Origin of the sequence: Pseudomonas sp. PA-1-6B, assembly GCF_021609545.1 — a bacterium.
GTDB lineage: Bacteria > Pseudomonadota > Gammaproteobacteria > Pseudomonadales > Pseudomonadaceae > Aquipseudomonas > Aquipseudomonas fluorescens_BV.
Genome location: NZ_WJZM01000026.1, coordinates 1 through 57,671, shown reverse-complemented (window position 1 = coordinate 57,671; position 57,671 = coordinate 1). Strand labels below are relative to the sequence as shown.

General features: G+C 60.6%; 41 protein-coding genes (1 of these 41 running past the window's edge). 17 read left to right on the top strand and 24 right to left on the bottom strand.

What is annotated here, in order from left to right:
• From GIV35_RS14315 to GIV35_RS14290, 6 genes are all read right to left on the bottom strand, one after another.
• Nucleotides 1-806, bottom strand: partial view of a carbohydrate ABC transporter permease gene (locus tag GIV35_RS14315; protein WP_105226719.1) — the 5' portion only. It extends 85 nt beyond the left edge of the window; only the first 806 of its 891 coding nucleotides appear in the window; the start codon lies at nt 804-806; the stop codon falls past the left edge of the window.
• A 176-nt stretch (nt 807-982) separates the two neighbouring features.
• Nucleotides 983-2,305 (bottom strand): ABC transporter substrate-binding protein, encoded by a 1,323-nt coding sequence (locus GIV35_RS14310; RefSeq protein WP_105226720.1) that lies wholly within the window; start codon nt 2,303-2,305, stop codon nt 983-985.
• Between the two features lie 207 nt (nt 2,306-2,512).
• The gene (locus tag GIV35_RS14305) at nt 2,513-9,058 is read right to left on the bottom strand and encodes a hypothetical protein (RefSeq protein WP_236264424.1); all 6,546 of its coding nucleotides are present in this window, start codon (nt 9,056-9,058) and stop codon (nt 2,513-2,515) included.
• Between the two features lie 162 nt (nt 9,059-9,220).
• Nucleotides 9,221-9,655, bottom strand: a complete 435-nt coding sequence (locus GIV35_RS14300; protein WP_105226722.1) for a hypothetical protein — start codon at nt 9,653-9,655, stop codon at nt 9,221-9,223.
• 97 nt (nt 9,656-9,752) lie between these two features.
• Nucleotides 9,753-10,658 carry an AraC family transcriptional regulator gene (locus tag GIV35_RS14295; protein WP_105226723.1) on the bottom strand — a complete coding sequence of 302 codons (906 nt, stop codon included), beginning with the start codon at nt 10,656-10,658 and terminating at the stop codon, nt 9,753-9,755.
• Nucleotides 10,659-10,730: 72 nt separating this feature from the next.
• On the bottom strand, nt 10,731-12,020 hold the full coding sequence (locus tag GIV35_RS14290; RefSeq protein WP_236264423.1) for a glycosyltransferase: 1,290 nt from the start codon (nt 12,018-12,020) through the stop codon (nt 10,731-10,733).
• Nucleotides 12,021-12,179: 159 nt separating this feature from the next.
• On the opposite strand from GIV35_RS14290, the gene tpx reads away from it, so the two are divergent.
• The 7 genes from tpx to GIV35_RS14255 all read left to right on the top strand — a co-directional run bounded on the left by tpx (nt 12,180) and on the right by GIV35_RS14255 (nt 25,189).
• On the top strand, nt 12,180-12,680 hold the full coding sequence (gene tpx / locus GIV35_RS14285; protein ID WP_003190967.1) for a thiol peroxidase: 501 nt from the start codon (nt 12,180-12,182) through the stop codon (nt 12,678-12,680).
• A gap of 231 nt (nt 12,681-12,911) precedes the next feature.
• Nucleotides 12,912-14,210, top strand: coding sequence for an MdtA/MuxA family multidrug efflux RND transporter periplasmic adaptor subunit (locus GIV35_RS14280; protein WP_236264422.1), 1,299 nt, complete (start codon nt 12,912-12,914; stop codon nt 14,208-14,210).
• The gene (locus tag GIV35_RS14275) at nt 14,207-17,308 is read left to right on the top strand and encodes an MdtB/MuxB family multidrug efflux RND transporter permease subunit (RefSeq protein ID WP_014718694.1); all 3,102 of its coding nucleotides are present in this window, start codon (nt 14,207-14,209) and stop codon (nt 17,306-17,308) included. Before GIV35_RS14280 ends, GIV35_RS14275 begins: the two co-directional genes overlap by 4 nt.
• Nucleotides 17,305-20,412, top strand: a complete 3,108-nt coding sequence (locus GIV35_RS14270) for an efflux RND transporter permease subunit (RefSeq protein ID WP_223024372.1) — start codon at nt 17,305-17,307, stop codon at nt 20,410-20,412. The genes GIV35_RS14275 and GIV35_RS14270 overlap by 4 nt, the downstream gene beginning before the upstream one ends.
• Entirely contained in the window at nt 20,409-21,926 is a 1,518-nt protein-coding gene (locus GIV35_RS14265; RefSeq protein ID WP_223024370.1) for an efflux transporter outer membrane subunit, read from the top strand. The genes GIV35_RS14270 and GIV35_RS14265 overlap by 4 nt, the downstream gene beginning before the upstream one ends.
• A 368-nt stretch (nt 21,927-22,294) precedes the next feature.
• Nucleotides 22,295-24,388 carry a putative bifunctional diguanylate cyclase/phosphodiesterase gene (locus tag GIV35_RS14260; RefSeq protein ID WP_236264421.1) on the top strand — a complete coding sequence of 698 codons (2,094 nt, stop codon included), beginning with the start codon at nt 22,295-22,297 and terminating at the stop codon, nt 24,386-24,388.
• Between the two features lie 54 nt (nt 24,389-24,442).
• Complete coding sequence (locus GIV35_RS14255) at nt 24,443-25,189, top strand: SDR family oxidoreductase (protein WP_198715238.1); 747 nt, start codon at nt 24,443-24,445, stop codon at nt 25,187-25,189.
• Here the strand turns inward: GIV35_RS14255 and mapR are convergent.
• The 3 genes from mapR to GIV35_RS14240 all read right to left on the bottom strand — a co-directional run bounded on the left by mapR (nt 25,186) and on the right by GIV35_RS14240 (nt 28,584).
• Nucleotides 25,186-26,595 carry a GntR family transcriptional regulator MpaR gene (gene mapR / locus GIV35_RS14250; RefSeq protein WP_054898710.1) on the bottom strand — a complete coding sequence of 470 codons (1,410 nt, stop codon included), beginning with the start codon at nt 26,593-26,595 and terminating at the stop codon, nt 25,186-25,188. The two genes, GIV35_RS14255 and mapR, sit on opposite strands and share 4 nt — an antisense overlap.
• 155 nt (nt 26,596-26,750) lie before the next feature.
• On the bottom strand, nt 26,751-28,160 hold the full coding sequence (ccoG, locus tag GIV35_RS14245; protein WP_236264420.1) for a cytochrome c oxidase accessory protein CcoG: 1,410 nt from the start codon (nt 28,158-28,160) through the stop codon (nt 26,751-26,753).
• A gap of 184 nt (nt 28,161-28,344) precedes the next feature.
• Nucleotides 28,345-28,584 (bottom strand): DUF3203 family protein, encoded by a 240-nt coding sequence (locus tag GIV35_RS14240; protein ID WP_236264419.1) that lies wholly within the window; start codon nt 28,582-28,584, stop codon nt 28,345-28,347.
• Between the two features lie 123 nt (nt 28,585-28,707).
• On the opposite strand from GIV35_RS14240, the gene GIV35_RS14235 reads away from it, so the two are divergent.
• Nucleotides 28,708-29,205 carry an MgtC/SapB family protein gene (locus GIV35_RS14235; RefSeq protein ID WP_105226729.1) on the top strand — a complete coding sequence of 166 codons (498 nt, stop codon included), beginning with the start codon at nt 28,708-28,710 and terminating at the stop codon, nt 29,203-29,205.
• Nucleotides 29,206-29,211: 6 nt separating this feature from the next.
• Here the strand turns inward: GIV35_RS14235 and GIV35_RS14230 are convergent, their stop codons facing one another.
• Together GIV35_RS14230 and GIV35_RS14225 are read right to left on the bottom strand one after the other, a co-directional pair.
• Entirely contained in the window at nt 29,212-30,249 is a 1,038-nt protein-coding gene (locus tag GIV35_RS14230) for a M10 family metallopeptidase C-terminal domain-containing protein (RefSeq protein WP_236264418.1), read from the bottom strand.
• Between the two features lie 186 nt (nt 30,250-30,435).
• The gene (locus GIV35_RS14225) at nt 30,436-30,594 is read right to left on the bottom strand and encodes a hypothetical protein (protein WP_167514236.1); all 159 of its coding nucleotides are present in this window, start codon (nt 30,592-30,594) and stop codon (nt 30,436-30,438) included.
• A 203-nt stretch (nt 30,595-30,797) separates the two neighbouring features.
• On the opposite strand from GIV35_RS14225, the gene GIV35_RS14220 reads away from it, so the two are divergent.
• The 4 genes from GIV35_RS14220 (at nt 30,798) to GIV35_RS14205 (ending at nt 39,649) form a co-directional block, all read left to right on the top strand.
• Nucleotides 30,798-32,786 (top strand): alpha-1,4-glucan--maltose-1-phosphate maltosyltransferase, encoded by a 1,989-nt coding sequence (locus tag GIV35_RS14220; RefSeq protein ID WP_236264417.1) that lies wholly within the window; start codon nt 30,798-30,800, stop codon nt 32,784-32,786.
• Nucleotides 32,787-32,855: 69 nt separating this feature from the next.
• Nucleotides 32,856-36,203, top strand: a complete 3,348-nt coding sequence (treS, locus tag GIV35_RS14215) for a maltose alpha-D-glucosyltransferase (protein WP_236304385.1) — start codon at nt 32,856-32,858, stop codon at nt 36,201-36,203.
• Complete coding sequence (gene glgB / locus GIV35_RS14210; protein ID WP_198715231.1) at nt 36,200-38,446, top strand: 1,4-alpha-glucan branching protein GlgB; 2,247 nt, start codon at nt 36,200-36,202, stop codon at nt 38,444-38,446. The genes treS and glgB overlap by 4 nt, the downstream gene beginning before the upstream one ends.
• Nucleotides 38,447-38,488: 42 nt before the next feature.
• A complete protein-coding gene (locus GIV35_RS14205) occupies nt 38,489-39,649 on the top strand; it encodes a GGDEF domain-containing protein (protein ID WP_236264415.1) in 1,161 nt (386 codons plus the stop codon).
• Here the strand turns inward: GIV35_RS14205 and GIV35_RS14200 are convergent.
• From GIV35_RS14200 to GIV35_RS14175, 6 genes are all read right to left on the bottom strand, one after another.
• Entirely contained in the window at nt 39,628-41,832 is a 2,205-nt protein-coding gene (locus GIV35_RS14200; RefSeq protein ID WP_236264414.1) for a GAF domain-containing protein, read from the bottom strand. The two genes, GIV35_RS14205 and GIV35_RS14200, sit on opposite strands and share 22 nt — an antisense overlap.
• A gap of 171 nt (nt 41,833-42,003) precedes the next feature.
• Nucleotides 42,004-42,855, bottom strand: a complete 852-nt coding sequence (locus GIV35_RS14195) for a CAP domain-containing protein (RefSeq protein ID WP_105226736.1) — start codon at nt 42,853-42,855, stop codon at nt 42,004-42,006.
• An 81-nt stretch (nt 42,856-42,936) separates the two neighbouring features.
• Complete coding sequence (locus tag GIV35_RS14190) at nt 42,937-44,262, bottom strand: MFS transporter (RefSeq protein WP_054898703.1); 1,326 nt, start codon at nt 44,260-44,262, stop codon at nt 42,937-42,939.
• 56 nt (nt 44,263-44,318) lie between these two features.
• Entirely contained in the window at nt 44,319-45,512 is a 1,194-nt protein-coding gene (lhgO, locus tag GIV35_RS14185) for an L-2-hydroxyglutarate oxidase (protein ID WP_054898702.1), read from the bottom strand.
• A 105-nt stretch (nt 45,513-45,617) separates the two neighbouring features.
• Nucleotides 45,618-46,328 carry a FadR/GntR family transcriptional regulator gene (locus GIV35_RS14180; RefSeq protein ID WP_019816878.1) on the bottom strand — a complete coding sequence of 237 codons (711 nt, stop codon included), beginning with the start codon at nt 46,326-46,328 and terminating at the stop codon, nt 45,618-45,620.
• 38 nt (nt 46,329-46,366) lie between these two features.
• Nucleotides 46,367-47,599, bottom strand: coding sequence for an MFS transporter (locus GIV35_RS14175; protein WP_236264413.1), 1,233 nt, complete (start codon nt 47,597-47,599; stop codon nt 46,367-46,369).
• Between the two features lie 113 nt (nt 47,600-47,712).
• On the opposite strand from GIV35_RS14175, the gene GIV35_RS14170 reads away from it, so the two are divergent.
• A complete protein-coding gene (locus GIV35_RS14170) occupies nt 47,713-48,597 on the top strand; it encodes a LysR family transcriptional regulator (protein ID WP_213153683.1) in 885 nt (294 codons plus the stop codon).
• A 56-nt stretch (nt 48,598-48,653) separates the two neighbouring features.
• Nucleotides 48,654-49,331: a GNAT family N-acetyltransferase gene (locus GIV35_RS14165; protein WP_236264412.1), complete on the top strand. Its 678-nt coding sequence runs from the start codon at nt 48,654-48,656 to the stop codon at nt 49,329-49,331.
• On the opposite strand, the gene GIV35_RS14160 is transcribed toward GIV35_RS14165, so the two are convergent.
• A complete protein-coding gene (locus GIV35_RS14160) occupies nt 49,321-49,923 on the bottom strand; it encodes a TetR/AcrR family transcriptional regulator (protein WP_236264411.1) in 603 nt (200 codons plus the stop codon). The genes GIV35_RS14165 and GIV35_RS14160 overlap by 11 nt on opposite strands.
• A 72-nt stretch (nt 49,924-49,995) precedes the next feature.
• Between GIV35_RS14160 and GIV35_RS14155 the strand changes: the two genes are divergently transcribed.
• A complete protein-coding gene (locus GIV35_RS14155) occupies nt 49,996-50,595 on the top strand; it encodes an NAD(P)H-dependent oxidoreductase (protein ID WP_213153685.1) in 600 nt (199 codons plus the stop codon).
• Nucleotide 50,596: 1 nt separating this feature from the next.
• Here the strand turns inward: GIV35_RS14155 and GIV35_RS14150 are convergent, their stop codons facing one another.
• The 3 genes from GIV35_RS14150 to GIV35_RS14140 form a co-directional block, all read right to left on the bottom strand.
• Entirely contained in the window at nt 50,597-50,986 is a 390-nt protein-coding gene (locus GIV35_RS14150; protein ID WP_034127625.1) for a hypothetical protein, read from the bottom strand.
• Between the two features lie 61 nt (nt 50,987-51,047).
• Complete coding sequence (gene aroA, locus GIV35_RS14145; protein WP_105226743.1) at nt 51,048-52,304, bottom strand: 3-phosphoshikimate 1-carboxyvinyltransferase; 1,257 nt, start codon at nt 52,302-52,304, stop codon at nt 51,048-51,050.
• A gap of 135 nt (nt 52,305-52,439) precedes the next feature.
• Nucleotides 52,440-52,994 carry a UPF0149 family protein gene (locus GIV35_RS14140; protein WP_213153687.1) on the bottom strand — a complete coding sequence of 185 codons (555 nt, stop codon included), beginning with the start codon at nt 52,992-52,994 and terminating at the stop codon, nt 52,440-52,442.
• Nucleotides 52,995-53,178: 184 nt separating this feature from the next.
• Between GIV35_RS14140 and GIV35_RS14135 the strand changes: the two genes are divergently transcribed.
• Both GIV35_RS14135 and nudC read left to right on the top strand, forming a co-directional pair.
• A complete protein-coding gene (locus GIV35_RS14135; protein WP_105226745.1) occupies nt 53,179-53,991 on the top strand; it encodes a crotonase/enoyl-CoA hydratase family protein in 813 nt (270 codons plus the stop codon).
• Between the two features lie 5 nt (nt 53,992-53,996).
• Entirely contained in the window at nt 53,997-54,830 is an 834-nt protein-coding gene (nudC, locus tag GIV35_RS14130) for an NAD(+) diphosphatase (RefSeq protein WP_236264410.1), read from the top strand.
• Here the strand turns inward: nudC and GIV35_RS14125 are convergent.
• From GIV35_RS14125 to GIV35_RS14115, 3 genes are all read right to left on the bottom strand, one after another.
• On the bottom strand, nt 54,798-55,577 hold the full coding sequence (locus GIV35_RS14125; protein WP_003191011.1) for a TSUP family transporter: 780 nt from the start codon (nt 55,575-55,577) through the stop codon (nt 54,798-54,800). The two genes, nudC and GIV35_RS14125, sit on opposite strands and share 33 nt — an antisense overlap.
• Before the next feature lie 109 nt (nt 55,578-55,686).
• The gene (pcsA, locus tag GIV35_RS14120; RefSeq protein ID WP_003191017.1) at nt 55,687-56,403 is read right to left on the bottom strand and encodes a phosphatidylcholine synthase; all 717 of its coding nucleotides are present in this window, start codon (nt 56,401-56,403) and stop codon (nt 55,687-55,689) included.
• Between the two features lie 148 nt (nt 56,404-56,551).
• Complete coding sequence (locus tag GIV35_RS14115; protein WP_223024359.1) at nt 56,552-57,472, bottom strand: class I SAM-dependent methyltransferase; 921 nt, start codon at nt 57,470-57,472, stop codon at nt 56,552-56,554.
• Nucleotides 57,473-57,671: the final 199 nt, after the last annotated feature.

Sequence of the window (57,671 nt, the reverse complement as noted above, 5' to 3'; positions counted from 1 at the left end):
CCGGCCGAGGCCATGCCCACGTCGAACTGCACCAGCGCCTGGTTGTAGATCAGGTAGGCGAGGTTGGTCGAGGCGTAGCCGGGGCCACCGTTGGTGGTGGTGAAGATTTCGGCGAACACCGAGAGCAGGAAGATGGTTTCGATCATCACCACCACGGCAATCGGGCGGGCCAGGTGGGGCAGGGTCAGGTGCCAGAAAATCGCAATGGCGCCGGCACCGTCCAGGCGTGCCGCTTCCTTTTGCTCTTGGTCTAGTGACTGCATCGCGGTCATCAGCAGCAGGATCGCGAAGGGCAGCCATTGCCACGAGACAATGATGATGATCGACAGCAGCGGGTAATGCGCCAGCCAGTCCACCGGTTCGGCGCCGAAGAACTTCCACACCGCGGCGAGAATCCCCGACACCGGATGGAAAATCAGATTCTTCCAGATCAACGCGCCGACGGTGGGCATGATGAAGAACGGCGAAATCAGCATCACCCTCACGATGCCGCGCCCGAGGAATTCACTGGCCTCCAGCAGGGCACTGATCAACACGCCCAACACCACGCTGATCAGCAATACGCTGCCTACCAGCAATAGGGTATTGGTGGCGCCAGGCAGGAACCCGGAGTCGGTGATGAAGTAGCTGAAGTTCTCCAGCCCCACGAATTGGTTTTCGCCGGGGTAGAGCAGGTTGTAGCGGATCAGCGAAAAGTACAGGGTCATGCCCAGCGGCACGATCATCCACAGCAGCAGCAAGGCCACCGAGGGGCTGACGAGAAACCAGCCGGGGTTGGCCAGGCGGTTTTTTGGAGGTGTATTCATGGTGATCAGAACCAGTCAGATGCCTACAGAACCTGCGTCGGAGCGCGGTCACTGTGGGAGCTGGCTTGCCTGCGATGGCATCGCCTCGGTGCTACTCATAGACCGAGTTGTTTGCATCGCGGGCAAGCCAGCGCCCACAAAAGCCCTGCTCCTACATTTGCGCGGGTGAAGCTGGGTTACTTGGGATAACCAGCCCGCTTCATTTCCCGCTCGGTGGTGGTCTGCGCGGCGGTCAATGCAGCATCGACGCTCTGCTGACCGGTCAGCGCACCCGAGAAGAACTTGCCCACCTGGGTACCAATCGCCTGGAATTCCGGAATGGTCACCAACTGGATACCGATATACGGCACCGGTTTCTCGGTCGGCTTGGTCGGGTCGGCCACTTTCAGCGATTCCAGCGTCACCTTGGCGAACGGCGCAGCCTTCATGTACTCCTCGCTGTAGGTCGAGGTGCGTGTGCCCGGTGGTACGTTGGCGATGCCATCGGTCTTGGCCACAAGCTGGCCGTATTCCTTGGAGGTTGCCCAGGTGGTGAATACCTTGGCGGCGTCCTTGGCCTTGGAGCTGGTCGGGATCGCCAGGCTCCAGGAATACAACCATGACGTGCCCTTGTCGGTCTTCTCGTGGGGCGCAAACGTGAAGCCGACATGCTCGGCGACCTTGCTCTGGCTCTTGTCGGTAACAAACGAGCCCGCCACGCTGGCATCCACCCAGATCGCGCACTTGCCGCTGTTGAACAGTGCCAGGTTCTCGTTGAAGCCGTTGCTGGAAGCACCCGGCGGGCCGGATTTCTTCATGTTGTCGACGTAGAAGTTCAGCGCGTTCTTCCACTCGGGGCCGTTGAATTCCGGCTGCCACTTCTCATCGAACCAGCGCGCGCCGAAGCCGTTGGCCAGGGTGGTGATCAGCGCCATGTTCTCACCCCAACCGGCTTTGCCGCGCAGGCACAGGCCATATTGCTCTTTGGACTTGTCGGTGAGCTTGGCGGCAAATTCGCCGATCTGGCTCCAGGTCGGGTGCTCAGGCATGGTCAGCCCGGCGTCCTTGAACAGGTCGGTGCGGTAATAGGTGATCGAGCTTTCGGCGTAGAACGGCAGGGCATACAAGGAGCCTTTGACGGACAAACCATCACGCACCGAAGGGAACACGTCATCAAGGTCATAGGACACCGGCAGGTCTTTCATCGGTTCCAGCCAACCCTTGGCGCCCCACAGTGCGGCTTCGTACATGCCGATGGTCAATACATCAAACTGCCCGCCCTGGGTGGCGATGTCGGTGGTGAGGCGTTGGCGCAGGACGTTTTCTTCGAGCACCACCCAGTTCAGCTTGATCTCCGGGTGCTCGGCCTCGAAGGTTTTCGAGAGCTTCTGCATGCGGATCATGTCGCTGTTGTTGACGGTGGCAATGGTCAGGGTTTGCGCGCCAAGGCTGACGGCGCTGAGGGTCATGCATGCAGTCATGCAAGAACAGGCAAGCAGAGTTTTTACTGTGAACTTCATCGCGCACTCCATTTCCGCGCCCAGGGGGCTACAGAAGGACGGTTATTGTTGTTGTGTCTTCCTACAAGGAGACAGGAAGAGTGTGCGTTGATTACAGCCTTCAAAAGCGGCGGTGACAAATCCTTGGGAGCACTGGGACTGATACTTTTTTGCACTGATAGTCTTCGAGCGCCGCTCAGGCGCCCGAAGAGGTGCAATGCCTATTTTCTATTGATAGGCACTCTTGACCGGGCTTTTTGGCTTATTGATGAGCGTATCAATCCAAGTGTCATCCAACGGGCTCATTTTCAAATTATTACCCTCACGAATAACCAAGCCACTTTCATTCCATTTATTCATTACCACTCGTAGCTCTTTAGTGTACTCAGAGGCGCGACATGCGATATTCGCCCACGGATCCACGACCCATGCATCTGCCCATTCAGGTTCGGAGAAATCGATTGTTGGCCGAGGGCGGGTAGAGGGGCCACCCACAATTGTTAGTGCATGGGCATCCCCTGCTTCCCAGCGGTAAGCTCGCCCGCCACTTTTATTGATGAGGTCGGCTGAAAGAATGCTCATCTCTCCGCAATTTCCGGCCCCTGACTTGATGATCAAGTCGCCGTAATTAGACGGGAGCTTGGAATATGCATTGCGTAACCAGAGAATAACCTCCTGTGCCGCATCCGCTCTTGCAAGGTCGCTTGGTGAGAGTACCAAATTACTTGGGCCTAGGCCTGTAGCGCTCAGCGCTTGACGGACGGAGTTTTTTGCCTGTTCTGCATAAAATTGGTTTTGCGCTGCAAGGGGGCGTTGCGAAAAATTTTCCGGTATTTCCAGCGGTAGAGCTTTACCCGGCTTCAGGGCCACAGGTGTCTCAATCGCACCGTGTTGAAGCAGTTGATAGGCCACTTCCCGCTGTTGCTCCGCTGTCATGCGCGCGCACCGATCCTTTAGCGTAGCAATGGACTCCTTTGTAAAACCTGACTTTTCAAGATTTTTATAGGCGGTATTCAGCTTGGGTAGCGAAACAAGGTTGGCATCTATAGGCCGCCCCGCAGTGCCGCTTTGACGTAAGGTCAGTTTTCCTCGATATTTTTTTACAAGGTCTGTGTCGAAGGGGGAGAACTTACACTGTACAAAAAATAGAGTGCTTTGCGGCGGTTTCGTTAGTTTTGCTCGATAAAATACATTGGTGTCAGCCTCTATAATCAGTTGTTTGTCGCCATGCATATCCGACAGTATCAGTCCACGTATTTCGCGCTGGTCATTACAGATTTGACTTATGCTTCCCAATTTTACAACGCACGTTTCCGCTTCAAATGCTTGACTCGAAAGTCCACCATAGAAGCCGAATTCAGGAGCGTTTATTATTTCTCCGCTAATAATAGGCTTATAGGTGATGGGGGCAGTCTCAAGTGTAGGTGTCAATCGGGCGCCTACATCACTTTCAGTTACTTTATATAGGCGTCGCTCGAAAATAGTGTATCGGCTTCTATTGAAAATGGATTTGCCTGGGGAGGGATAAAGGCGGCAGTGTTCAAGCGCTTGCAACTCCTGCGTGAGTTCACCCTCCACGTCATTGATGACTTTCACAAAACATTCGTCATTGGCGCCTCGCCTGCTTCTACCAGGTAGAGAGGGGGCAGGGCAGAAGGCTTCAAAATCATCGCGCGGTGTGAAATGGTCAGCAGATTCCAGGTCAGTTAATAAACCGGGCTTACTCGGGTCATATCTGTAGACCTTGCCTTCGTTGACCAGATCAAAGCCATTGGCGCGAGGGATGGTGTACGCGTCGGCAGCCAGCGGCTTATCAACCACCAGCGCTTGAGCGCCATCTGAAAAGGTCTCCAGGCGCAGCGTCGACGATGTATCCGATACAAAGCCTTCCAGCACAGGCCCGTAAACTGTCTGTGCTTTCGCGTCATAGGCATACCAGCTACCGTCCTGGCGTACCGCACTGAGTTTGACCGGCTCATTGGCTCCGGAGCGCAGAATACCTTCCGCCATATCGGCCGGCTGAGCAAATTTACCCGCGCTCTGTTCGGCCAGTTGCCCACCTTGCATACGATGGGTCGCGCCGAAAGATCTGGAGGCGCTGGCAACGGTCATGTCCCTGATCGCCTGCCGCTCACCCGACTCTGCGACCTGCACTAACCCTCTGCCTATCTCAGAGGCGGCACCTTCAAATGCCCTCGCGGCCATCGAGCCTAATCGTGCAAGCCCTTCAGGAATGATAATGCTCAGTGCATCGTTCAGAAGGTCCTTGGTGGCAGCGTCATAATCGCCTCGAATCACGTCCTCAATACTGCTGACGCCGGGGATCATGCAGGCCAGAGCATTGAGTCGTTCAGCCAGGCCAGGGTCTTCTTTTTCCAGGTGGTTGAACCCGGTATTGATGGCCTTGAACTCGTCTTTCTTCAGAAAGTGAGAATCGATGCAGACAGTGGCAACGTCTTCGAGTTCGGCATCGAAATAGCCAGGCGCTACGCTCTGGTCGGGTGTTCCGAACGTTGCCCTGCTTTGGCTGACCAGTTCCCCATCGATCTGCGTCTTTGGTGTGATGGATTCAACGATGACCTTGGTGCTGACCCCGTCGCGCGGCGGTGCGGATGAGCTGAACGCAGCAAAGTCCAGGGGCAGCGTGTGCGCCCCCTCGTCTTTCCCGTCGTAGATCTTGCCAAATGCCTTGTTGGTGCCGCCCAGGGGAATGTCCGCTGGCAGCCCATTGATTCTTTTTACTATCCCCGCATCAGGGTAGACCCCGTAATCACGCACGTTGCCGGCGTTGTCGGTGGAGCGAATAATCAGGCCGTGGCTGCCTTTTTTGCCCTTTTTATTTTGTTTGGGGTTCGCATTATGCCAGGGTCCGGCGTCGGCTTCTCGAACGCTGAAATACTCCAAACGGCCGAATGCCAGGCTTCTACGGTCCTCCTGGGGCAGCTTGGATAGCAGATGCTTGATCATGACGATCGAGTGACCACGACGCACCGGGTAGTCTTTTTCGATAGCCGCGTCAAACGCCTCATTGACATCGGGCAGTTCGGCGGCGCGGTCATGCAATGCCTGGATAGGAATGTTCGGGTCCCTGGCTTCCCAGGCTGGCTTGTTCGCCGAGGTCATCCATTTATCAATCAGGTTTGCGGGCTTGTAGGTGTCGCCCAGTTGCCCGGCTTCATAGGCTTCAGCGGGTGATGCCACGGTGCCGTAGAGCGTGCCGTCCTCTCTCCAGAGGCCTTTGACTTCAGAAGGCATGTGCGGGAAGGCTTTCTTGAGGAGCTCAACCGTCATTTTCCGCCGTTGAGGCGGGGGAACATCGCGTAAAAAGCGCGTTGCCTCACTGACCTGGCTGGTTTGGGTGCTCAAACGCGCGAAGGCTTGCTCCAGTTGCGCTTGGGTGTAGACATGATTGGCGCTTGGGCCGATGACGTTGTTGGCGGCAGCCCAATCCAGGACGGGAGCCATTTGAGCGGTGACCAGCCGAAGTGCTTCAGGCCTTGATATTGGTTTGATCCTGTGGGAATCCATGATTTTCGCGTAGTCGGCGCCTACCGTTGCACCGGGGGCCAATTGTTCGATGCGGTTTACCGCTGTTACAAAGGCGACCCACTGGGGTGAACCCATGGTAAGAGAGGACGGAATGTTCTTGACCCGAAACTGCGGCGCCATGCCAGCCATCAGCACATGCCCGGCAATCGAGGTGAGATTGGCCTCGGAGTTTTCCACGCCCGCCAAGTGCTGGTTGAATTGCTCAACTATTTGCTCGTTGTTCATCCCCCAGTTTTCGCTGCGCGTAAAGTCGAAGCCCGCCACCTCATTGCGCCGTGTGCTGGCCGCTGGGTCGATCTCCAGCACCAGGGCGGTCAATAGCCATTGCTTGAGGCTGGTGGTGGTGGGCGCGCCTTTCATCGCCGTCTGCAGTGTGGTCGCAAACGCTAATGCCGTGTCGGTGGACAGTAATTGCTCCAATGCCTGCCCAGGCTCGGTACTGAGGTCGGGCACCGCTTTGCTGAGGTAGTTGAGCAGGCTTTGCTCGGCGCCAATGCCCTGCTTGACGTGCTGTACTACTGCGCTGCGCTGTTCGGTGCTGAGCGAGATATCCGTGGACAAAAAGCCCCAGAGATTGCCCAGAGGCGGCGATTGCGGTAAAGGTGTGCGCAACGCCAATAACAGGTTGTCGGTCTCGGCTTTCCATTGCGGGACCTTCCAGCCGTTTTCAGTCAGAAATGCCCTGGCGGTCTTGACGCCCTTGGGGTGATGGGATGAATCCGGATCGACCACGAAGCGCATCGAGTTCTGCGTTTCGTCGCGATTGATGATGCCGCTTTGCAACTGGCCGATCAGCGCATATCGGTCGTTACTGTTGCCCACTGCCGTGCGTTGAGTGTTCAGCCAATTGAGCAGGCGCTCCGGGTGTTCCGGCGGCTTGGGGAACTGTTGAGTCCGCCCCATCGACTCCGTCTGCCGAGCGAATGCCATGCTGGTGGGGTCGTTACTGATGCCATAAAAACTGCTCAGCCACTCGAGCGGAGCGCTGTTGTTCGGTTGAACCAATTTGATGGTCTTGCCATGGGCGCTGAACACCTCGGCGGCATTCAGTACGGGGGCGAGTACGTCGAAATGTTCGGGATACTTTTGCGCAAAGTCCTGGGCGGTAAAGCGCTGGTCAACGCCATTGACTGTGCCGATCAGCGCCTTGTCGCTGGGGTCGAAACGCAGCGACGTCAACTCGACGTTGTGTTTGCGCGCCCACTCGGTAAAGCCGCGTGCCTTTAGTGCTTTGCCCAAATAAGCCTGCCAGTGACCGAACAGGCTGTTGGCCGGTATCGACTCAATCATTTTCGATGTGGCCTTGCCTGGGTCGGCTTTGAGTTCGAGCAGGGCTTGGTGCACAGTGACGGCCAGTGCGCTGTCCGCGTTTTCCAGGGTTTCGACGTGTGTGTCGACGGGGCTTACTGCGATGTTCGGCCTGGCCTCGACCGCCGCGGCGAGGGCCTCAAGGGGAGAGGGAGATAAGGGCGCGTCGGTGAGTTGTCGCACGACCGACTGCTGACGCGCCTTGACACCCTGGGTGTCGCTTCCGGTCTCTGCGAGCAGCGCCTGGAAACCGTTGTTTCGGGTCATCTGGGTGCTTCGGGTCAGCAAGGCGATGAGCTGGCGTTGTCGCCAGTCGTGCTGGCGGGTGTCTTGCTGGGATGGAATGCTTTCGTTGTAAAAATGCATCACATCGTACAGCGATGCGACCGTCGGCGAGGGGTATGTCACGTCCGCCTGCGATCCACCGGCCCACTGTTGAACCGCGCCCTTTATCTGGGACCAGACCTCGAACCAACCGGACAGATCATTGGCGGTAAAGGTGGTGTCGACGTTATTGACTTTACCGGTCAGGTCACCGCTGACCGGGTTGATCCAAATACTGGCTGGGTCAAGGTTCTTTTCCCGCGCGAAGGCTGTAAAGGCATCACCAGTCAATACCGCTGCCAATTGTTTGCGCAGCTGATTGAAGGTCGAATATTCAGGAATGTCTTTGATCATCACGGGAAATTCGTTTGCGCCGGTTCCCGGCACCAGTTTCATGAGCCCATGACTGCACAGCCGCGCGAGTGCCTGATCGGCCTCTTGGACCTTCTGCGCTGCAGGCGCATGCGCGAACTCAGCCAGGCGCTCGTTCAACCGTTGCGTCGGCGCCTGGGCAATGTATCGGCCGGCCTCCCTCTGTTGATGTTTGATGGGCGCGTAGCGAGCCGCAAAGAGTTCGTCTGTATTGCTCAAAGCCGTGAATGTGCCGTCGCGCAAAAGTTGCCCAATGCTGAACAGCGTGTCGTTGCCACTGATACTACCCAGCTGTAAACCATAGAAGCTGGCGATGTTATACGCCGATGCCTGTGTGCGGCCGTAGAACACAATCGGGTCTGCACGCTCACCACTCAGTTTCTTGACGGCTGCCAGTACCGCTCCCGAAGCGGCTGCCCAGTCGGCGTCGTTGTGCGGATGGAAGTTGATAACCCGGTTGTTGCGCAGTTCCCTCAGGATTCCACTGGGGTGGATGATCAGTTGGGAGATGTCGATATTCCGGGCTTCGGCAAACGATTTGAACGGCTCTGCATTCAGCGCGTCAGCCAGCTCGCCCCAGGCTTGGCCGAAGGTGGAATCGGCGGGCACGGCGACCTTGTCGGACTCATTGTTTGAACGCCGATTCTCGCTGTCGAGGCGCTGGCGGATCAGGCTGTTGGCGACATTGCTAGCCAGTTGCCGGTCACCCCGATCAACCAGGGCGTCGGCGAACGCGCGGATTGCCGCGGCTCGTGAGGCTGGGGCCGATTCAAGGTTCTGCAAATCCCGTCGTGCACGCGACACGAGCCTGTTCGTGTTGGATGCGCCGCGCTGAGGATTGTCGAGTAGGGTCTGGATAAGCTGGGCGTAGGTTTTTTGTGGGTTGAGCGCGCTTGGCTGGTTCAGACGTTGCTCCACCTTGTTGCGCAGGGCGGGGTCGGTCAATGGTTCGGGCGTGTTTTCAACCAGGCGGCTGATCTGCTCGGCCAGGCTCGGCTGTGTCGGGGAAGCTGCGAACCTGAGCAGCTGTTCGATAAGCGGCTGTGTTTGTGACGGTTGCGTGACACGCGGCGCGTCTGAGGTCCGGGTTTGGCGATCGTTCAGGGTTTTGAACAGCTCGATGACGTGCGGTGCTATTGAGTGCACAAGCTTAACGGGCAAACTTGTCACGTTTGAGCGAGTGAGAGGGGGGGGACCGGATGACGACTGAACGTTGATCATAGAGGCTCTTTTATCTGCTTCACAAAAGCATCACCTGTTGAGGTACTTGGGTGACGCTTTGGCTGAGTGACAAAGGGCTTCGGAAGGTTCCATGAGGTGAGTATGAAACAGCGCCGTTTCAGCAGAGTTATTGCTCGCCATGTTTCCGTGGTGGACAGACCGTCAGGGGCGTATGGGTGCTTTAGCGGTTTTTTTTCGAACGGGCCCCAGCACGCTGATGCTCTCGATCACCATTTTTCGGTTGGAGTCAAATTTGAAGCTTACCCACACCTCGCCGGTCGCCTTGGACCTGATGTAGAACCGATAAAGGCTTGGCTTTTCGACTGATATGTCGTTGAGCCGTCCTGTTCCTTCCGGATGTATGGCAACGAGTGTTTCACCGGCTTGTTCGCCGCGCAGCCTGATGACCACTTCAACGTCGGCGGCCCCGGTCAGCGCTTTGCCCCAGTCTCTATTGACCGATGTCGAAAACCAGCGACTTTGTTTGTCGGAATTGTCGATATGTATCTGGCCTTCGCCGGTCCAGCCGAAGGTCTCTCCGGGTATTTCAAAGCGGCTGAACTCATTGATTGAACGAGGGGTGGGTGTTTTCTTCATGACGGGGCTCCAATGGACTATTCACAGAGCCAGAGTTAACAATCGCCGTGATGCAGGAAACTGTCACATCTACCAGTTCAGACGAACGGATGCCTGCTCAAGCCAGGTTCTGCTCAGTCAACCGTTGCACCGCCAGGCGCCGGTAATGTGACGGCGTCATCCCCTTGAGCTGCTGAAAGCGCCGGTTGAAGTTGGAGATATTGTTGAACCCGGACTCGAAGCACACATCGGTCACGGCTTTATCACCGTCCGCCAGCAGCTCGCAGGACTTGCTGATGCGCAGGCGATTGACGAACTCAACGAACGTACGCCCGGTGGCTTGTTTGAACACCCTGGAAAAATACGTCGGCTTCATCCCCAGGTATTGCGCCACTTCTTCCAGCGGCAGCTCGCGGGCGTAATGTGCAAAGATGTAATCCACTGCCCGGTTGGTGCGGTCTATGCTGTGCTCGTCGGCCAATTGCGGCGTGGTTACGCCGGACAGCAATTGGTAGTCCTCGCACACGCTCAACACGTCCAGCAAGATAAAAAACTGCCCCAGGCGCGCCATGCCTTTGGCGTCCTCGATGTGTTGCATCAAGGTCATGGCCTGGGTGATGGTTTTTTTGCAGCGAAATTCGATGCCGTACTGTGCGCGCTCCAGCAGAGGTGCGAGGTTCTTGAGTTCAGCAAAAATATGGCTGCCGCTCTCGAACAGGTCATCGGTGAAGTTCACCAGCATGTCACGCTTGGGCACCACTTCGTCTTCTTCCACCTGGCTGATCCAGTTATGGGGCAGGTTGGGGCCGGTGAGGAACAGGCTTTCGGGGTAGAAGTTGCCGATGTAGTCACCGATAAACACCTTGCCGGAGCTGGCGACGATCAGGTGCAGCTCGTATTCCTTGTGGAAGTGCCAGCGCACCAGCGGGCAGGGGAAGCCGTGTTGGCGATAGATGATGGACAGGCCGTTGTGGTCGTCCATCAACTCGTAGGAAGGGTCAGTAATGCGCGTTGCTCGGGTCATGCTGCCGTCGCTTTATTGTGATCGCTGCGTGGGATAATGCCCCGTCACGCACGTCCTCGCCAGCGGCAGTGTTTATAGGGTGCGGTTTTTCGCCTCGATCCACTGGGACATGTATTGGGTACTTTTATGCGCGTGGTGGCGCAGCATGCTGCCGGTGAAGTTGTCCCGGCGATGGGCAGCGAGGTCGCGGCGACAGCGTTCCAGGCATTCCACCAAGGCGGGCCTGTGGATGTCCTGGTCATAGCGCCGGGCCAGCAGTTGGCGCCCGTGTTCCTGGGCCCGGGTCCAGCGCTCACGGTCCTGATAAAGGGCCACGGCAGCGGCAGCCAGGGCCGGGGCATCCTGTGCAATCACGCCGGGCCAGGGCTGGTCATCGCCCATGGCCTCGGCGCCGATTGGGGTCGTGACACTGGGCGTGCCGCACAGCATGGCGTCGACCAACTTGCCCTTGATGCCCGCGCCAAAGCGCAACGGTGCCAGGCAGATGCGCGCGGCGGTCATGACTTGCAGCGCCTCTTCGGCCCAGTTCATTACATGGAAACCCTGGGCCTGATTGTGCAGGGCGGTGGCCTTGGGTGGGGTGTAGGCGCCGTAGATATGCAATTGGGCGCCTGGCAGTTGTTGGCGGATCAGTGGCCACAGGCGGTGCTTCATCCACAGCACCGCATCCCAATTGGGCGCGTGGCGGAAGTTACCGATGCTGATGAAATGCGCACGGTCTTCAAAGGGCGCAAATGCGTCGGTGGGCGGTTGCAGCATCAAGGGGCACCAGTGGAGCAGGGCGGCAGGCACCTTGAACTGTTCGGTGAGCAGGCGGATTTCCACGTCGGAGATCATCAAGCTGATGTCACAGCGGTAAATGGCGGCGATTTCGCGTTTGGCCAGGTCGGTGTCGGCCATGCGCTGGAACTCGTCTTCCAGCGCCGGCGCGAACAGGGCGCTGAAGTCGTCGCTGTCGGGTTTGGCTTTCACCTGCTCTTTGAGCCGCTGGTGACGGGCGTCGCGCAGGCTTTGCAGGTCGGAGGTCTCCAGCACGCGCAGGGCGTCGGGGCAGCATTGTTCTACGCGCCAGCCGAATTGCTCCTCCATCATGAAACGGTCGAACAGCACGATATCCGGGGCCAGTTCGCGAATAAAGTCGTCGAAACTGCTGTTATTCAGTTCGATGGTGCGTTCGGCGATCCCGAGTGCCGGCAAGTCGGCCTTGTGCTCGCCAATGGTGGCCGGGCTGCTGAAGGTAATGTCCCAACCTTGCGTAAGAAAGCTCTCAAGGATTTGCATCATATGCCCGCCCGCGGCCGAGGAGCGGGGCTCCGGCCAGACGTAACCAATGACCAGGACTTTGGTGGCGGGCTGATTCATCGGCAAAGGTTTCCTTGAAGGGCAGGCGAAAAGCGCGCAATTAAACCACAACCTCAGCACATGACAATTTGTGTCTGGCGGTAGGTAGCGTCGGCACTTTGTGGTTAACTTCCGCCTCTCGAATTTGTTTAACCAAAAACCAGCATAAGGATTCCGTTCATGGCTCAAGTCACCCTTAAAGGCAACCCGGTCCAGGTTGAAGGCGAACTGCCGAAAGTCGGCGCCAAAGCTGCAGACTTCACCCTGACCGCCGGCGACCTGTCCAACGCCACCCTGGCTACCTTTGCCGGCAAGCGCAAAGTGCTGAACATCTTCCCAAGCGTTGATACCCCAACCTGCGCCACTTCCGTGCGCAAGTTCAATGCCCAGGCCAACGATGTGGCCAACACCGTGGTCCTGTGCATCTCCTCCGACCTGCCATTCGCCCAAGCGCGTTTCTGTGGCTCCGAAGGCCTGGAAAACGTTAAGAACCTGTCGGATTTCCGCAATGCCGACTTCGCCGTTGACTATGGTGTTTCCATCGCTGACGGCCCGCTGCAGGGCCTGACCGCTCGCGCTGTCGTGGTGCTGGACGAAAACGACAACGTGCTGCACAGCGAGTTGGTCAAGGAAATCGCTGAAGAGCCAAACTACGACGCCGCCCTGGCTGTGTTGAAGTAACTGTTTCTACGTATGACTGTCGTTTGGCAGTAACACGTATGATGCATGATTGCGGCCTGGCCTAGTCCAGGCCGTTTTTATTTGAGCGTCAGCGTTTTAGCGAAATAGCCGGTGGACTAAGATCAGAAGTTAAGAGTTGTAAGCCCAAGGTAAATAGCCGGTAAAGGTGCTTTTCTTAAGGCCCCCCAGTGCTTATCTTTCAGCCTCCCAAAGTAGAAGCTCTCGCGCCCAATGGTTGATCACTCCATGCAATCCTCCCCCCGCAACTCCCGCCGCTGGCTGTTTGGCCTGCTCGTGCTGCTGGTTATCGCCAGCCTGTGCTGGAAATTCTGGCCCAGCGGCGCGGCCCATAAAGACGCTCCGGCCGGGCACACGGGTAAAACCGGCATGGCGCGCCCTGGCTTCGGCGGGTCCACTGGCCCAGTGCCGGTGCGCGTGGCTCCTGCAGTGCTGGGTGAGTTCCCGGTGTACTACAAGGCGCTGGGTACGGTCACGGCGCTGAACACCATTAATGTGCGCAGCCGGGTGGGCGGCGAGCTGGTCAAGATCGCCTTCGAGGAAGGGCAAATGGTCAAGGCCGGCGACCTGCTGGCAGAAATCGACCCGCGCAGCTACCAGAACGCCTTGCTCCAGGCCCAGGGCACCTTGCTGCAGAACCAGGCCCAGTTGAAGAACGCCCAGGTCGATGTACAGCGTTATCGCGACCTATACGCCCAGGACAGTATCGCCAAGCAAACCCTGGACACCGCCGAAGCGCTGGTATTGCAGTACCAGGGCACGGTCAAGACCAACCAGGGCGCGGTGGACGACGCAAAGCTCAACCTGGAGTTCACCAAAATCCGCGCGCCCATCAGCGGCCGGGTCGGTTTGCGCCAGCTTGACGTCGGCAACCTCGTCGCCGCCAACGACACCACCGCCCTGGCGGTAATCACCCAGACCCAGCCAATCAGCGTGGCCTTCACCCTGCCGGAAAATACCCTGGAAACCGTGCTGGCCCGTTACCACGCTGGCAACAAATTGCCAGTGGAAGCCTGGGACCGTAGCGATGTGAAAAAGCAGGCGGTCGGTGTGCTGCAAAGCCTGGACAACCAGATTGACGTCACCACCGGCACCCTGAAATTCAAGGCGCGTTTCGATAACAAGGACCAGGCGCTGTTCCCCAACCAGTTCGTCAATGTGCACCTGCTGGCTGATACCTTGAAGAACGTGGTGCTGGCGCCATCTGCGGCGATCCAGTTCGGCAACAATGGCACCTTTGTCTACAAGCTCGACGGCGACAAGAAGGTCAAGGTCCAGCCCTTGGTGGTAGGTGACACCGATGGTGAAAACACCGTGATCAAGGAAGGCCTGGTCGCTGGCGACCGCGTGGTGCTGGAAGGCACCGACCGCCTCAAGGACGGCAGCGAGATCGAAGTAGTCAACGCCAGCAGCGAGGTGCCGACCACGCCGACCGAGCACCTGCAAGGCAAGCCCGCAGCGAAAGGGGAGACCGGGGCTGACGCCGGCAAGGCGCAAAAGGTCGGTTCATGAACCTGTCGCGCCTGTTCATCCTTCGCCCGGTCGCCACCACGCTGAGCATGCTGGCCATTGTCCTGGCCGGCATCATTTCGTACCGCCTGCTGCCGGTGTCGGCGTTGCCCCAGGTGGATTACCCGACTATCCGGGTGATGACCCTGTACCCCGGCGCCAGCCCCGATGTGATGACCAGCGCGGTCACCGCACCGCTGGAGCGCCAGTTCGGGCAGATGCCCGGGCTGACCCAGATGGCCTCTACCAGCTCCGGCGGCGCCTCGGTGCTGACCCTGCGTTTCAACCTCGACATCAATATGGACGTTGCCGAGCAACAGGTGCAGGCCGCGATCAACGCCGCCACCAACCTGTTGCCCAAGGATCTGCCGGCGCCGCCGGTGTACAACAAGGTCAACCCGGCGGATACCCCGGTGCTGACCCTGGCAATCACCTCCAAGACCATGTTGCTGCCCAAGCTCAATGATTTGGTCGACACACGCATGGCGCAGAAAATCGCGCAGATCAGCGGTGTCGGCATGGTCAGCATCGCCGGTGGCCAGCGCCAGGCCGTGCGTATCAAGGTCAACCCCGAGGCCCTGGCGGCCAATGGCTTGAACCTCTCGGACGTACGCGCCCTGATCGCCGCCTCCAACGTCAACCAGCCCAAAGGTAACTTTGACGGCCCCACCCGCGTTTCGATGCTCGACGCCAACGACCAACTGGTCTCGCCCGAGCAATACGCCGAACTGATCCTGGCCTACAACAATGGCGCTCCGTTGCGGCTCAAGGATGTCGCGCAGATCGTCGACGGCGCTGAAAACGAGCGCCTCGCCGCCTGGGCCAACGAGAACCAGGCTGTGTTGCTCAATATCCAGCGCCAGCCGGGCGCCAACGTGATCGAGGTGGTAGACCGTATCAAGGCGCTGCTGCCGAGCATCACCGACAACCTGCCGGCCGGCCTGGACGTGACGGTGCTCACCGACCGCACCCAGACCATCCGCGCTTCGGTCAAAGACGTGCAACACGAGCTTCTGATCGCCATTGCCCTGGTGGTCATGGTGACGTTCCTGTTCCTGCGCCGAGTCAGCGCCACGATCATTCCGTCCATCGCCGTGCCGCTGTCCCTGGTGGGCACCTTTGGTGTGATGTACCTGGCCGGATTCTCCATCAATAACCTGACGCTGATGGCCCTGACCATCGCCACCGGGTTTGTGGTGGACGACGCCATCGTGATGCTGGAGAACATCTCGCGCTATATCGAGGAGGGCGAGACGCCGATGGCGGCCGCGCTCAAGGGCGCCAAGCAGATCGGTTTCACCCTGGTGTCCCTGACGCTGTCGTTGATCGCGGTGTTGATTCCTTTGCTGTTCATGGCCGACGTGGTCGGGCGGCTGTTCCGTGAGTTCGCCATCACCCTGGCAGTGGCGATCCTGATTTCCCTGGTAGTGTCGCTGACACTCACGCCCATGATGTGCGCGCGCCTGCTCAAGCGCGAACCCAAGGAAGAAGAGCAGGGCCGCTTCTACAAAGCCAGCGGCGCCTGGATTGACTGGTTGATCGAAGCTTACGGCCGCAAGCTGCAATGGGTGCTCAAGCACCAGCCGCTGACGTTGCTGGTGGCGATCGCCACCCTGGGGCTTACGGTGGTGCTGTACCTGGTGGTGCCCAAGGGTTTTTTTCCGGTGCAGGACACAGGGGTGATCCAGGGTATTTCCGAGGCGCCGCAGTCGATTTCCTTTGCGGCCATGAGCCAGCGCCAGCAGGAACTGGCGAAGATCATTCTCGCCGACCCTGCGGTCGAGAGCCTGTCGTCCTACATTGGCGTGGATGGCGATAACGCCACCCTCAACAGCGGCCGCTTGCTCATCAACCTCAAGGCTCACGGCCAGCGCGACTTGAGCGCAGCCGAGGTCATCACCCGCCTGCAACCGCAGATCGACAAGCTGGTGGGTATCCGCCTGTTCATGCAACCGGTGCAGGACCTCACCATCGAGGACCGGGTCAGCCGTACCCAGTACCAGTTCAGCATGTCCTCCCCGGACGCCGAGTTGTTGGCGTTATGGAGCGGCAAGCTGGTACACGCCCTCAGCCAGTTGCCGGAACTCACCGACGTGGCCAGTGACCTGCAGGACAAAGGCTTGCAGGTGTACCTGGTGATCGACCGCGACGCGGCCTCGCGCCTGGGCGTAAGTGTCTCCACCATCACCGATGCGCTGTATGACGCCTTCGGCCAGCGCCAGATCTCCACCATCTACACCCAGGCCAGCCAGTATCGAGTGGTGTTGCAGGCCCAGTCCGGCGAAACCCTCGGCCCGGCGGCCCTCAACCAGATCCATGTGAAAACCACTGACGGTGGTCAGGTACGGCTGTCGAGCCTGGCCCATGTGGAACAGCGCCAGGCGCAATTGGCAATTGCCCATATCGGCCAGTTCCCGGCGGTGATGATGTCGTTCAACCTGGCGCCCGGCGTAGCGCTGGGCAAAGGCGTGGAACTGATCAACCAGACCCAGAAGGACATCGGCATGCCTGTGGGCGTGCAAACCCAGTTCCAGGGCGCGGCCCAGGCGTTCGAAGCCTCGTTGTCGAGCACCTTGCTGTTGATCCTGGCGGCGGTGGTCACCATGTACATCGTGCTCGGTGTGCTCTATGAGAGCTACATCCACCCGATCACTATCCTATCGACCTTGCCGTCGGCGGCGGTGGGGGCCTTGCTGGCGTTGCTGCTCAGTGGCAATGACCTGGGCATGATTGCGATCATCGGCATCATCCTGCTGATCGGTATCGTGAAAAAGAACGCGATCATGATGATCGACTTCGCCCTCGACGCCGAACGCAACCAGGGCCTGGACCCGCAAACCGCGATCTACCAGGCCGCGCTGTTGCGCTTCCGGCCAATCCTGATGACGACCCTGGCTGCCTTGTTCGGCGCGGTGCCTCTGATGCTAGCGAGCGGCTCCGGCGCCGAACTGCGCCAGCCCCTGGGCCTGGTGATGGTCGGCGGGTTGCTGGTGAGCCAGGTGTTGACGCTGTTCACCACGCCGGTGATCTACCTGTACTTCGATCGTCTTGGCCGGCGCTGGCGCAAAGAGCCACAACGCCTGGAGCCGGTTGAGCCATGAACCTGTCCGGACCTTTCATCCGCCGGCCGGTCGCGACCATGCTGCTGAGCCTGGCGATCATGTTGCTCGGTGGCGTCAGCTTCAATTTGTTGCCGGTGTCGCCATTGCCGCAGATCGACTTTCCGGTGATCGTGGTGTCGGCCAGCTTGCCCGGCGCCAGCCCCGAGGTGATGGCGTCTACGGTGGCCACGCCGCTGGAGCGCTCATTCGGCGCGATTGCCGGTATCACCACCATGAGCAGTTCGTCGAGCCAGGGCTCTACCCGGGTGATTCTGGCGTTCGATTCCGACCGCGATATCAACGGTGCGGCGCGGGAAGTGCAGGCGGCCATCAACGCGTCGCGCAACCTGCTGCCCAGTGGCATGCGCAGCATGCCCACCTACAAGAAGATCAACCCGTCCCAGGCGCCGATCATGGTGCTGTCGCTGACCTCCGACGTGTTGCAGAAGGGCCAGTTGTACGACCTGGCCTCGACCATTCTGTCCCAGAGCCTGTCCCAGGTGCCGGGTGTGGGCGAAGTGCAGATCGGCGGCAGTTCGCTGCCGGCGGTGCGCATCGAACTGGAACCCAAGGCCCTCGATCAGTATGGCGTCGCCCTGGACGATGTGCGCAACACCATCGCCAATGCCAACCAGCGCCGGCCCAAAGGCTCCCTGGAAGACAGCGAGCGCAACTGGCAGATCCAGGCCAACGATCAGTTGGAGAAAGCCAAGGACTATGAGCCCCTGCTGATTCGCTATCAGGATGGCGCGGCCCTGCGCCTCAAGGACGTGGCGAAGATCACCGATGGGGTGGAAGACCGCTACAACAGCGGTTTCTTCAACAATGATTCGGCGGTGTTGCTGGTGATCAACCGCCAGTCCGGCGCCAACATCATCGAAACCGTGCGACAGATCAAGGCGCAGTTGCCGGCGTTGCAGGCGGTGTTGCCGTCCAGCGTCAAGCTCAGCCTGGCCATGGACCGCTCGCCAGTGATCACCGCCACCCTGCATGAGGCGGAAATGACCCTGCTGATTGCCGTGGGGCTGGTGATCCTGGTGGTGTACCTGTTCTTGGGTAACTTCCGTGCTTCGCTGATCCCGACCCTGGCGGTGCCGGTGTCGCTGGTGGGCACCTTTGCGGTGATGTACCTGTATGGCTTTTCGCTGAATAACTTTTCGCTGATGGCGCTGATCCTCGCCACCGGTTTGGTCGTGGACGATGCCATCGTGGTGCTGGAGAACATTTCCCGGCACATCGACGAGGGCGTGCCACCGATGAAAGCCGCCTACCTGGGCGCCCAGGAAGTGGGCTTTACCTTGCTGTCGATGAACGTGTCGCTGGTGGCGGTGTTCCTGTCGATCCTGTTCATGGGCGGCATTGTTACCAACCTGTTCCGCGAGTTTTCCATCACCTTGTCGGCGGCGATCATCGTCTCGCTGATTGTCTCGCTGACCTTGACACCCATGCTGTGTGCCCGCTGGTTGAAGCCGCATGTGAAGGACCGGCAGACCGGTTTGCAGCGCTGGAGCCAGAAGATCAACGAGCGCATGGTCGCCGGCTACGCCACCAGCCTGGATTGGGTGCTGCGCCATCGGCGCCTGACCTTGCTCAGCCTGTTGGTCACCGTGGGCGTGAATATCGCGCTGTACGTGGTGGTGCCCAAAACCTTCATGCCCCAGCAGGACACCGGCCAGTTGATCGGTTTTGTGCGCGGTGACGATGGCCTGTCGTTCAGCGTCATGCAGCCGAAGATGGAGATTTTTCGCCAGGCGGTGCTCAAGGACCCGGCGGTGCTCAGTGTGGCCGGCTTTATCGGTGGCAACCAAGGCACTAACAACGCAGTGATGCTGGTGCGCCTCAAGCCGCTTGGCGAACGCAAGATCTCCGCCCAGGCGGTGATCGAGCGCCTGCGCAAGGAGGTGCCGCTGGTGCCGGGCGGGCGCTTGTTCCTCATGGCCGACCAGGACCTGCAGTTCGGGGGCGGCCGCGACCAGACCAGCGCGCAATATTCCTACATCCTGCAAAGTGGCGACCTGGCCGCGTTGCGCCTGTGGTACCCGAAAGTGGTGGCGGCGATGCGTGAGTTGCCGGAGCTGACCGCCATCGACGCCCGCGAAGGCCGCGGCGCGGCCCAGGTGACGTTGATTGTCGACCGCGACCAGGCCAAGCGCCTGGGCATCGACATGGACATGGTCACCGCGGTGCTCAACAACGCTTACAGCCAACGGCAGATTTCCACCATTTACGACAGCCTCAACCAGTACCAGGTGGTGATGGAGGTCAACCCCAAATACGCCCAGGACCCGATCACCCTCAACCAGATGCAGGTGATCACCGCCGACGGCGCACGGGTGCCGTTGTCGACCATTGCCCACTATGAGAACAGCCTGGCCGACGACCGCGTCAGCCATGAAGGCCAGTTCGCTTCGGAGAATATCGCCTTTGACATGGCGCCCGGGGTCACGGTGGAGCAGGGCACGGCGGCCATCGAGCGTGCGATTGCCAAAGTCGGGTTGCCCGAGGATGTGATCGCCAAGATGGCCGGCACTGCCGATGCGTTCGCCGCGACCCAGAAAGGCCAGCCGTTCATGATTCTCGGCGCGCTGGTGGCGGTGTACCTGGTGCTGGGTATCTTGTATGAAAGCTACATTCATCCGCTGACCATCCTGTCTACGCTGCCGTCGGCCGGTGTCGGTGCGTTGTTGGCGATCTACCTGCTGGGGGGCGAATTCAGCCTGATCTCGCTGCTGGGTTTGTTCCTGTTGATCGGCGTGGTGAAGAAGAACGCGATCCTGATGATCGACCTGGCGCTGCAATTGGAGCGCAACGATGGCATGAGCCCGCTGGAGTCGATCCGCAGCGCCTGCCTGTTGCGCCTGCGGCCGATCCTGATGACCACCCTGGCCGCGATCCTCGGTGCCTTGCCGTTGCTGCTCGGCAGTGGTGATGGCGCGGAAATGCGCCACCCGTTGGGCCTGACCATTATTGGCGGCCTGGTGTTCAGCCAGGTCCTGACCCTTTACACCACCCCGGTGGTTTACCTTTACCTGGACCGCGCGCGCCATCGCTTCAACGCCTGGCGCGGCGTGCGTACCGATGCTGCCCTGGACACTGCGCTATGACCGACTCAACCCAATCCCTCGTAGCTGCGGGCCTGCTGTGGCGAGGGAGCAAGCTCCCTCGCCACAATAAAGCTGCCGGCAATGGCATGAAGTTATTGGCCGTGATGATGTGTGGTGTGTTGCTCAGCGCCTGCGCCATCGGCCCTGACTACAAACGCCCGGACGTCATCGAGCCGGTGCAGTTCAAGGAGGCCCAGGGCTGGCGCCAGGCCAACCCGAGCGACTCCCTGGCCCGCGGCGCCTGGTGGGAGCTGTACGGTGACCGACAACTCAATGACCTGGTGGTGCGCCTTAACACGTCCAACCAGACCGTTGCCCAGGCCGAGGCGCGTTTTCGCCAGGCACAGGCGCTGGTACGCAGCTCACGGGGGGCCTTTTACCCCAGCGTTGACCTGAGCGTCGGCAAGACCCGCGCCAGCCAGGGCACCGGCAGCAGCAGTGCCAGCCTCAGCAGTTCCAGCAGCGGTATCCGCGACACCCTCAACGCCCAGTTGGGCGTGAGTTGGGAAGCCGATATCTGGGGCAAGTTGCGCCGCGGCCTGGAGGCCAACGAAGCCAGCGCCGAGGCGAGCTCCGCGGACTTGGCCGCGATGCGCCTGAGCCAACAATCGGAATTGGTGCAGAGCTACCTGCAACTGCGCGTCATGGACGAACAGACGCGCCTGCTGCAAGCCACGCTGGACACGTACCAGCGTTCGTTGAAAATGACCGAAAACCAATACCGTGCCGGTGTGGCTGGCAAGGATGCCATCGCCCAGGCGCAAACCCAGCTCAAGACCACCCAGGCCAGCCTGATTGATCTGATCTGGCAGCGTGCCCAATTGGAAAACGCCATCGCCGTACTGATCGGTGAGGCGCCAGCCAACTTCAACTTGGCGGTGAGCAAAGACATCCCGGCCCTGCCGCAGATACCCGTGAGCCTGCCGTCCCAGTTGCTGGAGCGTCGCCCCGATATCGCCTCGGCCGAGCGCTCGGTCATCGCCGCCAACGCCAATATTGGCGTGGCCAAGGCTGCCTATTACCCCGACCTGACCTTGAGCTTGGCGGGGGGCTACTCCAGCAGCACCTATGAAGATTGGATCAGCCTGCCAAACCGCTTCTGGTCGGTAGGGCCCAAACTGGCGATGACCCTGTTCGATGGCGGCCAACGCTCCGCGGAAGTCGACCGCACCGTGGCCAGCTATGACGAGACCGTGGCCAAATACCGCCAGACCGTACTGGACGGTTTCCGTGAGGTGGAAAACTACATGGTCCAGCTCAAGGTGCTCGCCGATGAGGCGGTGGTCAGCAATGAAGCACTGGAAGCCGCGCGTGAATCCTTGCGCTTGACCGAAAACCAGTACAAGGCCGGGTTGATTGCCTATCTGGATGTGGTCACGGTGCAGGCGACGGCATTGAGCAACGAGCGCACGGTATTGACCTTGCTGCAGTCGCGGCTGGTGGCCAGTGTGCAGTTGATCGCAGCATTGGGCGGAGGCTGGGATGGCCAGACCTCCCTGGCCGAAAAGGAGTAACCGGATACGCCGCGCATCCTGTGGGAGCAAGATCAAATGTGTGGGCTTGCCCCAATGCCAGTCAGTCAAGCACAGCACCCTGTGGGGAGCTGGCTTGCCTGCGAAAGCGTTAGTGCAGTAGCAGATGCGGTGACTGACACACCGCCTTCGCGGGCAAGCCCGCTCCCACAGGAAATCTGCGCAAGCCCCGCACATTTTGATGTCCATGATGTGGTTGAAAACAGCCAGATAAAGCCAGCCGATTGACGCCAGAAATTGCGTGATGGCCAATGGATTAATTAATCACCTGTCCTGTATTCATACTCGCTACAATCGCCCGATTTGCCACCCGGCACGGGCTTTTGCGCCGGTCGCCTGCGAGACGTCCCATGCTGATCGGTAGCTATTCAACCTCCCTTGTCGTGATTTCCCTGTGCGTGGCCATCCTGGCGTCCTACACCGCCTTGGACCTGGCCGGGCGTATCGCGACCGCCAAGGGGCGTGCTGTTTACCTGTGGATCACGGGTGGCGCAGTGGCGATGGGCGTCGGCATCTGGTCCATGCACTTTATCGGGATGTTGGCCCTGCGCCTGCCGTTTGCCCTCGGGTTTGAGGTAGGCATTACCCTGTTGTCGCTTTTGATCGCCGTGCTATCCAGTGGCTTCGCGTTATGGCTGGTCAGCCAGCCACGCTTGCCGGCCTGGCAACTGGCGTTTGGCGCACTGGTGATGGGGGCCGGTATCGCCAGCATGCATTACACCGGCATGGCCGCGATGCGCATGACGCCGGGCATCGACTACGACCCGGCCTTGTTCGGCGCTTCGTTGTTGATCGCGGTGGTGGCTTCCGGCGCCGCGCTGTGGATCGCCTTCAACCTGCGACGTAACACACCTTATGTGCGCTTGGCTCGGGGCGGCGCAGCCGTGGTGATGGGCGTGGCCATCGTGGGGATGCACTACACCGGGATGGCTGCGGCGCGCTTTGCCGATGACAGCTTCTGCGGTGCCGCATTGACCGGCCTGAGCGGCAAGGGCCTGGATAACCTGGTCTTGGTTACTTCGCTGGCGGTATTGGTCATTGCGCTGTTGACCTCGGTGCTGGATGCGCGCCTGGAAGCGCGCACCGCCGTACTCGCCGATTCCCTGACCCTGGCCAACCAGGAACTCACCCACCTGGCCCTGCATGACATGCTCACCGGCCTGCCCAATCGCACCTTGCTGGCAGATCGCATTCAACAAGGCATCCAGGCGGTGCACGAGCGGGGCGGTTGCTTTGCCTTGATGTTTATCGACCTGGATGGTTTCAAACCGGTCAACGATGCCTTTGGTCATCACCTGGGCGACCAGTTGCTGCGCGAAGTCGGCTTGCGCCTGCGCGAGGACTTGCGCAGCCAGGACACCCTGGCCCGCATCGGCGGTGATGAGTTCGTGTTGCTGGTGCAACTCACCCAGCCCGATGATGCCATGGGCCTGGCCGAACGCCAGGTCAGCTTGATCAACCGCACGTTCACGGTGGCCGAGCATCAGTTGCAGATCTCGGCCAGCATCGGCATCGCCATGTTCCCGGGCAACGGTAGCAACCCCCAGGAACTGCTGATGAACGCCGACGCGGCGATGTATCACGCCAAGGGCATGGGCAAGAATGGCTACAGCTTCTTCGATGTGTCGATGAACACCAATGCGCGCAAACAACTGCAATTGCTGCAGGACCTGCGCATTGCCCTTGAGCAGGGGCAATTTCGTTTGCATTACCAACCCAAGTTCGACGCCGTCAGTGGTTTTGCCGTGGGGGCCGAGGCGCTGTTGCGCTGGGAGCATCCGCATCAGGGCTTGCTGATGCCCGCTACGTTTATTGCACTGGCGGAGAAAACCGGGCTGATCATTCCCATCGGCGAATGGGTACTCGATGAAGCTTGTCGCCAGATGAGCCAGTGGTACGCCCAGGGTTATGAGCACTGGCGCATTGCCGTTAACCTCTCGGCGTTGCAGTTCTGCCATGCTGGGTTGGTCAACAGCGTAGCGGCCGCGCTGGAGCGTCACCAATTGCCGGCCAACAGCCTCACGCTGGAAATCACCGAGACCACCGCCATGAGCGATGCTGATGCAAGCATGACGGTATTGCAGCAGCTCTCGGACATGGGGGTTGACCTGTCCATCGATGACTTTGGCACCGGTTACTCCAGCCTGATGTACCTCAAGCGCCTGCCGGCCAACGAGCTGAAGATCGATCGCGGTTTTGTGCGTGACCTGGAACACGACAGCGATGACGCGGCCATCGTCTCGGCCATCGTGGCCCTCGGCCAGGCCCTGGGCCTGCGCATCGTCGCCGAGGGGGTGGAAACCGATGTGCAGCAGCACTTCCTCACCCGCCTGGGGTGTGACTCCTTGCAAGGTTACTTGTTGGGGCACCCACTGCCGGCCGATAGCTTCATGGCGAATATCCGGGGCGCTGAACAGGCGGCGCCTGACAAAAGCAGTCTGTGATAGGTATTCTTGGATCCAACCCTGAACATCCGGTTGAATCGGGAGACCGCAGCCATGGACAAAGTCGTCATCATCACCGGGGGCAGTCGTGGAATCGGCGCCCAGACGGCCTTGCTCGCCGCTCGCCAAGGCTATCGCATCTGCATCAACTACCAGTCTGATGAAGACGCTGCCCTGCGTGTACTGGATCAGGTTCGCGCGCTGGGTGCGCAGGCGATTGCCGTGCGGGCCGATGTCAGCAGCGAGGATGAAGTGATCGCTCTGTTCAATCGCGTTGATACGGAACTGGGTCGGGTCACCGCGCTGGTGAATAACGCCGGCACCGTGGGGCATAAGTCGCGGGTCGATGAGATGTCCGAGTTTCGTATCCTCAAAATCCTCAAGACCAATGTGCTGGGCCCGATCCTGTGTGCCAAACACGCGGTATTGCGCATGTCGCCTCGGCATGGAGGGCAGGGAGGCAGTATCGTCAACGTGTCATCGGTGGCGGCGCGGCTGGGCTCGCCGGGTGAGTATGTCGACTACGCGGCCTCCAAGGGCGCGCTGGACACCTTTACCCTGGGGCTGTCCAAGGAGGTGGCGGGCGAGGGCATTCGCGTCAACGCCGTGCGCCCTGGCTATATCTTTACCGATTTCCATGCCCTGAGCGGCGACCCGAACCGGGTCAGCAAGCTGGAGTCCGGTATCCCGATGGCGCGTGGCGGGCGCCCGGATGAAGTGGCAGAGGCGATTATCTGGTTACTATCGGACAAGGCATCGTATTCCACCGGAACGTTTATCGACTTGGGCGGCGGCCGTTAAAACGAGCGCACGATCCGCCCTAATGTCTCCATGGCCTTTTCCGACGCCTCGTTCCAAGGGCTTCCGTAATTCAGGCGAATGCAATTTCTGAAGCGCTGAGTGGCGGAAAAGATCGGCCCCGGCGCAATGCTGATGCCCTGGGCCAGGGCCATCTGGAACAATTTCAGCGAGTCGGTCTGCTCCGGCAACTCCAACCACAAAAAATAGCCTCCCGCCGGCTGGCTGACCCTTGTTTGCGCCGGAAAATAACGAGCGATGGCCGCCAGCATGGCGCTCTGCTGTTCTTCCAGGGCGTAGCGCAGTTTGCGCAGGTGCCGGTCATAGCCGCCGTGTTGCAGGTAGTCGGCAATCGCCGCTTGGGCCGGCATTGACGGGCACAATGAGGTCATCAGTTTCAGCCGCTCGACCTTCTGTGCGAAGCGCCCGGCGGCGACCCAGCCCACGCGGTAACCCGGTGCCAGGCTCTTGGCAAAGGAGCCGCAATGCATCACCAGCCCTTCGGTGTCGAAGGCCTTGGCCGGTTTCGGGGCTTGTTGCCCGTAATACAATTCGGCGTAGACGTCATCTTCGATCAGCGGCACTTGATGGCTGCGCAGCAGCTCCACCAGCGCCTGTTTTTTCTCTTCAGGCAGCGTGGCGCCCATGGGGTTCTGGAAGCTGGTCATGGTCCAGCAGGCCTTGATCGGATAGCGCTCAAGGCTTTGGGCCAGGGCGTTCAGGTCAATACCGTCGCGCGGGTGCACCGGGATCTCCACAGCCTTGAGCTTCAGGCGTTCAAGCACCTGCAAACACGCGTAGAACGCCGGCGCTTCGATGGCGACCAGGTCGCCCGGTTCGGTCACGGCCTGCAGGCACAGGTTGAGTGCTTCCAGGGCGCCGTTGGTGATCAGCAACTCCTCCATCGGCAGCATCAGGCCGCCGACCATATAGCGCAGGGCAATCTGGCGGCGCAGTTGTGGGTTGCCTGGCGACATGTCGGTGACCACCAGGCGTGGGTCCATGTCGCGGCTGGCACTGGCCAGGGAGCGGGCCAGGCGCGGCAGCGGGAACAGCATGGGGCTGGGGAAGGCCGAGCCGAAGGGCACGGTGTTGGGGTCTTTGATCGAGTCCAGTACCGAGAACACCAGCTCACTGACACCCACATCGGTGGACTCATGCACCTGCTCACTCACCACCGGCTCGGAAAACGGGCTCGGCGCGTGGGTGTTGACGAAGTAGCCAGAACGCGGGCGTGCCCTGATCAGGCCACGACGCTCCAGCAAGTAATAGGCCTGGAACACCGTGGACGGGCTGACGCCGTAGGCCTGGCTGGCATAGCGTACCGATGGTACGCGCTGGCCGGGGCCGAGGACGCCGGAGCGGATCAGTTCTGCGATGTCGTCGGCAAATTTTTCGTAGCGTTTCATGGCGGCCTAATTAGCTTTTTGAATGTGTACGCAGGGCGAACTGTGGGAGCTGGCTTGCCTGCGAAGGCGGTGTGTCAGTCACTGCATCTGTTACTGCTCTACCGTTTTCGCAGGCAAGCCAGCTCCCACATTTGATTTTTATTGTTGATCAAGTATCAGCGATTCAAGGGCGCAACGAAGCGGCTGTCAGCAGCGGTATAAATCCAAGGCTCATCCACATCAGTGACTTTAAAACGCAGGGTTTGAGAGCTGCTGGCCGGTGTGTCCGCCAGCAATGCTACCGACACCGGTATATCGACAATTTCCCCGGCAGCCAGGCTGACCTGGGTCTTGCCTTGCAGCTGGAACCCGTCGGCATCCACCAGTTCCAGGCGGTAGTCCTGGCGCTGCTGGGTCTTGTTGATCACCTTGAGGCTGTAGATGTTTTCGATCAAGCCCTGGCTGTTTTCACGGAACATGCCTCGGTCTTTGGTCACATCCAGCGACACCATCGGCCGTTCAATCAGCGCCACCACCAACGCCGCGATCATCACCAGCAGCACGGCACTGTAGCCGATCAGGCGCGGCCTGAGCAGGTGGGTCTTGCCACCCTGCAATTGATGCTCACTGGTGTAACTGACCAAGCCACGGGCATAGCCCATTTTGTCCATGATCGAATCACAGGCGTCGATGCAGGCCGCACAACCAATGCATTCCATTTGCAGGCCGTCGCGGATGTCGATGCCCGTGGGGCAAACCTGCACGCACAGCTGGCAATCGATGCAATCGCCAAGGCCAACCTCGGCTGGCTGCACGTCACGTTTACGCGGGCCACGATGCTCGCCGCGGGTGGTGTCGTAGGAAATGGTCAGGGTGTCCTTATCAAACATTACGCTCTGGAAGCGTGCATAGGGGCACATGTGCATGCACACCGCTTCGCGTAGCCAGCCGGCATTGATGTAGGTGGCGCCCGTGAAAAACAGCACCCAGAACAGGCTCACCCCGCCGATCTGCCACGTCAACAGTTCGGCGGCCAAGGGGCGGATCGGGGTGAAGTAGCCCACAAACGTCAACCCGGTCAACACACTGATACCCAGCCACAATGTGTGCTTGGCCGAGCGCCTCGCCAGCTTATTCAGGCTCCAGGGGGCGGCCTGAAGTTTGATGCGCTGGTTACGCTCACCTTCGGTCACCTTCTCGCACCACATGAACAGCCAGGTGAACGAGCTTTGCGGGCAGGTGTAGCCGCACCATACGCGGCCGGCAAACACCGTGATCGCGAAGAGGCCGAAGGCGCAGATGATCAACAGCGCCGAGAGCAGGATGAAGTCCTGGGGCCAGAACGTCGCACCAAAAATGTGGAACTTGCTCTCGGCCAGGTCCCACAGTACCGCTTGGCGCCCACCCCAGTTCAGCCACACGGTGCCGAAAAAAGCCAGGAACAGCAGGCCGGCACCGCCCACTCGCAGGGTGCGAAACAAGCCGGTAAAGCTGCGGGTATGGATCAGGTTGTCGCTGGATTTGGCCTTCACTTTCTTGGGGTGAATGGGCTCAAAGGTTTCCACGGTTGGGATTCGTTCGCTCATGGTCATTCGCTCATCAGCCTCCATCAGGCCGACGAACTATGGGCGACAGACTGTTTGCATAACAGACTCAGGTGGCGTGATAAAAAGCGGATCAGATCGGCTTGACGCGTTCTTGTGCGGCAATCTGCTGCACCCCATGGCCAAAGGGGTGCAGGGGTTAAGCGGGTCTGATGATGCAGATCAATTAAATCACCGAACCAGGTTGGTCCGCCTTTACATGCTCACGGCCATCGGTTGCGCCTTCAACCGTCAGCGCGTCCGCCTGGGCTTCGGTGATGTAGATGCGCGAACCTGCCAGTTCCAGATAAGACATGGCTTTGTCGTGATCGGTCAGGATGGTCACCCGGGTGGCGGGCAGGCTTTGTTCCTGGCCGTTGTCGTCGAGCGTGAAGTAGCACAGATGATTTTCGATGCGTACGGTCATGACAATCTCCGTTTTGTGGGCTATGCAGCGTTAGGCGGCCGCCATGCGCACGGGTTCCAGGCAACTGACTGGCGGTCTGCGCTGTCCATCCTTTATCTATCCATAATAAAAAGGAGCGCATCCATGGACGCCTGGTGGCATCTGGTGTGGCAAACGCTGCAAGCCGAATTCGCAGACATTGGCGATGCCCGGCAACTCACCCAAGTGACCGTGCGCCTGCTGATCGCGGCGATCCTCGGCGGCATCCTGGGGTTTGAGCGTGAACACAAGGGCAAGGCGGCCGGAGTGCGCACCCATATGCTGGTGGCGCTGGGCGCCGCGCTGTTCGTGCTGGTGCCGCAGATGTCCGGCAACCAGGCGGATGCCATGAGTCGTGTGGTTCAAGGGGTTATCGCGGGCATTGGCTTTCTCGGCGCTGGCACCATCCTCAAGGGCAAGGAAGACGACGAGGGCCAGCATGTAAAGGGCCTGACCACCGCGGCCGGGTTATGGATGACCGCCGCCATTGGGGTTGCGGCGGGAATGGGGCGTGAATCGACGGCGGTGCTCAGTACGCTGCTGGCCCTGGCGGTATTCAGCGTGATGCCACGGATCGTCAAGCTGCTGGAGAAGGATGAGTGACGCAGGTCACGTGATGAGGTTGCCGTATCTCACCTCACCGAAGGCTTTCACCACAAACGGCGACTCTCCCGGTTTGCCGGAAATCATCACCACGCTCGTATTGTGAGCCGGGCTATAGTGAATCTGTACCTCGCTACTGGCTCCCGAGAAGTTTCCTACCAATTTCAATGGCGTGTTGCCGAGTTGGCTTCTGATTGCCGATACATCGAGTTTGTCTCTGTGGTGGTCAAAATCCATCACTTGCTCAGGTGCGTCGAAACTTGATTCACGGGTATTACGGAAGGTGAAGGTCTGACCATTGTCATTCCTGGCATTGTTGTTGTGTTTGAGGCTTTCTGCCGGGGGCGGTGGATTATCCGGTTGAGGGGGCGGGTTGCCCAGGTCCGCCTCTTTGCCGATATCAAAGAGGGCTGAAGCCAGAGGCGTACTTTGCCGCATTCGCTGTATGGCAGAAAGCTTCTCAATGCGTAGATCACGCTCGATTTGCATAGCGCAGTTGAAACCTGCCTCGGGATCAAGAGTGGAGGTACGCTCGCGAATTTCTTCAAGGCTCAAGCCCGGGTCCTCGATATGTGAGGATCGGTCATGAATCATCTGCAGGCTTGACTGACCTAAACGCTCCTTCACATCGGTAATCAATTTACGCGCTTCGTCTGCATCCGGGCCGTGCAGCAAGGATTTGACGGTTTCCCTGCTTAACAGCCGTCGGATCGTGATCACCTGCCCGGAGGTCTCGTGTGAGTTGGGCGCGCGCAGCATATTGGTAATGTTCTGCTGGCTGGTCAGCGCACGAAGTTGGGCAAGCTGGGTGGCGTCGGCACCGGCCGTCTTCGGCTCTACGTCCGCAGAGGGGGCTGGGTTGGGCAAGGTAAAGGTTTGCGGCGCCGTGGAAGGGGTGGAGGCGGGCGTGTCAGGCTCTTTCGTGCGCATGATTGCGCTTGGGCCGGCCCTGAACAGATCGTTCAGTTTTTCCCGATGATCGTTGACTGGCGGTTGTTGGATGCCGTGAACATCCGAGAACGGGGGCAGTAGTGAGGTGCGCATAGAAGGTACTCGCTTAACGGACAAGATAGTCTGCGGCCGGCAAGGGGGCGAGGCAGCGTACGGGAGACTGAATCTATCTTGTTCATCAAGAGCGGGATCTCGGTATTGTCGGTGATTGAAGTAGGAAAGCTCAGTAGCGCTTGCCCGCAATATTTTTTCACGGGCAAGTGCTTGCGTGTCTGTGAGTCAGGCAATAACCGGCGGCATCGTCGTGGGCGGTTCCTGCACCGGTGGCGGCTGGTTTTCAGGCGGCTCCTGTTCAGGATCGCGTTCCGGTTCGGGCGGGGGCAATGGTGGGGCGTCGATATTCGGATCTTCGGGTTCAGGGGGTATCGGGATACTCATGGGTATGGCCTCGTTTGTGCTTTGCTCTATCGGTGGACCATTGCCTGTTGGAAATGATTCCCGCCCAGGGGCGGTATATCCACCTGAACTTTTGGGCAGCGCCCAGGCTCGGACTTTAAACGGCCCAGCTCAAGGATAGCGTCGCCGTCTCTGAATTCGTATCAAGCAAAGAGCGTCCAAAGGGCGTAAGGGGAAGCTGCTCGATGACTGCCGAAACACTGGTTCCAGAAGACTCCGTGCTGCCGTTGTCGCAGGCGCTGCTGTTACCCAGGATTGCGATCGAAAGCACCATGCCGGTCATCGACAACGGGGAGTTTGCCGTCAAGGCGGTGGTGGGCCAGCGTGTTCATGTCACCAGCAAAGTGTTCGCCGATGGCCACGATAAGCTGGCGGTGTTGATCCGCTGGCGCGCCCTGGGAGACGAAAGCTGGCACAGCGTGGTCATGCTGGATATCGGCAACAACGGTTGGGAGGGCGCGTTTACCGTGGCCCACCAAGGCCGCCATGAGTACTGCATCGAAGCCTGGATCGACACCTTTGCCAGCTTCTGTTACGAACTGCGCAAGAAGCATGAAGCTGGCGTGCCGGTCAGCCTGGAGTTGCAGGAGGGCCGTAGCCTGGTGCTGCAGGCCGCCGAACGCAGTGACAACGAACTGCGTGACCGCTTGATGCTGTTGCACCATGAGCTGTCCGGCCTGTTGGAAACCGAGCAGGTGGCTTTGTTCCTGCACGAAGACAGTGCACACCTGATGACCCAGGCCGACCATCGCGCCTATTTGAGCGTCAGCCCCGCGTACCCGATTGACGTGGAACGTGAAGCCGCACAATTTGCCAGCTGGTACGAGCTGTTTCCCCGCTCGATCACTGACGATCCGGCGCGGCACGGCACCTTTAACGACGTGCACGCACGCTTGCCGATGATCCACGACATGGGCTTCGACGTGCTGTACTTCCCGCCGATCCACCCTATCGGCCGTAGCCACCGCAAGGGCAAGAACAACTCACTCACCGCCGGCCCTGATGATCCGGGCAGCCCCTACGCCATTGGCAGTGAGGAGGGCGGTCACGAGGCTATTCACCCGCAGTTGGGCACTCGCGATGATTTCCGCCGGTTGGTCAAGGCTGCTGCCGAACACGGCCTGGAAATCGCCCTGGATTTCGCCATCCAGTGCTCCCAGGACCACCCGTGGCTCAAACAGCATCCGGGTTGGTTCAACTGGCGCCCGGACGGCACGATCAAATACGCGGAAAATCCGCCGAAAAAGTACCAGGACATCGTCAACGTCGATTTCTATGCGGCCGATGCCATCCCCAGCCTGTGGACCGAGCTGCGTGACATCGTGGTGGGCTGGGTGGAAGAGGGCGTGAAGACCTTTCGCGTCGACAACCCACATACCAAGCCGCTGCCGTTCTGGCAGTGGCTGATCAGCGACGTGCGTGCCAAGTACCCGGAGGTGATCTTCCTCGCCGAAGCTTTCACCACCCCGGCGATGATGGCGCGCCTGGGCAAGGTCGGCTATTCCCAGAGCTATACCTACTTCACCTGGCGCAACACCAAGGCTGAGCTGAGCGAGTACCTTGCCCAACTGAACCAGTCGCCCTGGCGTGACTGCTACCGCCCGAACTTCTTCGTCAATACGCCGGACATCAACCCGGGTTTCCTGCATGAGTCCGGTCGCGCAGGCTTCCTGATCCGCGCTGCGCTGGCCACGATGGGCTCGGGCCTGTGGGGAATGTATTCGGGTTTTGAGTTATGCGAAGCCGCGCCGGTGCCGGGCAAAGAGGAATACCTGGACTCGGAGAAGTACGAAATCCGCCCTCGGGACTTCACCGCGCCGGGCAACATCATCGCCGAGATCGCCCAGCTCAACCGCATCCGCCGCCAGAACCCGGCGTTGCACACGCACCTGGGGCTCAAGCTCTACAACGCCTGGAACGACAACATTCTGTATTTCGGCAAGCGCAGCGAAGACGGCAGCAATTTCATTCTGGTCGCCGTCAACCTCGACCCGCACAACGCCCAGGAAGCCCACTTTGAATTGCCGCTGTGGGAGATGGGCTTGCCCGACGATGCCCAGACCCAGGGCGAAGACTTGATGAACGGCCACCGCTGGACCTGGTACGGCAAGACCCAATGGACCCGGTTGGAGCCGCAGATGCCGTTCGGGATCTGGCGCATCAGCACATCCTGAATCTGATGAGGATCGAAAGTGTGGGAGCGGGTTCAGTTAGCAAAATGTTGAGTTTTTCAGGAGTTTGCAATGGCCAAGAAACCCAAGGCAGCCACCTTTATCAAAGACCCGCTCTGGTACAAAGACGCGGTGATCTACCAGGTTCACGTCAAATCCTATTTTGACTCCAACAACGATGGCATTGGGGACTTTGCCGGGCTGATCGCCAAGCTCGACTACATCGCCGACCTCGGCGTGAATACCATCTGGCTGCTGCCGTTCTACCCGTCTCCCCGGCGTGATGACGGCTACGACATTGCCGAATACCGCGGCGTGCACAGCGACTACGGGACGATGGCCGACGCCAAGCGCTTTATTGCCCAAGCCCACCAACGCGGGCTGCGCGTGATCACTGAACTGGTGATCAACCACACCTCCGACCAGCACCCCTGGTTCCAGCGTGCGCGCAAGGCCAAGCCAGGCTCGGCCGCACGGGACTTCTACGTGTGGTCGGACGATGACCAGAAATACGACGGCACACGCATTATTTTCCTCGACACCGAAAAATCCAACTGGACCTGGGACCCGGTGGCCGGCCAGTACTTCTGGCACCGCTTTTACTCGCACCAACCCGACCTCAACTTTGATAACCCGCAGGTCATGAAAGCGGTGCTGTCGGTGATGCGCTATTGGCTCGACCTGGGCATCGATGGCCTGCGCCTGGACGCCATTCCCTACCTGATCGAACGGGACGGCACCAACAACGAAAACCTGGCGGAAACCCACGACGTCCTCAAGCAGATCCGCGCCGAGATCGACGCCCATTACCCCGACCGCATGCTGCTGGCCGAAGCCAACCAGTGGCCCGAAGACACGCAGCTGTACTTTGGCGACAGAAAGGGTGACGACGGCGATGAATGCCACATGGCGTTCCACTTTCCGCTGATGCCGCGCATGTACATGGCGTTGGCCCAGGAAGATCGCTTCCCCATCACGGACATTCTGCGCCAGACCCCGGAGATTCCCGCCAACTGCCAGTGGGCAATTTTCCTGCGCAACCATGATGAGCTGACCCTGGAAATGGTCACCGACAAAGAGCGCGACTACCTGTGGAACTACTACGCTGCAGACCGCCGCGCCCGTATCAACCTGGGCATTCGGCGACGCCTGGCGCCGCTGGTGGAGCGTGATCGTCGGCGGGTGGAATTGCTCAACAGCCTGTTGCTGTCGATGCCGGGCACGCCGACCCTGTACTACGGCGATGAAATCGGCATGGGCGACAACATCTACCTGGGCGACCGTGACGGCGTGCGCACGCCCATGCAATGGTCCATCGACCGCAATGGCGGATTTTCCCGTGCCGACCCGGCCAGCCTGGTGTTGCCGCCGATCATGGACCCGCAATACGGTTACCAGTCGGTCAACGTCGAGACCCAAGCCCAGGACCCGCACTCATTGCTCAACTGGACCCGGCGCATGCTCGCAGTGCGCAAGCAGTCCAAAGCGTTTGGCCGTGGCAGCCTGAAAATGCTCTCGCCGACTAACAGGCGCATCCTGGCTTACACCCGTGAATACACCGGCGAAGACGGCCACACCGAGATCATCCTGTGCGTCGCCAATGTGTCGCGCAGCGCCCAGGCGGCGGAGCTGGACCTGTCGGCTTTTGCCGGCATGGTGCCGGTGGAGATGCTCGGCGGTAATGCCTTCCCGCCGATCGGCCAGCTGAATTTCCTGCTGACCCTGGCGCCCTATGGTTTCTATTGGTTCGTGCTGGCAGCGGAAAACCAGATGCCCAGCTGGCATGTGGAACCGGCGCAAAGCATGCCTGACTTCACCACTTTGGTACTGAAAAAACGCATGGAAGAGTTACTGGAAGAACCTTGCCGCACCAGCCTGGAACAGACTTCACTGCCCGCCTGGCTGCCCAAGCGTCGCTGGTTTGCCGGCAAAGATACGGCAATCGACACGGTGCACATCGCGTATGGCGTGCGTTTTGGCGACCCGCAGCATCCGGTGTTGCTCAGTGAGATCGAAGTGACCAGTGCTGGCCAGGTCAGCCGCTACCAACTGCCCTTGGGCTTCCTTGGCGAAGACCAGTTCACCAGCGCCTTGCCCCAGCAGTTGGCGTTGGCCCGAGTGCGACGCACTCGCCAGGTAGGTTTGGTGACCGATGCCTTCAGCCTTGAGCATTTTATCCTTGAGGTGATCCAGGCCATGCAGGCCGGCACTGTGCTCAATACCCCTGACGGCGATCTGCGGTTCGAGGCGACTGAGCACTTGGCCGCACTGCAACTGACCCGTGAATCGCCGGTGCGTTATTTGTCTGCCGAGCAGTCCAACAGCTCGGTGGTGGTCGGTGACAGCCTGGTGCTCAAGCTGATTCGTAAAGTCAGCGCCGGTGTGCACCCGGAGCTGGAAATGAGTGCCTACCTGACCGGCGCCGGCTACCCGAATATCTCGCCGCTGCTGGGCTTTATGAGCCGCCGCGACGGGCAGGGGCAGGACAACCTGCTGATGATTGCCCAGGGTTACCTGAGCAATCAGGGCGATGCCTGGAGCTGGACCCAGAACAACCTGGAGCGCGCGATCCGCGATGAGCTGGCCGACGCGATCTCTGAACAGGAACAGCACTACAACGCCCTCGGCGAACTGGCGGATTTTGCCGGTTTGCTCGGTCAGCGCCTGGGTGAAATGCACCTGGTGTTGGGTGCGCCAACCGCCGACAAGGCTTTCAAACCCGAACCCACCACAGCCAAAGACACCCAAGCCTGGGCCAAGGATGTCGGCGCCCAGATCGACCGCGCCTTGCAGTTGCTCAAGCTTAATCAAAGCCAGTTGAACCCCGCCGACCAGGCGTTGGTCAGTGAATTACTGGCGCAGAAAAAAGCCATCGCGGCGCATGTCCAGGCGTTGGCCAAAGCCACGGCGGGCGGGTTGCGCATTCGCGTCCATGGTGACTTGCACCTGGGCCAGGTATTAGTGGTCAAGGGCGATGCCTACTTGATCGACTTCGAGGGCGAACCGGCGCGACCGCTGCATGAGCGGCGCGGCAAACACAGCCCTTATAAAGATGTGAGCGGTGTGCTGCGTTCCTTCGATTATGCCGCGGCCATGGCGCTGAATGTGCAGGGGGTGGATCACACGCCAGAAGCGAACGCTGCGCGTAAACGTGTGACCGACCGCTACCTGAATGAAGCCCGCGTAGTATTTACCCAGGCTTACCAGGCCGCTGCGTCTACACTGGCGCATGACTGGCAGGATGCCAACGGCCAAGACGCTGCGCTGACCTTGTTCAGCCTGGAAAAGGCCGCGTACGAAGTGGCCTACGAAGCAGAAAACCGCCCGACCTGGCTGCCGGTGCCCCTGCAAGGGCTGCACGGCTTGCTGAGCGGGCTGACACCTATATCTAAACCTGTACGCGGTGGGGAGACGTCATGAGTTTTACACAGAGAGAACCGCTGCAGCCCAAGTTGACGGCATTGCCGGCGTCCAAGGACGTCGATGCGCTGGTGCGCGCCGAGCACCCCGATCCCTTTTCGATCCTGGGGCCCCATGATGACGAGCAGGGCGGCCAGTTTATCCGCGCGTTCCTGCCGGAGGCCCTGAGTGTCCAAGTACTGGCGCGTGACACGGGCGAACCGGTTGGCAGCCTCGACGCCACCCAGGTGCCGGGTCTGTTTGTCGGGCACTTGCGCACTCGCCAGCCCTACCTGCTGAAAATCCAATGGGCCGGCGGTGAGCAGATCACCGAAGACCCCTACAGCTTCAGCCAATTGCTGCTGGGGGAAATGGACCTGTACCTGTTTGCCGAAGGCAATCACCGTGACCTGGGCAACTGCCTGGGGGCTCAGGTGGTCAGCGTCGATGGCGTGCAAGGCGTGCGCTTTGCCGTCTGGGCGCCGAACGCACGGCGGGTTTCGGTGGTGGGAGACTTCAATATCTGGGACGGGCGCCGCCACCCGATGCGCCTGCGCCATCCATCGGGCGTGTGGGAAATCTTCATTCCACGCCTGCAGCCGGGCGCGGCCTACAAGTATGAAATTCTCGGTGCCCACGGCATTCTGCCGCTCAAGGCCGACCCTGTGGCGCTGGCCACCCAACTGCCGCCGGACACCGCCTCGAAGGTCGCCGCACCTTTGCAAGTGGATTGGCAGGACCATGAGTGGATGCAATCGCGGGGAGACAAGCAGAAAACCACCGCGCCGTTGTCGATCTACGAGCTGCATGTGGGGTCCTGGCAGTGCGAGCTGGACGAGGCCGGTGAAGTGGCCCGTCAATATGGCTGGCGCGAACTGGCTGAGCGGCTGATTCCTTACGTTCAACAATTGGGCTTCACCCATATCGAGCTGATGCCGATCATGGAACACCCCTTTGGTGGCTCCTGGGGCTATCAGGCGTTATCCCAGTTTGCCCCCAGTGCTCGCTTTGGCTCGCCGGAAGACTTTGCCTGGTTCGTCAATGCCTGCCATCAGGCCGATATCGGCGTGATCCTTGATTGGGTGCCCGCGCATTTCCCCACCGATACCCACGGCCTGGCGCAATTTGACGGTACCGCGCTGTACGAATACGCCAACCCCCTGGAAGGCTTTCACCAGGACTGGGACACGCTGATCTACAACCTGGGCCGCACCGAGGTCCACGGTTTCATGCTCGCGTCGGCCTTGCACTGGCTCAAGCATTTTCACGTCGATGGCCTGCGCGTGGACGCAGTGGCCTCCATGCTGTATCGCGATTATTCGCGCAAGGCCGGTGAATGGGTGCCCAACCGCCATGGCGGTCGCGAGAACCTGGAAGCCATCGACTTCTTGCGGCACCTGAATGACGTGGTTGCCCTTGAAGCCCCGGGCGCCTTGGTGATTGCCGAAGAGTCCACGGCCTGGCCCGGCGTCAGCCAGCCTACCCAACAGGGTGGCCTGGGGTTCAATTACAAATGGAACATGGGCTGGATGCACGACTCCCTGCATTACATCCAGCAAGACCCGGTGTACCGCGCCCATCATCACAACGAGCTGAGTTTCGGGCTGGTGTACGCCTGGTCGGAGCGCTTTATCCTGCCGATTTCCCATGATGAGGTGGTGCACGGCAAGCACTCGCTGATCGACAAGATGCCCGGCGACCGCTGGCAGAAATTTGCCAACCTGCGCGCCTACCTCAGTTTCATGTGGATGCACCCCGGCAAGAAGCTGTTGTTCATGGGCTGCGAATTTGGCCAATGGCGTGAGTGGAACCACGACCAGCAACTGGATTGGTATTTGCTGCAATACCCTGAGCACCGTGGGGTGCAGAAGCTGGTAGGCGATTTGAACCGCCTGTACCGCGAAGAGCCGGCGCTGCACGAACAGGACGATGCGCCCCAGGGCTTCCAATGGCTGATCGGTGATGACGCGATCAATAGCGTCTACGCCTGGCTGCGCTGGAGCAAGGATGGCAAGCCGGTGTTGGTGGTTGCCAACTTCACCCCGGTGCCCCGTGAAGGCTACGCAGTCGGTGTGCCGTTTGGCGGGCGGTGGAGTGAGGTGATCAACAGTGATGCCGACACCTACGCCGGCTCCAACTACGGGAATGGCGGAGCCGTGTTTACCCAGGATGAGCCGCGCCATGGGCAACCGGTGTCGCTGTCGTTGAACCTGCCGCCCCTGGGCGTGCTGATTTTGCGACCTCAGGAGCCTGAAACGCTCTAGCGCAGCGTATGCCGCTGTTCGGCTTGCTGGCAAGGTGCCACAATGGCGCCTTTGCCGTCGCCGGTCAAACAGGCCAACCCCATGAATAACCTTGGGCAAGATCAGGGTCACCTCATCGAAGAGCAGGTGCGAACCGACCGTTTGCACCAGCTCTTTCGTCAATCATTCTCGGCGATCTTCGGCAGCTACCTGGGCGCCGTCATGCTCTGCTGGCTGTGCTGGGATCGATTCGATCACCAGGTCATCCTGGTGTGGCTGGTACTGCTGGCGGGCTCGTCATTGGTGCGCCTGCATCTGTTTGTGCAATGGTTTCGCTGCCCTGACGCGGGGCGCACACCCGCCCGTTGGGAGCGCCACTACTGGGTCACGCTGATGCTGTCGGCGGGTATCTGGGGCGGCGGGGCGCTGGCGGTGATGCCGGTCGATGACCGCTTGTCCCAGGTGCTGGTGATGCTGTTTACCGTGGGCATGTCGGTCAGCGCGGTGTCCTGTTATTCAGCCTATCGCTACATGACGCTGGGCTCGATGGCGCTGGTGTTGCTTCCCTGTACGGTATGGATGCTGTTTCAGCCTTCGCCGATGCAGGTTGGCGTGGCGCTGGCGGTGCTGGTGTTTGCTTCGTTTGTGGTCGGTGCGACGCGCAAGCTCTCCGATGCCCTGGAAAAAGCCTTCCGCCTGACGAGGCAAATGGAGCGCGCCCATCATATTTCCACCCGTGCCGCCCAGACCGATGAACTGACCGGGCTGATGAACCGTCGGGCGTTCTACGAAAAGGCCCAGTTGCTATATGCCCAGTGCCTTCGCGAGCAGCAGCCGCTGTGTGCATTGATGATGGACATGGACCATTTCAAAGCCATCAATGACACCTACGGCCACCAGGCCGGCGACCAGGTGTTGCGCCAGATTGGCGCGGTGATCAGTGCGTCCTTTCGCCAGACCGATATCTACGGTCGCCTGGGGGGTGAAGAGTTCGCGGTGTTGCTGCCCAACACCTCGTTGGAGACCGCGCGCAGCATCGCCGAGGAGTTGATCCAGACGATTCATGATTTGCCCGCCGACCCGGTACAAGGGGTGAGCGCAAGCCTGGGCGTGGCATCGACCTGCACTCAGCCTCTGGATTTGAACGCCTTGATGAACAGCGCCGACAAGGCCCTGTATCAGGCCAAGGCATCGGGTCGCAATCAGGTAGCGGTCGTCGACTGATCCTTGCACATCGCCTTGGCCAGCACCCGCGCAACCTGGTCGGCGGAGTAGGGCTTGGCGAGGAACTCAAAGCCTTCGTAGCCGCTGTCTGCCAGTTCCTCACTGTAGCCAGAGACGAGTACCACGGGCAGGTCCGGGCGGCGCTGGCGCAGCAACCTGGCCATGGCCACGCCGGTCATGCCGGGCATCACCACGTCGGAGAAAATCGCGTCGAACCCCTGAACGTCATTGCCAGCGAGGTTCAGCGCCTGTTCGGCATTGGTCGCCCAGGTGGTCTGGTAACCCAGGTCCTTGAGGATCTGGCTGGCGAAGCGTCCCACCTCTAAGTTGTCTTCGACGATCAGCACATGCTGATGAGCAGCCTCCTGCGGCGCTGGCAGATCTGCAGGGGTGTCTTGAACCGGCGCCGCTTCGCCTTCGACTTGCGGCAGATACAAGGTAAACACCGTGCCTTGGCCGAGGGTGCTGGCCACATCGATATTGCCGCCTGACTGCTTGGCAAAGCCGAATACCTGCGACAGGCCCAGGCCGGTGCCTTTGCCCACGGCCTTGGTGGTGAAGAACGGCTCGAAGATGCGTTCGAAGGTGTCGCTGGCAATCCCGGTGCCGGTGTCGGCCAGGGAAATGGTGATGTAGGGCATGCACGACTCGGCATCCCCACGAATACGTGGCAGCGTTTGCTCGCTGGCGACTTTGAGGGTCAGGGTACCCTGGCCGTCCATCGCATCGCGGGCGTTGAGGGCGATGTTGATCAGCGCGGTTTCGAACTGGCTGGGGTCGATGCGCGCATAGCAGGGCTGATCGGGCAATTGCACCTGCACGTGAATGCGTGCGCCGGTGACGCTCTCGAGCATCTCGCCGATATTTTGCACGCGCTGGCCGACATCGAACACCTGCGGGTTCAACGGTTGGCGACGGGCAAAGGCGAGCAGTTGGCTGGTGAGCTTGCTGGCCCGCTCCACTGTGTCGGACACCGCGCACATGTAGCGTTGCCGACGCTCCTCGGACAGGCCCGGCTGGCGCAGGAAGTCCACCGACGAGCGAATAATGGTCAGCAGGTTGTTGAAGTCATGGGCGACGCCGCCGGTCAGTTGGCCGATGGCCTCCAGCTTCTGTGACTGGCGCAGTGCGGCTTCGGCCTCGGCCAACGCATGGGTACGCTCATTCACGCGCTGTTCCAGGCTGGCATTGAGCTCTGTATAGGCGGCCAGGCCCTCGCGCACGGCGGCATCGGCGCGTACGCGCTCTATATGCGCCCAGGAACGCTCGGTGACTTCGCCCACCAGCGCCATGTCATAGGATGACCAAAAGCGCGGTAGTTTGTCGTGCACGGCCATCAGCGCGGTGAGCCGCCCGTCTTTGATCAACGGCATGCAAATAGTGGCTGTCACCCCCAGTGCCTGGAAGCTCGCGGCGTCATGGGGCGGCAACTCGATCAGATTATTGCGTATCACCAGTGGCTCGCCGGCACGCAGGCAGTTGACTGCGCATTCCCCGAACGCCGCGAGGCTGTAATGCCCGATGATGCTCGGCGAGCCATGCGCCGACCAGTCGCCGCGAATGGTAAAGCCATCTTCATCTTCGTCCATGTCGGCGTAGGCACAGATGGATACCTGCAGATGTTCGGCCAGCAGGCGGGTCGTAGACGTCAGGATGGTTTCGGCGTCGGTGGCATTGACCACGCTGTTGCCGATGGCGTCCAGCACTGCCAGGCGACGGGCCAGGAATACCGTGGCGGTTGTTTCGGTCACCGTGTCGAGCAAACCGACCACCACGCCTTGGGCATTGCGAATCGGGCTGTAGCAAAAGGTGAAATAGGCTTGTTCCGGCGCTTCGTTGCGTTGGATCAACAGCGGGAAGTTTTCGATATAGGTGGCGTGCCCATCGAACGCGGCGTCGGCGATAGGGCTGATATCGTCCCACACCTCGTGCCAGATCTGGTTGAACGGGCGGCCCAAGGCGTCGGGTTTGCTACCCAGGATCGGCGTGAACGCGTCGTTGTAGAGAGTAATCAACTGAGGCCCCCAGACGATGGCCTGGGGGAAACTCGACGCGAAGCACAGCGCAACGGTTGTCTTCAACACATCGGGCCAGTGTTCAAGTGGCCCCAAGGGCGTATTGGCCCAATCGTGTTGACGAACCCGCTCTGCCATTTCGCTGCTGCCTTGCAGCCAATTCATCATGGGGTTCACACCTTGCTTGCTACGTATTGTTTAGCTTTGAAGAGTCACGCCGACTAGCAACAGACCGGAATGACCGCATTCAGTTCAGCGCGATTATCTCCCTGATAGCACTTTGATTTCATTGTCTATTTACACGCCGTCATTATTAGCCGGTTGGGCCGGCGCCCAACCTTATTGCGTGCCGAATAAGCCCGTCCAATAGATGCCCGCGTCACTCTTGGGGTCCATGGCGTAAGCGGCACCCAATTCGCGAAACTGCGGGTTCATCAGGTTGGCGCAGTGGCCGGGGCTGGCGAGCCAACCGTCGACGACCTTGCGCGGCGTGTCGAGGCCGGCGGCGATGTTTTCGCCGATATTCTTCGCGATATACCCCGCCAGCTCGGCGCGGTCGCCAGGTGTGCGGCCGTCGGGGTCCAGGTGGTCGAAGAAATTGCCATTGGCCATGTTGCGGGTGTGGCTGTTGGCTGCGCTGGCCAGGGTGTCGTTCCACGACAGGGGCGCCGTGGCGGTGAACGCCTGGGTGCCACACTGGCGCGGCTCGGCACGGGCGGTGTTGATCAGGTCAAGCAGTTTTCTGCCTTCGGTCTGCCAATCGCCCAGGCCGCTGGTCACCAACGGGCGAGCCAGCACGATGCGCCAGTCCTGGCCGCTGTTGCTGACCCCAATGTCGACAAATTGCGGATCGAGCACTACGCGGCAGAAGCTCTCGCGCACCGCTTTCATCGCGGCCTCGGCATCCTTGGGCCCGGACAGGCTGATGGCCTGCACATTCACCATCGGGTAGGCAGCGCGCGCCAGCGACTGCTGCAAATCGCCGACATTGGAGGCCGGCAACACCAGCCGCGTATCGCTGGTCAGCGGCGGCAGCTCCTGGGAACCCTGGTCACCGCAGCGTTGCACCTGGCTGCGGTATTGGTTGATCTGTTGGACTAACTGACTTTCTTCATTCGCCATCGCGCTGGCGCAGAACACCGTAGTGGCGGCCAGCGTCGTAAGACCCATCATCAATGACAGAACGCGCATGGACGTTACCCTTGAGCTTGAAAGTGCCCATGATGCGCGATCCAGGTGCATCCATGCACCCGTTGGTCCGAACTTTTTTGCTCAGTTCTTGAATGCCGAGTGTTTCGCGCCCTGATCGCAAAGGGCAAACACCACCACCAACAAGGCAGAAATCGCAAGGATCACCACCACGCCATCGGTGGAGTGGGTGGCCGAGGCCGCTACCATCGACAGCGCGCCCAGCGGTGCCAGGCCACCGGCAATGGCGGTGCCGATTTCCCGCCCGGTGCCAAAACCCGAAGAGCGCGTTTGCGTCGGGAACTGCCGGCTCAGGAACGAGCCCTGGGGCGCAAACATCATCGGCGCGAGGATACCGGTGCCCACCCCGATGGCGAGGTAAATCATCAGGCTTTCACCACTGTTGAGCAGGGCCAGGAACGGGTAGGCGAACAACAGCGAGCACAGCCCGCCGAGCATCAACACGGCCTTGCTGCTCCACTTGTCACACAGCCAGCCGAAGCAGGGCACGGCGACGATGGCCACCAGGCTGGCGATGGTCACCGACAGCGAGGTGACATGCACATCCACGCCTTTGAATTGGGTCAGGTACGCCAGGGAGAAGGTCTTGAAGATGTAGCTCAGGGCGTTGTAGCCAATCGCGACAAAAAACACCACGGCGAGGCCCTTGAGGTCATTCTTGAACAAGGCTTTGAGAGGCGATGGCTTGGCTCTGGCTTTTTCCTTGCTCAGCGCTTCGAACTGTGGGGTTTCCGGAATGCTGTTGCGCACCCACAGGCCGACGCCCACCAGCACGATGCTGCAGATAAACGGAATACGCCAGCCGCCGGCCAGCAAGAACTCGTTGCCGTTGATGGTCAGCAGGTAAATAGTCAGCGAGGACAGCAACAGGCCCAGGTTCAGGCCCAGTGCCGGCCAGGCGCCCTGGCTGCCACGCTTGCCTTGGGAGGCATGCTCGTAGGACGTGACCGCCGCCCCCGACAACTCGGCACCCGCGCCCAGGCCCTGGATGATGCGGATAAACACCAGCAGGATCGGGGCCCAGATGCCGATGGAGGCGTAGCTGGGGATCAAGCCGATCAAGGTGGTGCACACGCCCATCAGGCAGAAGGTCAGCACCAGCACTTGCTTGCGTCCGAACTTGTCGCCCAGGTAGCCAAACAGGATGCCGCCGAAGGGGCGGGCGATAAAGCCTATGGCAAAGGTCGAAAAGGCCATCAGCGTGGCAGTCTTCGGGTCGCTGTTATCGAAGAAGATCTTCGAAAACACAATCGCCGCCATGGTGGCGTACAGGTAAAAGTCGTACCACTCCAGCATCGAGCCGAAGATGGTGGCCGCGGCGACTTTGCGCAGGCGCTTGCGGGTTTGTTCGGGCGTTTCGGTACCGGGGATGGAGGCGGATGCCGACATGCTGGACTTCCTTCTGGGTCTTTGTAGTTATTGTTGGGTGAACGGGCGGTGCGGTCTTACTGGGGGTGGAACAGGCGGTCGGCGATCATCGCGCCGATGGGCATGGCCGAGGTGGCGGCCGGCGAGGGCGCATTGCACACATGCAGCATTCGTGAGGTTTGGGCGAACAAAAAGTCGTGCACCAGGCTGCCGTCGCGCATCACTGCCTGGGCACGGATACCGGCCTCGTAGGGCAGCAGGTCATCGAGGGTCAGGGACGGACAGTACTTGCGGCACTGCTCCAGGTAGCCGGACTTGAACAAGGAGTTCTTCATCTCGGTGGTGCCCGAACCGAGGTTTTGCCAGAGGGTTTTCCAGAAACCCGGGAAGCTGGCGTACTGCGCCACGTCGCGCCAGTTCACCGAAAACTTGCGGTAGTTCTCGCGGCCAAGGCCCAGCACGGCATTCGGGCCGACGGTGACGCTGCCGTCGATCATGCGGGTCAGGTGCACCCCGAGGAAGGGCAGCTCCGGGTCGGGGATCGGGTAGATCAGATGGTTGACGATGTTGTTCTTGGCGGCGGGCAGGCGGAAGTATTCGCCACGAAACGGGATGATCTGATGGTCGATACGGATGCCGGCCAGGCGTGCCAGGCGGTCCGACTGCAAGCCGGCGCACACCACCAGGTGGCGGGCCTGCCAGGTCTCGCCCTCGGTGTTGACGGTGACCGTATCGGTGTTTTCGTGGATGGCAGTGACGGTGCGTTCCAGGCAGATCTGCCCACCGTTGCGACGAATCACCTGGGCCATGGTCTCGCACACCTGGCGGTAATCGACAATCCCGGTGGCATCGAGAAACAAGCCGCCGAGGCCGACGATGTTCGGTTCACGCTGGCGCAGTTGTTCGGCATTCAGGCGCTCAACCTGCATGCCATTGAGCTGGGCACGGGCGTACAGCGCTTCCATGCGTTGCATTTCAAGCGGGCTTGAGGCCACCAGCAGCTTGCCGCACACCTCGAATTTGATCCCGTGTTCGCGGCAGAACTGCTTGGTGGCTTCGGCGCCGCGCTTGCACAAATCGGCCTTGAGGCTGCCGGGTGCGTAGTAGATGCCGGCATGGATCACGCCGCTGTTGTGGCCGGTCTGGTGCCTGGCCAGTACCGACTCTTTTTCCAGGATTACCAGCGACGCGCCGGGTTGGCGCTTGAGCAGCTCCATGGCGGTGGCCAGGCCGACAATGCCGCCGCCGATAATGCAAAAGTCATGAATCATTGCTGGGTACCTAGGCTGTACATTTGAGTCTGCTTATCAGGTTGTCAGACTAATGTTTTTGTTAAAAAAATGGCGTGTCCACGGACACGCTGCAAACAAGGTGGATCAATTCGTGGTGGGTAATTCCAGTTGCAGGCGTCGCGCCGCGGCACGCAGGTGCGCCTCGGCACTGGCGGCGGCGCGCTGGGCGTCGCCGTCGGCAATGGCCTGGTAGAGCTGTTGATGTTCCTGGGTCGCGTCGGCCGAACCGGTGGCAAAGCGCGAGGCCGAGTTTTCCCACGCGGTTTTACGCGCACTGGCCAACTGGCTCCTGAGGAAGTCATGGAAGGCCACGAAGTAGTCATTCTTGCTGGCGTCGGCAATGGCGCGGTGGAATTCCACATCGGCCAGGGCTGCGGCTTCAAAGTCGTCGCGGTTGTCCTGCATGGCCTGCAACGCGCTTTTCATGCGCTGCAGGTCGGCGCTGTCGCGGCGCTGGGCGGCAATCGAAGCGGCCTGGGTTTCGATCCACAAGCGCACTTCGAACATTTGCGCCAGGTCAGGTCGCCGACCATTGGGCTGCGGAAACCGAAACACCGTGCCTGCAGGGGTCTGCGAAATAAACGAGCCCAGCCCCCGGCGGGCGGTGAGCACACCGTCGGCCTTGAGCTGGGCAATAGCTTCACGCACCACGGAACGGCTGACGTTGAGTTGTTCGGCCAGTTGCTGTTCGGTCGGCAGGCGCGACTCCGGGGCCAGTTGGCCGGATTCGATTTCTGCGCGAATGGCGCTGACAACCCGTACGACAAGCGAATCGGGGCGCTGGAGCTCAAGCATGGGAAAACCTTGGTGATCAGGTTGTCAGACAATAGTCGTTACGATTTTAGCTTGTCAACGTTTGTCTGCTTCGCGCTGGCCAGTGAATGTGCGCGTCTCCAGGCGATCAGCACAGCCAGTAACAGCAAACCTGCCGCCATGGCGAAGGTCGCGTGCAAGCCGGCTGCCACCGCCTGGGGCGCTGCATGGCTGACATCCGGGGTGGTGTGGGCGAACACCGCGCCGAGGGCCGATGCGCCGAAAATCAGGCCCATGTTACGCGACAGATTCAGCAGGCCGGACACTGTGCCTCGGCGTGTCGCCTGTATATCGCTCATTACCGCCGTGTTGTTGGCCGCCTGGAACAGGCTGTAGCCGGCTGTCAACACGATCAGCGCCGCGAGATAAACGCCAAGCCCGGACGCCTGCGACAGCAACAAGGCCCCACACAGCATCACACTCAGTCCCACGAGGGTCAGGCGTTGGCTGCCGAGGTGATCGGTCAGGTAGCCCGCCGGTACACCGGTAACCGCTGCGACCGTTGGCCCGACGGCCATGGCCAAGCCCATCGAGGCGGGATCGAGGCCCAGGCCACGGGACAGGTAGAACGGGCCCACCACAAACGTGGCCATGATCACCGCCGACACCAGAACACTCATGACCAGGCCGGCGCGCAACGGCGCATCGCGCAGGGGCGCCCAGAGTGTATCGCCTGGCGAAGCTTCGCGGGCGTTAGCATCCGCCGGCAAATAACGGTAGGCGAGGGCGGCAGCCACACCCGCCAAGGGCAAGCCGATCAGAAAGAGCGCGCGCCAGCTCCACAGGCTGAGCAATACTCCGCCGACACTCGGCCCCATGGCCGTGCCGAGTGCCGACATAGTGCCGAGCAGGCCCATGACTCGGCCCGTATTCGCTTTCGTGACCGTGTCACCGACCATGCCCAGGGTCATCGCCATCATGATCGCTGCGCCCAGGCCCTGGCATGCCCGTGCGCCGATCAGCCAGGACAGGGTTGGCGCGGCGGCACACCCGGCGCAGGCCAGGGCAAACACCAGCAACCCGGCCAGCAGCAAGCGCCGGCGCCCCAGACGGTCGCCCAGGCGCCCGGCGCTGACAATCACGGCGGTGATGGCCAGCAGGTAGGCGAGCACCACCCACTGCACGGCCTGAAACGATGCCCCGAAGGCGTGCGCCAGGCTGGGCAGGCCGACATTCGCGATGCTGGTGCCCAGGGCGGCCAGCAACATGGACAGCGACAAGGCCACCAGGCCGCCGCGTGTGGAGGTTTGCATGCGCGTTTCCTTGAGTGAATGCACCTGTCGCAAATCTACGGCGTCGCCTAAGATGGCGGAAGACGCATGGGTTGCAGGTTATAGCTGCATCCAACGCCTGATAAGGAGCCCCCATGCCCGACCTCAATTTACTCATCACCCTGGACGTGTTGCTTGCCGAAGGCAGCGTCGCTCGCGCCGCCCAGCGCCTGCGCCTGAGCCCTTCGGCCATGAGCCGGGCCCTGGCGCGTTTGCGCGCGGCCACTGGCGATCCGCTGCTGGTACGTGCCGGGCGCGGCCTGGTACCGACGCCCCGGGCGTTGCAATTGCGTGAACAGGTCAGCCAATTGGTGCAGGACGCCCACGCCGTATTGCGCCCGGCAAACACCCTGGACTTGGGTGAGGTGGTGCGCACCTTCACCCTGCGCACTAGCGAGGAGTTCGTCGAACGCTTCGGCCCCGCCTTGCTGGCGCGTATCGCCCAGGACGCCCCAGGGGTGCGCTTGCGTTTCGTGCACAAGAGCGACAAGCACAGTGCGCTGCTGCGCGACGGTGTCGTCGACCTGGAAACCGGTGTGGTCGATGCCGGCGCCAGCCCGGAGGTGCTGACCCAGGCGCTGTTCCGTGATCGCCTGGTGGGCGTGGTGCGCGAGGGCCATGCTCTGAGCCGCGGCCCCTTGAGCGCAGCGCGTTTCGCCCAGGGACAACATGTCTACGTGTCGCGGCGTGGGCAGGACCGTGGCCAGATCGACGAGGCCCTTGAGGCGCAAGGTCTGGTTCGGCAGGTCGGCATCGTGGTCGCCGGTTTCAACACGGCCATCGCCCTGGCGCGTGATACCGACCTGATCGCCAGCGTGCCTGAGCGCTATATCACAGTGCCGCCTCGAGGCTTGCACTGCTTTGAGCTGCCGGTGACATTGCCGCCATTTACCGTGGCGATGCTGTGGCACCCGCGGCAGGACGCCGACCTGGCCCATCGCTGGCTGCGCGCATGTTTGCGCGAGGTGTGCGGGCCATGATCGGCGCGCAACAGTTACAATCGCCGCTGCCTTGACGCGAAACCCCAGGAATTTGCATGTTCAGTCTTACCCGCTACACCACGCCGTGCCCCGAACCGGTCAACAGCCAGATCCTGCAGATGGTGGTGGACAACCTCACCGATATCAGCAGCGTAGCGCTGGCACCGAGCAATCTGCTCTACAGCATCTACCAGTACGCCATCGGGTTTGAGGTGCACCTGTACCTTGAGGCGTTGAATGGCGAAAAGGGCATCGCCGTCGAGTTGGTCGTGGCGATGGAAGACGAGACGGTGGTGGGTTTTTGCCTGTATCTGCCGGTGAAGGATGATCCGCACGCGTGTGGCATTGCGTTTATGGCGGTGCAGGCCGGCTTTCGTCGCCAGGGTGTGGCACGCAGCATGATGGACGAAGTGTTGGCGCGTTATCCCCACGCCGAACTGGCCTGTGCGGTAGAGAAGGTTGCGGTGTTCGAAGCCATGGGTTTCCAGGTACGCGGTGCGCGTGGCACCCAGGTCGTGATGAACACCCGCAACTACGGCACCGATGGGTTGATGGGCGTGTTGGATGTGGCCTCAATCTACAGCTCGCTGGAAGTGCGGCAGATCCACACCTACCTGCTGCAAAAACACGGCAAGCGCGCCATGGTCGACGCAGAGAAACAGCGTGATCGGCATCTGGACCAGTTGACGCGCAAGGCGCAACTGTTCGTCCAGGGCCGTCTGCCTACGGCCTGACGCGCATGACCATCGCGAGGATAGTCTCCAGCAGCTCCTGCTGAGCTTCCTCGCGGTTGATCTCGCCATTGGCCGCCGCATGGGACAGGGCTTCCGCCGCGCCTAGCATGGCGCGCAACCCGGCCTGGGAGATGCTGCCGCCGGCGGTGAAGGGCGACAGCGCGTCTCGGCATTTATCGAGAAAGATCGCCTCGTATTCGCGCTTGGATGCTTCCAACTCCGGCGAACCGCTCAAGGCGGCAATCACCCCGGGTATTTCCCGCCCTTGCAACAACACACAATCGACATACGACGACGCGATGACCCACGCACGCTCCTCAAGGGTCGCGTTGCTGGTGGCGATGGCATTGGCAAACACCTGGTCCTGGCGTTCGTCGAAGTCTGCATACAGCGCGGCCAGCAACCCTGCGCGTGTAGCGAAGTGGTCGTACACCACTGGTTTGGTGACGCCCGCCAGCTCGGCCAGGCGGCCCAGGGTCAGTGCGTCGGTGCCTTCGTCACGCACTAATTGCCAGGCCACGTCGAGTAACTGGCGCAGGCGATCTTCACGGGACAAACGACGACGTGGGGCCGGGGATTCATTGCTTGACATGCTTATATACCAAAAGTAACTTATTCGACGTAACTTACTAAAAGTAGATTAAGCCGAAACGGAGTCAAAGTCATGCACGCACTGATCGTCGTTGCTCATCACGACCCGCAATCCCTCACCCACAGCGTGGCCGCCGAGGTGGGCGCGGGCTTGACCGCCTCTGGCCACACCTTTGAAACAGCCGACCTTGCCGCTGAAGGGTTCGATCCACGCTACACCGTCGCCGACCATCGGGTGCACCGTACTCGGGCGACGCCGCCAGCCGACGTGGTGGCCGAACAGGCCCGCATAGATCGCGCCGACGCGCTGGTGCTGGCGTTCCCCATCTACTGGTGGTCAATGCCAGCGTTGCTCAAGGGTTGGGTCGACCGCGTATTCGTCAATGGCTGGGCGATTGATTACGGCCCCGATACACCGGTGCAGAAGAAACTCAGGCATTTGCACGTGCATGTGCTGGCCCTGGGGGCGGCTGACGAAAGCGCCTTCGATCGACACGGTTATGCCAAGGCCATGAATACCCAGATCGACTACGGCATCTTTGATTATTGCGGGGCGCGGGTACTCACTTCCGAGTTGTTGTTGGACTCGGAAAGTGGCACGGCCCAGGCGCATTTGCACAAGGCCCGGACCGTGGGGCAGGGGTTGTTTGAGCGTGAGGCCGTCGCGGGATAATTCAAGCGTCGCGAAACAGGTCGTGGGCGTCGAGCAAGCGGTAGGCAATCTCTGGGTTTTTCTCCAGGCCACGGCGAATGGAGGCGGGGATCGACTGGCGGGTCTTGCGGCACATGCCCGGCAGTTCGTCGATGACGATCTGGATCCCGCGCATGCTCTTGACCTCGGTATGCCCGGGCGCGATGTGTACGCGGATGCCCAGTTGGTCGTACATCCGCTGTTGCAGGTGTTCGAGGTCTTGCAGGCTCTTGAGGTTTTCCAGGCGCTCCAGCAGGATTTTTTCCTGCTGTCGCGTCAGTTGCAGAATGCGCAGATCAGCGCCGGGGGCTTCCAGCAGTTGTTCACGGTTGCAGACACAGGCGCCGGGTGGGCAGGGTTGGCGAAGGGTCATTGACGCTCCCGGCAAGGTTCAGTTGTAGGAGCGAGCAAGCGCGCTCCTACAGGTTTGTGTGTCAGTAGCTTAAGTGAACGCCCAGGCTGGCCAGCGCTTTCCAGTAGTCAGGGTAGGTCTTGGCCACGCAGTCCGGGTCTTGAATGCGAATGCCCGAGACTTTCAGCCCGGCCAGGGCAAAACACATGGCGATGCGATGGTCGGCGTGGGTGTCGATCAGTGCGGTGCAGGCGGTGCCAGCCAAAGCGGGGTCGCTGGCGACCAGCAGGTCATCGCCCTCGATGGTCGCCAGGCCCGGGCGAATTTCGTTGAGGCCATCGTGCAGCGCCTGCACGCGGTCACATTCCTTGACGCGCAGGTTCGCCAGTTCAGTAAAGCGCACCGGGGTATTGTTGAATGCGGCGAGCACCGCCAGGGTCGGGATCGCATCCTGCATTTGCGACCCTACCACCGTGGCCTGCATGTTCGGGTATTGTGCGATCACGGCCTGGGCCTTGGCGTCCGGCTGGGTGAAGTCCTGCGCGGCTACACCAATATCGATACGGCCACCGGTCAGCACCTCTGCGGCCCACAGGTAAGTGGCGGCGGAAGCGTCGGGTTCGATCAGGTAATCATGTGCGGTGTAACCAGTGGGAGCGACACGCCAGGTGGTGTCGTCCACGGCGTCGACCTGGGCACCGAACGCACGCATGCAATCGAGTGTCAGGTCTACATAGCCACGGGCGCCGATGTCCTTGCCGGTCAGCGCCACTTCAATCGGCGCTTCGCCGCACGCCGCCAGCATCAGCAGGGCCGATACGTACTGGCTGGACAAGCCTCCGTCAATCTCAAAACGCCTGGCCTGGACCTTGCCCGCGCCATGCACCGTTACCGGTGGGCAACCGGTGGGGCTGTCGACCTGGATGCCGTTCTGGCCCAGGGTGGCCAGCAGCGGGCCGATCGGGCGTTTTTGCATGTACTCGTCACCGTCCAGTACCACGGTGCCTTGCACGGTGGCGACGGCGGCCGTGAGAAAGCGCATCGCGGTGCCGGCGTTGCCGAGGAACAACGGCTGGGCCGGCAATTGCAGCGAGCCTTGGCTGGTGACGACAAAGGTGGTGTCGTCCGGCTCGTCGATGGTGACGCCCATCTGCCGCAGGGCGACCGACATATGGCGCGTGTCATCGCTTTTGAGCGCACCGCTCAAACGGCTGGTGCCCTTGGCCAGTGCCGCCAGCAACAGCGCACGGTTGGTAATGGATTTGGAGCCGGGGGGCGCGACCTTGCCAGTGAGGGGGAAGTTGGGCGGTGTAACGGTCACGGTTTTCTGCGAACTCAAGGTACAAGGCTCCTGGTCAAGGCAAGGTGGTGTGGAGTGGCCGGGGCGTGCGGACCCGAATCATCAGGCAAACACGCCATGCTTGTCGAGTGAGTGGGTGATCTGCGTGATTTATTGGCATGCGCTCCTACTGCCTTAACGCTGGCTCAACCAGTAGTCATGCAGCGCCCGCGCAGCCGGTTCGATTTCGCTGACCTGCAGTTGATGGGCGCTTACATCCAGGTCTGCCGGCAGTTCGAAATTGTCCTGTTCGGCGCAGCAGGAAATCCGCTCCAGTTGCCCGGCTTGTACAGCGGGCAATGGCGGCCAGTTGGCGATTGTCACGCCGCGCACATAACCAAAGCACCATTCCTCGGCAAGGGTCACCGCCTGGCCTTGATGTTCTGTTTCATCGAAACGGGGTTTGAATGCCTGGGCATCAAGGGCCAATTGCGCGGCCAGGGTATTCATATGGCGTACACACAGCTCGAGAAAAGCCTGGGCCTCGTCCATGTTGTCCCATTCAGGGTTTTGCCCGCCCCAGATCGCCGGGAACCACTCGGCCACATCCACCTTGGCCGGGCTGGAAACCAGGGCGGTGAAATAACCGTCGAGTTCGGCCATGTTCAGCACCGAGTGGTCTTCGCCGTATTTGAGCAAGGTGGCGTCAATGAATTCGAAATCGGCGGGAGCGAGGGGTTGGGCGTGCATGGCATTTCCTTAAAACGTCGAGCGCCGCGCACAGCGCGGCTTAAAGCGCAAAGGATGGCCTGTGCATCGGGTTTTATCCAGCGTCTTTTCCCTCACCGTGGTCAGTCCCGTTTTTGGCCGATGCGCCGTGGCGCACCCTTGATATAGTCTGGCCTTTCTCAATCGCCAGTCAGGGATCACTGCCATGTCCGAATACCAAGCCTTCGTTGTCGAACTCAGCGGCAACGTTGCCCATGTGCAGATCAATCGCCCGGAAAAGATCAACGCCATGAACGCGGCGTTCTGGACCGAAATCATCGACATCTTCCAATGGGTCGACGAGACCGACGCCGTGCGTGCCGTGGTGCTCAGCGGTGCGGGCAAGCATTTTTCCTCGGGCATCGACCTGATGATGCTGGCCTCGATCGCCAATGACTTTGGCAAGGACGTGGGTCGCAATGCGCGCCTGCTGCGCCGCAAGATTCTCGAGCTGCAAGCCTCGTTCAACGCCGTGGACGCTTGCCGCAAGCCCGTGCTGGCGGCGATCCAGGGCTACTGCATTGGCGGTGCCATCGACCTGATCAGCGCGTGCGACATGCGCTACGCGGCCGAAGACGCGCAATTCTCGATCAAGGAAATCGACATCGGCATGGCCGCCGATGTCGGCACCTTGCAACGCCTGCCGCGCATTATCGGCGATGGCATGCTGCGTGAGCTGGCCTACACCGGTCGTCAATTCGGCGCCGAAGAAGCGCGCAGCATCGGCCTGGTCAATCGCGTGTTTGCCGATCATGAAAGCCTGCTGGCGGGTGTCATGGACCTGGCCCATCAAATCGCCGCCAAGTCGCCGATTGCCGTGACCGGCACCAAGGCCATGATCAGCTACATGCGTGACCACACAGTCAATGACGGCCTGGAATACGTTGCCACCTGGAACTCGGCTATGTTGCAATCCAACGACCTGCGCGTGGCCATCGCGGCCCATATGAGTAAGCAGAAACCCGAATTCGTGGATTGACTGACATGACCCCAGGCTGGATTACCACAACGCTGCTGGACAACGACGCCCCCGGCGGCTGGGCCGTCGCCCGCAGCCGCGAAGGCTTCTTACACGACACCAACGGGCCGCTGTTCCCGCGTGAATGGCTCAAGCGCCAGGACCTGTCGGTGTTTGCCGAACACGGCATCGGCCACCTCGACGGCGAGCCGGTGTACCTGTTGGAACTCGACTCGCCGGCTGATGTGCCAGGGGGCAGTTGGCAGGGCTTGCGCGGCTTTATGCTGCAAGGTGATCACACCCTGTACAAGGTGCTGGGCTACGCCGCGCAGATCGGTACCTGGGCGCGGGAGCACCGTTTTTGTGGCAGTTGTGGCCAGGCGATGGTACAGGTGCCGAGGGAGCGGGCGATGTATTGCCAGGCCTGCGACCTGCGCAGCTACCCCCGGATCTCACCGAGCATGATTGTGCTGGTGACCCGTGGCGATGACATCCTGCTGGCGCGTTCGCCGCGTTTTGTGACGGGGGTCTACAGCACCCTGGCCGGTTTTGCCGAGCCGGGGGAGTCCGCCGAAGACTGCCTGATCCGTGAAGTGCGTGAAGAGGTGCAGTTGGAGGTCAAGAACATCCAGTACATGGGCAGCCAATGCTGGCCGTTCCCTCACTCAATGATGCTGGGCTTTCACGCCGAATACGCCGGGGGCGATATCGTGTCCCAGGCCGACGAGATCGAGGACGCGCAGTGGTTCAATATCCACGAGCTGCCGCCGTTGCCGGCGTCACGCTCGATTGCGCGTTACCTCATCGACCTCTACGTGGCCCGCCGTTTAGGCCACGCTGAACCAGTGCTGCCAGGCTAGGCGCACGGTCAGTCCCAGGACCACGGTGATAAACACCGGGCGAATGAATTTGGCGCCGCCGCTGATCGCGCTGCGTGCGCCAAAGAACGCGCCACACATCACCGACACCCCCATCGCCAGGCCGACAATCCAGTCCACCGAACCATTGATGATAAACACCGTCAGCGCCGCCGCGTTGCTGACGAAGTTCATGCTGCGCGCTACGCCGCTGGCCTTCACCAGGTCGATGGGGTGCAGCAGCATCGTGCTGACCGTCCAGAACGCCCCCGTGCCGGGCCCGGCCACGCCGTCGTAGAAACCCAGGCCAAAGCCCTGGGTGGCTTGCCATTTCTTTTTGATCGGTGCCTCGGCGTCCAGTGGCGCCTTGGGCGTGCCACCGAACAGCAGGTACACACCGCAGGCGAAGACGATCACCGGGAGCATCTTGTTCAGGGTTTCGGCAGGCAAGTAATGGGCGACGACCGCGCCGGTCAGTGCACCGATCAAGGTACCGACGATGGCGTGCACCCATTGGCGTGGGTGGAACAGCTTGCGCCGGTAGAAGGTAAAACTGGCGGTGGCCGAGCCGAAGGTGGAGCTGAGCTTGTTGGTGCCCAGCACCAGGTGCGGCGGCATACCAGCGGTGAGCAGGGCGGGCGTGGTCAACAGACCGCCACCGCCGGCGATGGCGTCGATAAAACCGGCGATAAAAGCGACAACGGCCAGGATGGCCAGGGTGGTGAGGTCTACGCTGAGTTCGAAGGGCATGGGCAGGGCTTATTGTTGGAGGGCCGCAGAAGGCCAGCATCTTACTGCGATGTGACTCAAATGTGGGAGGGGGCAAGCCCCCTCCCACATTTTTTACCGAGCCCGCTTGTTATTTGTGCGCGCCCAGCCATTCCACGGCCGTGCGCCAGATGCAGATACCCAGGAAGTAGGCCGACATCAGCGACCACAGGCCAAATGTCCAAGGGTTGGTGTTCGGGTAATCCACCACCATCAGGAAGCTGCACAGCAGCCAGATGGTGGTCACCGCGATGTTGATCGGCATGAAGCGCTTGACCCGGAACGGGTGCAGGAACTTCATCGGCGTGACGGTCAACAGCGCCAGGCCGATCACGGTCAGCAAGGTGACCCACGCATCCGGCTGGATGATATAGACGCACAGGGCAACGACGTTCCAGGCGGCAGGGAAGCCGACAAAGTAGTTGTCCTTGCTCTTCATGTTCACGTTGCAAAAGCAGAACAGCGACGACACCAGGATCACCGACACCGCAAACAGGTGGGTGAAATCAGGCAGGTCGATGTAGCGGTAGATAAACAGTGCAGGAATGAACACGTAGGTGAGGTAGTCGATCACCAGGTCCAGCACCGAGCCGTCAAAGCTGGGCAGCACCGTGCTGACATTCACCCGTCGCGCCAGCGAGCCGTCGACGCCATCCACCACCAGTGCCAGGCCCAGCCACAGCAGGCACGCCTTGGGGGAGTTTTCCAGCAGCGCCAGGGTGGCCAAAAAGGCCAGTACCACACCGGTGGCGGTAAAGCCGTGGGCGCCCCAGGCTTTGAGTCTGGCTACATGCAGGGTCGATATCACGGGCGGTTCTCCAAAAGGTCAAACGGGGCAGCCGACAACGTAGCGCCGTCGAGTCTGGCCAGGGAATGCAGGTATCGACCGGGAAGGGGAGGATAAGGTTCACCGCCCGGTGTATCCGTTAGCGTAGCAAGCGTAGGCTGTTTCGGCATCAGCCCTGACGGAACACCAGGGCCTTTAGCCCACTCTGTGGGTCAATGTCAGGAAATTCCGGTGGGTTTTCCAGCCGCTGTACAAACCGCAGGCCCGGTGCTTCGCGGGTCACGCCGTCGATCAGGAAATCTTCGCCGAAGGCCGGATCGTTCATGCATGCCAGCACGGTGCCGTGGGCACTGAGCAAGTCTGGCAGGCGGCGCAGCACGCGCTGGTAATCCTTGGTCAGCAGGAAACTGCCTTTCTGGAAGGAGGGCGGGTCGATGATCACCAGGTCGTAAGGGCCGTTGTTCGTCACCTTGGCCCAGGACTTGAACAGGTCGTGGCCCAGGAAACTCACCCGACTCAGGTCGTGCCCATTCAGGCGATGGTTGTCGCGGCCACGGCTTAAGGCCCCACGGGCCATATCCAGGTTCACCACATGGTCGGCGCCGCCTTCGATGGCGGCCACGGAAAAACCGCAGGTATAGGCAAACAAATTCAGCACACGCTGGCCCTGGGCCTGTTCGCGCACCCAGTTGCGCCCGTAACGCATGTCGAGAAACAGCCCGCTGTTCTGTTTTTTACCCAGGTCGATCAGGTAGCGCAGGCCGCCCTCGGTGATGGTCAGCTCGTCGATGGCGTCGCCCACCAGCCATTCGGTGGTGCTTTGCGGCAAGTAGCGGTGTTGCAGGGCCACGGTATGCACGCCGAAACGGCTCCACTCGATCTGCAACAGTGTGTGCTTCAGGGCATCCAGGTGCTCGGTTTCTTTGAACAAAGCAACCAGTATCACCCCTTGCAGCCAGTCCACCGTCAGTTGTTCCAGGCCCGGCCAGCAACGGCCACGGCCATGGAACAGGCGCCGGGTTTCCGCAGGCGGGTCAGCCAGGGCAGTGAGCAAGTGGGCGTGCAGGGTAGCGAGTGCGTCTGGGTTCATCGTTAAGCGTCAGTCATCGGGCGGGCGGCATTTTAAACACAATTGGGTGGGAACTGGCTTGCCTGTGATGACCATAGGTATCTACACAACTTTGTAGGCTGTAGCAGCCGACGGTAACCACGATGCGAAGCGAGACGCTCTTGATCTTGATCTGCTTTTGATCTTAGGCGCCCCGTTAAACCACGCTGGCCGGAATTCG

Excerpts from the sequence above, each read along its gene's own strand:
- GIV35_RS14310 (WP_105226720.1), bottom strand. The coding sequence starts at position 2,305 with ATGAAGTTCACAGTAAAAACTCTGCTTGCCTGTTCTTGCATGACTGCA.
- GIV35_RS14305 (WP_236264424.1), bottom strand. The coding sequence starts at position 9,058 with ATGATCAACGTTCAGTCGTCATCCGGTCCCCCCCCTCTCACTCGCTCA.
- GIV35_RS14300 (WP_105226722.1), bottom strand. The coding sequence starts at position 9,655 with ATGAAGAAAACACCCACCCCTCGTTCAATCAATGAGTTCAGCCGCTTT.
- GIV35_RS14295 (WP_105226723.1), bottom strand. The coding sequence starts at position 10,658 with ATGACCCGAGCAACGCGCATTACTGACCCTTCCTACGAGTTGATGGAC.
- GIV35_RS14290 (WP_236264423.1), bottom strand. The coding sequence starts at position 12,020 with ATGAATCAGCCCGCCACCAAAGTCCTGGTCATTGGTTACGTCTGGCCG.
- tpx (WP_003190967.1), top strand. The coding sequence starts at position 12,180 with ATGGCTCAAGTCACCCTTAAAGGCAACCCGGTCCAGGTTGAAGGCGAA.
- GIV35_RS14280 (WP_236264422.1), top strand. The coding sequence starts at position 12,912 with ATGGTTGATCACTCCATGCAATCCTCCCCCCGCAACTCCCGCCGCTGG.
- GIV35_RS14275 (WP_014718694.1), top strand. The coding sequence starts at position 14,207 with ATGAACCTGTCGCGCCTGTTCATCCTTCGCCCGGTCGCCACCACGCTG.
- GIV35_RS14270 (WP_223024372.1), top strand. The coding sequence starts at position 17,305 with ATGAACCTGTCCGGACCTTTCATCCGCCGGCCGGTCGCGACCATGCTG.
- GIV35_RS14265 (WP_223024370.1), top strand. The coding sequence starts at position 20,409 with ATGACCGACTCAACCCAATCCCTCGTAGCTGCGGGCCTGCTGTGGCGA.
- GIV35_RS14260 (WP_236264421.1), top strand. The coding sequence starts at position 22,295 with ATGCTGATCGGTAGCTATTCAACCTCCCTTGTCGTGATTTCCCTGTGC.
- GIV35_RS14255 (WP_198715238.1), top strand. The coding sequence starts at position 24,443 with ATGGACAAAGTCGTCATCATCACCGGGGGCAGTCGTGGAATCGGCGCC.
- mapR (WP_054898710.1), bottom strand. The coding sequence starts at position 26,595 with ATGAAACGCTACGAAAAATTTGCCGACGACATCGCAGAACTGATCCGC.
- ccoG (WP_236264420.1), bottom strand. The coding sequence starts at position 28,160 with ATGAGCGAACGAATCCCAACCGTGGAAACCTTTGAGCCCATTCACCCC.
- GIV35_RS14240 (WP_236264419.1), bottom strand. The coding sequence starts at position 28,584 with ATGACCGTACGCATCGAAAATCATCTGTGCTACTTCACGCTCGACGAC.
- GIV35_RS14235 (WP_105226729.1), top strand. The coding sequence starts at position 28,708 with ATGGACGCCTGGTGGCATCTGGTGTGGCAAACGCTGCAAGCCGAATTC.
- GIV35_RS14230 (WP_236264418.1), bottom strand. The coding sequence starts at position 30,249 with ATGCGCACCTCACTACTGCCCCCGTTCTCGGATGTTCACGGCATCCAA.
- GIV35_RS14225 (WP_167514236.1), bottom strand. The coding sequence starts at position 30,594 with ATGAGTATCCCGATACCCCCTGAACCCGAAGATCCGAATATCGACGCC.
- GIV35_RS14220 (WP_236264417.1), top strand. The coding sequence starts at position 30,798 with ATGACTGCCGAAACACTGGTTCCAGAAGACTCCGTGCTGCCGTTGTCG.
- treS (WP_236304385.1), top strand. The coding sequence starts at position 32,856 with ATGGCCAAGAAACCCAAGGCAGCCACCTTTATCAAAGACCCGCTCTGG.
- glgB (WP_198715231.1), top strand. The coding sequence starts at position 36,200 with ATGAGTTTTACACAGAGAGAACCGCTGCAGCCCAAGTTGACGGCATTG.
- GIV35_RS14205 (WP_236264415.1), top strand. The coding sequence starts at position 38,489 with ATGGCGCCTTTGCCGTCGCCGGTCAAACAGGCCAACCCCATGAATAAC.
- GIV35_RS14200 (WP_236264414.1), bottom strand. The coding sequence starts at position 41,832 with ATGATGAATTGGCTGCAAGGCAGCAGCGAAATGGCAGAGCGGGTTCGT.
- GIV35_RS14195 (WP_105226736.1), bottom strand. The coding sequence starts at position 42,855 with ATGCGCGTTCTGTCATTGATGATGGGTCTTACGACGCTGGCCGCCACT.
- GIV35_RS14190 (WP_054898703.1), bottom strand. The coding sequence starts at position 44,262 with ATGTCGGCATCCGCCTCCATCCCCGGTACCGAAACGCCCGAACAAACC.
- lhgO (WP_054898702.1), bottom strand. The coding sequence starts at position 45,512 with ATGATTCATGACTTTTGCATTATCGGCGGCGGCATTGTCGGCCTGGCC.
- GIV35_RS14180 (WP_019816878.1), bottom strand. The coding sequence starts at position 46,328 with ATGCTTGAGCTCCAGCGCCCCGATTCGCTTGTCGTACGGGTTGTCAGC.
- GIV35_RS14175 (WP_236264413.1), bottom strand. The coding sequence starts at position 47,599 with ATGCAAACCTCCACACGCGGCGGCCTGGTGGCCTTGTCGCTGTCCATG.
- GIV35_RS14170 (WP_213153683.1), top strand. The coding sequence starts at position 47,713 with ATGCCCGACCTCAATTTACTCATCACCCTGGACGTGTTGCTTGCCGAA.
- GIV35_RS14165 (WP_236264412.1), top strand. The coding sequence starts at position 48,654 with ATGTTCAGTCTTACCCGCTACACCACGCCGTGCCCCGAACCGGTCAAC.
- GIV35_RS14160 (WP_236264411.1), bottom strand. The coding sequence starts at position 49,923 with ATGTCAAGCAATGAATCCCCGGCCCCACGTCGTCGTTTGTCCCGTGAA.
- GIV35_RS14155 (WP_213153685.1), top strand. The coding sequence starts at position 49,996 with ATGCACGCACTGATCGTCGTTGCTCATCACGACCCGCAATCCCTCACC.
- GIV35_RS14150 (WP_034127625.1), bottom strand. The coding sequence starts at position 50,986 with ATGACCCTTCGCCAACCCTGCCCACCCGGCGCCTGTGTCTGCAACCGT.
- GIV35_RS14140 (WP_213153687.1), bottom strand. The coding sequence starts at position 52,994 with ATGCACGCCCAACCCCTCGCTCCCGCCGATTTCGAATTCATTGACGCC.
- GIV35_RS14135 (WP_105226745.1), top strand. The coding sequence starts at position 53,179 with ATGTCCGAATACCAAGCCTTCGTTGTCGAACTCAGCGGCAACGTTGCC.
- nudC (WP_236264410.1), top strand. The coding sequence starts at position 53,997 with ATGACCCCAGGCTGGATTACCACAACGCTGCTGGACAACGACGCCCCC.
- GIV35_RS14125 (WP_003191011.1), bottom strand. The coding sequence starts at position 55,577 with ATGCCCTTCGAACTCAGCGTAGACCTCACCACCCTGGCCATCCTGGCC.
- GIV35_RS14115 (WP_223024359.1), bottom strand. The coding sequence starts at position 57,472 with ATGAACCCAGACGCACTCGCTACCCTGCACGCCCACTTGCTCACTGCC.